At 49.4% G+C, this 57,671-nt stretch carries 45 protein-coding genes, 4 tRNA genes and 4 pseudogenes (2 of these 53 cut by a window edge); 12 read left to right on the top strand and 41 right to left on the bottom strand.

Annotated features, from left to right (window positions below; all coding sequences use genetic code 11):
* From rpoB to LU633_RS01355, 12 genes are all read right to left on the bottom strand, one after another.
* A protein-coding gene (rpoB, locus tag LU633_RS01410) for a DNA-directed RNA polymerase subunit beta (RefSeq protein ID WP_233485079.1) crosses the window boundary here: on the bottom strand, nucleotides 1–2,756 show its 5' portion. Its footprint begins 1,273 nt before the window's first position; the window shows 2,756 of its 4,029 coding nt (coding positions 1–2,756); it begins with the start codon at nucleotides 2,754–2,756; the stop codon falls past the left edge of the window.
* 340 nt (nucleotides 2,757–3,096) lie between these two features.
* The gene (gene rplL / locus LU633_RS01405; RefSeq protein WP_016191418.1) at nucleotides 3,097–3,462 is read right to left on the bottom strand and encodes a 50S ribosomal protein L7/L12; all 366 of its coding nucleotides are present in this window, start codon (nucleotides 3,460–3,462) and stop codon (nucleotides 3,097–3,099) included.
* A gap of 66 nt (nucleotides 3,463–3,528) precedes the next feature.
* Entirely contained in the window at nucleotides 3,529–4,026 is a 498-nt protein-coding gene (gene rplJ, locus LU633_RS01400) for a 50S ribosomal protein L10 (protein ID WP_016191419.1), read from the bottom strand.
* Nucleotides 4,027–4,452: 426 nt separating this feature from the next.
* The gene (rplA, locus tag LU633_RS01395; RefSeq protein ID WP_016191420.1) at nucleotides 4,453–5,157 is read right to left on the bottom strand and encodes a 50S ribosomal protein L1; all 705 of its coding nucleotides are present in this window, start codon (nucleotides 5,155–5,157) and stop codon (nucleotides 4,453–4,455) included.
* A gap of 3 nt (nucleotides 5,158–5,160) precedes the next feature.
* Nucleotides 5,161–5,589: a 50S ribosomal protein L11 gene (gene rplK / locus LU633_RS01390; RefSeq protein ID WP_012439921.1), complete on the bottom strand. Its 429-nt coding sequence runs from the start codon at nucleotides 5,587–5,589 to the stop codon at nucleotides 5,161–5,163.
* A gap of 184 nt (nucleotides 5,590–5,773) precedes the next feature.
* Nucleotides 5,774–6,319, bottom strand: coding sequence for a transcription termination/antitermination protein NusG (nusG, locus tag LU633_RS01385; RefSeq protein WP_016191421.1), 546 nt, complete (start codon nucleotides 6,317–6,319; stop codon nucleotides 5,774–5,776).
* A 1-nt stretch (nucleotide 6,320) separates the two neighbouring features.
* Nucleotides 6,321–6,704: a preprotein translocase subunit SecE gene (gene secE, locus LU633_RS01380; RefSeq protein ID WP_016191422.1), complete on the bottom strand. Its 384-nt coding sequence runs from the start codon at nucleotides 6,702–6,704 to the stop codon at nucleotides 6,321–6,323.
* Nucleotides 6,705–7,056: 352 nt separating this feature from the next.
* Nucleotides 7,057–8,241, bottom strand: a complete 1,185-nt coding sequence (gene tuf / locus LU633_RS01375; protein ID WP_016191423.1) for an elongation factor Tu — start codon at nucleotides 8,239–8,241, stop codon at nucleotides 7,057–7,059.
* A gap of 113 nt (nucleotides 8,242–8,354) precedes the next feature.
* Nucleotides 8,355–8,430 (bottom strand) — tRNA-Thr (locus tag LU633_RS01370).
* A gap of 6 nt (nucleotides 8,431–8,436) precedes the next feature.
* Nucleotides 8,437–8,511: transfer RNA gene (locus LU633_RS01365), tRNA-Gly, on the bottom strand.
* Between the two features lie 147 nt (nucleotides 8,512–8,658).
* Nucleotides 8,659–8,743 (bottom strand) — tRNA-Tyr (locus LU633_RS01360).
* A 12-nt stretch (nucleotides 8,744–8,755) separates the two neighbouring features.
* Nucleotides 8,756–8,831: transfer RNA gene (locus tag LU633_RS01355), tRNA-Thr, on the bottom strand.
* A gap of 1,102 nt (nucleotides 8,832–9,933) precedes the next feature.
* Between LU633_RS01355 and coaA the strand changes: the two genes are divergently transcribed.
* Nucleotides 9,934–10,887, top strand: coding sequence for a type I pantothenate kinase (coaA, locus tag LU633_RS01350; RefSeq protein ID WP_407646980.1), 954 nt, complete (start codon nucleotides 9,934–9,936; stop codon nucleotides 10,885–10,887).
* 15 nt (nucleotides 10,888–10,902) lie between these two features.
* Here coaA and LU633_RS01345 read toward each other — a convergent pair whose 3' ends face one another.
* The 3 genes from LU633_RS01345 to LU633_RS01335 form a co-directional block, all read right to left on the bottom strand.
* Nucleotides 10,903–11,820 (bottom strand): alpha/beta hydrolase, encoded by a 918-nt coding sequence (locus LU633_RS01345; protein ID WP_046372129.1) that lies wholly within the window; start codon nucleotides 11,818–11,820, stop codon nucleotides 10,903–10,905.
* Nucleotides 11,821–12,054: 234 nt separating this feature from the next.
* Entirely contained in the window at nucleotides 12,055–12,561 is a 507-nt protein-coding gene (locus tag LU633_RS01340) for a TIGR00645 family protein (RefSeq protein WP_016191427.1), read from the bottom strand.
* A gap of 131 nt (nucleotides 12,562–12,692) precedes the next feature.
* Nucleotides 12,693–13,025 (bottom strand): helix-turn-helix domain-containing protein, encoded by a 333-nt coding sequence (locus LU633_RS01335; protein ID WP_016191428.1) that lies wholly within the window; start codon nucleotides 13,023–13,025, stop codon nucleotides 12,693–12,695.
* Nucleotides 13,026–13,544: 519 nt separating this feature from the next.
* Between LU633_RS01335 and LU633_RS01330 the strand changes: the two genes are divergently transcribed.
* Entirely contained in the window at nucleotides 13,545–14,669 is a 1,125-nt protein-coding gene (locus LU633_RS01330; protein ID WP_016191429.1) for a GNAT family N-acetyltransferase, read from the top strand.
* On the opposite strand, the pseudogene LU633_RS01325 reads toward LU633_RS01330, so the two are convergent.
* Nucleotides 14,666–16,499, bottom strand: a pseudogene (locus LU633_RS01325) (ABC transporter ATP-binding protein). The gene LU633_RS01330 and the pseudogene LU633_RS01325 sit on opposite strands and share 4 nt — an antisense overlap.
* Before the next feature lie 181 nt (nucleotides 16,500–16,680).
* On the opposite strand from LU633_RS01325, the gene zinT reads away from it, so the two are divergent.
* Nucleotides 16,681–17,328, top strand: a complete 648-nt coding sequence (zinT, locus tag LU633_RS01320; RefSeq protein WP_016191430.1) for a metal-binding protein ZinT — start codon at nucleotides 16,681–16,683, stop codon at nucleotides 17,326–17,328.
* Nucleotides 17,329–17,404: 76 nt separating this feature from the next.
* Here zinT and LU633_RS01315 read toward each other — a convergent pair whose 3' ends face one another.
* Nucleotides 17,405–18,181 (bottom strand): DeoR/GlpR family DNA-binding transcription regulator, encoded by a 777-nt coding sequence (locus LU633_RS01315; RefSeq protein WP_016191431.1) that lies wholly within the window; start codon nucleotides 18,179–18,181, stop codon nucleotides 17,405–17,407.
* 193 nt (nucleotides 18,182–18,374) lie between these two features.
* Between LU633_RS01315 and LU633_RS01310 the strand changes: the two genes are divergently transcribed.
* The 6 genes from LU633_RS01310 (at nucleotide 18,375) to LU633_RS01285 (ending at nucleotide 24,698) form a co-directional block, all read left to right on the top strand.
* Complete coding sequence (locus tag LU633_RS01310; RefSeq protein WP_016191432.1) at nucleotides 18,375–19,400, top strand: SIS domain-containing protein; 1,026 nt, start codon at nucleotides 18,375–18,377, stop codon at nucleotides 19,398–19,400.
* Nucleotides 19,397–20,338, top strand: coding sequence for an ROK family protein (locus LU633_RS01305; protein ID WP_016191433.1), 942 nt, complete (start codon nucleotides 19,397–19,399; stop codon nucleotides 20,336–20,338). Before LU633_RS01310 ends, LU633_RS01305 begins: the two co-directional genes overlap by 4 nt.
* Before the next feature lie 210 nt (nucleotides 20,339–20,548).
* Nucleotides 20,549–21,799, top strand: a complete 1,251-nt coding sequence (locus tag LU633_RS01300; RefSeq protein WP_016191434.1) for an extracellular solute-binding protein — start codon at nucleotides 20,549–20,551, stop codon at nucleotides 21,797–21,799.
* A gap of 9 nt (nucleotides 21,800–21,808) precedes the next feature.
* Nucleotides 21,809–22,717 carry a carbohydrate ABC transporter permease gene (locus tag LU633_RS01295; RefSeq protein WP_016191435.1) on the top strand — a complete coding sequence of 303 codons (909 nt, stop codon included), beginning with the start codon at nucleotides 21,809–21,811 and terminating at the stop codon, nucleotides 22,715–22,717.
* Nucleotides 22,707–23,546 carry a carbohydrate ABC transporter permease gene (locus tag LU633_RS01290; RefSeq protein ID WP_016191436.1) on the top strand — a complete coding sequence of 280 codons (840 nt, stop codon included), beginning with the start codon at nucleotides 22,707–22,709 and terminating at the stop codon, nucleotides 23,544–23,546. The genes LU633_RS01295 and LU633_RS01290 overlap by 11 nt, the downstream gene beginning before the upstream one ends.
* A 27-nt stretch (nucleotides 23,547–23,573) precedes the next feature.
* Complete coding sequence (locus tag LU633_RS01285) at nucleotides 23,574–24,698, top strand: ABC transporter ATP-binding protein (RefSeq protein WP_016191437.1); 1,125 nt, start codon at nucleotides 23,574–23,576, stop codon at nucleotides 24,696–24,698.
* A 431-nt stretch (nucleotides 24,699–25,129) separates the two neighbouring features.
* On the opposite strand, the gene kdpD is transcribed toward LU633_RS01285, so the two are convergent.
* From kdpD to LU633_RS01255, 6 genes and pseudogenes are all read right to left on the bottom strand, one after another.
* Nucleotides 25,130–27,802, bottom strand: coding sequence for a two-component system sensor histidine kinase KdpD (gene kdpD / locus LU633_RS01280; protein WP_016191439.1), 2,673 nt, complete (start codon nucleotides 27,800–27,802; stop codon nucleotides 25,130–25,132).
* Nucleotides 27,803–28,149: 347 nt separating this feature from the next.
* Nucleotides 28,150–28,737, bottom strand: coding sequence for a potassium-transporting ATPase subunit KdpC (kdpC, locus tag LU633_RS01275; RefSeq protein WP_016191440.1), 588 nt, complete (start codon nucleotides 28,735–28,737; stop codon nucleotides 28,150–28,152).
* Nucleotides 28,738–28,747: 10 nt separating this feature from the next.
* Nucleotides 28,748–30,796 (bottom strand): potassium-transporting ATPase subunit KdpB, encoded by a 2,049-nt coding sequence (gene kdpB, locus LU633_RS01270; protein WP_016191441.1) that lies wholly within the window; start codon nucleotides 30,794–30,796, stop codon nucleotides 28,748–28,750.
* A gap of 18 nt (nucleotides 30,797–30,814) precedes the next feature.
* The gene (kdpA, locus tag LU633_RS01265; protein ID WP_016191442.1) at nucleotides 30,815–32,500 is read right to left on the bottom strand and encodes a potassium-transporting ATPase subunit KdpA; all 1,686 of its coding nucleotides are present in this window, start codon (nucleotides 32,498–32,500) and stop codon (nucleotides 30,815–30,817) included.
* Nucleotides 32,500–32,583, bottom strand: a complete 84-nt coding sequence (gene kdpF / locus LU633_RS01260; RefSeq protein WP_071994970.1) for a K(+)-transporting ATPase subunit F — start codon at nucleotides 32,581–32,583, stop codon at nucleotides 32,500–32,502. Before kdpF ends, kdpA begins: the two co-directional genes overlap by 1 nt.
* Before the next feature lie 247 nt (nucleotides 32,584–32,830).
* Nucleotides 32,831–33,436: pseudogene (locus tag LU633_RS01255) on the bottom strand (IS6 family transposase).
* Between the two features lie 956 nt (nucleotides 33,437–34,392).
* On the opposite strand from LU633_RS01255, the pseudogene LU633_RS01250 reads away from it, so the two are divergent.
* Together LU633_RS01250 and LU633_RS01245 are read left to right on the top strand one after the other, a co-directional pair.
* Nucleotides 34,393–35,089: pseudogene (locus tag LU633_RS01250) on the top strand (IS6 family transposase).
* 144 nt (nucleotides 35,090–35,233) lie between these two features.
* Nucleotides 35,234–36,274 (top strand): IS481 family transposase, encoded by a 1,041-nt coding sequence (locus tag LU633_RS01245; RefSeq protein WP_046372128.1) that lies wholly within the window; start codon nucleotides 35,234–35,236, stop codon nucleotides 36,272–36,274.
* Nucleotides 36,275–36,533: 259 nt separating this feature from the next.
* Here the strand turns inward: LU633_RS01245 and LU633_RS01240 are convergent, their stop codons facing one another.
* The 4 genes from LU633_RS01240 to LU633_RS01225 all read right to left on the bottom strand — a co-directional run bounded on the left by LU633_RS01240 (nucleotide 36,534) and on the right by LU633_RS01225 (nucleotide 38,964).
* The gene (locus LU633_RS01240) at nucleotides 36,534–37,025 is read right to left on the bottom strand and encodes a type VI secretion system baseplate subunit TssE (RefSeq protein ID WP_016191443.1); all 492 of its coding nucleotides are present in this window, start codon (nucleotides 37,023–37,025) and stop codon (nucleotides 36,534–36,536) included.
* Between the two features lie 11 nt (nucleotides 37,026–37,036).
* Entirely contained in the window at nucleotides 37,037–37,834 is a 798-nt protein-coding gene (locus LU633_RS01235; RefSeq protein ID WP_016191444.1) for a type VI secretion system accessory protein TagJ, read from the bottom strand.
* Nucleotides 37,835–37,852: 18 nt separating this feature from the next.
* Nucleotides 37,853–38,632, bottom strand: coding sequence for a TagK domain-containing protein (locus tag LU633_RS01230; RefSeq protein ID WP_157275236.1), 780 nt, complete (start codon nucleotides 38,630–38,632; stop codon nucleotides 37,853–37,855).
* A gap of 62 nt (nucleotides 38,633–38,694) precedes the next feature.
* Nucleotides 38,695–38,964: a PAAR domain-containing protein gene (locus LU633_RS01225; protein ID WP_016191446.1), complete on the bottom strand. Its 270-nt coding sequence runs from the start codon at nucleotides 38,962–38,964 to the stop codon at nucleotides 38,695–38,697.
* Between the two features lie 167 nt (nucleotides 38,965–39,131).
* Here LU633_RS01225 and LU633_RS26050 point away from each other — a divergent pair, with 167 nt between their 5' ends.
* Entirely contained in the window at nucleotides 39,132–39,323 is a 192-nt protein-coding gene (locus LU633_RS26050) for a pentapeptide repeat-containing protein (RefSeq protein WP_407647020.1), read from the top strand.
* 355 nt (nucleotides 39,324–39,678) lie between these two features.
* Here the strand turns inward: LU633_RS26050 and LU633_RS01220 are convergent.
* From LU633_RS01220 to tssH, 14 genes and pseudogenes are all read right to left on the bottom strand, one after another.
* Nucleotides 39,679–41,382 (bottom strand): annotated as a pseudogene (locus tag LU633_RS01220) (type VI secretion system Vgr family protein); the annotation flags it as partial.
* Between the two features lie 126 nt (nucleotides 41,383–41,508).
* On the bottom strand, nucleotides 41,509–42,153 hold the full coding sequence (locus tag LU633_RS01215) for a hypothetical protein (protein WP_052734722.1): 645 nt from the start codon (nucleotides 42,151–42,153) through the stop codon (nucleotides 41,509–41,511).
* A gap of 51 nt (nucleotides 42,154–42,204) precedes the next feature.
* Nucleotides 42,205–46,014 carry a type VI secretion system membrane subunit TssM gene (gene tssM / locus LU633_RS01210; RefSeq protein ID WP_016191449.1) on the bottom strand — a complete coding sequence of 1,270 codons (3,810 nt, stop codon included), beginning with the start codon at nucleotides 46,012–46,014 and terminating at the stop codon, nucleotides 42,205–42,207.
* Between the two features lie 11 nt (nucleotides 46,015–46,025).
* Nucleotides 46,026–47,393: a type VI secretion system protein TssL, long form gene (gene tssL / locus LU633_RS01205; RefSeq protein ID WP_016191450.1), complete on the bottom strand. Its 1,368-nt coding sequence runs from the start codon at nucleotides 47,391–47,393 to the stop codon at nucleotides 46,026–46,028.
* A complete protein-coding gene (gene tssK, locus LU633_RS01200; RefSeq protein ID WP_016191451.1) occupies nucleotides 47,393–48,739 on the bottom strand; it encodes a type VI secretion system baseplate subunit TssK in 1,347 nt (448 codons plus the stop codon). The genes tssL and tssK overlap by 1 nt, the downstream gene beginning before the upstream one ends.
* Before the next feature lie 3 nt (nucleotides 48,740–48,742).
* Nucleotides 48,743–49,291 carry a type VI secretion system lipoprotein TssJ gene (gene tssJ / locus LU633_RS01195; protein WP_046372127.1) on the bottom strand — a complete coding sequence of 183 codons (549 nt, stop codon included), beginning with the start codon at nucleotides 49,289–49,291 and terminating at the stop codon, nucleotides 48,743–48,745.
* A gap of 130 nt (nucleotides 49,292–49,421) precedes the next feature.
* Nucleotides 49,422–49,907, bottom strand: coding sequence for an Hcp family type VI secretion system effector (locus tag LU633_RS01190; protein WP_016191453.1), 486 nt, complete (start codon nucleotides 49,905–49,907; stop codon nucleotides 49,422–49,424).
* Nucleotides 49,908–50,058: 151 nt separating this feature from the next.
* Nucleotides 50,059–51,558, bottom strand: a complete 1,500-nt coding sequence (gene tssC / locus LU633_RS01185) for a type VI secretion system contractile sheath large subunit (protein WP_016191454.1) — start codon at nucleotides 51,556–51,558, stop codon at nucleotides 50,059–50,061.
* Between the two features lie 17 nt (nucleotides 51,559–51,575).
* The gene (tssB, locus tag LU633_RS01180) at nucleotides 51,576–52,109 is read right to left on the bottom strand and encodes a type VI secretion system contractile sheath small subunit (RefSeq protein ID WP_040465600.1); all 534 of its coding nucleotides are present in this window, start codon (nucleotides 52,107–52,109) and stop codon (nucleotides 51,576–51,578) included.
* Between the two features lie 124 nt (nucleotides 52,110–52,233).
* On the bottom strand, nucleotides 52,234–52,827 hold the full coding sequence (locus tag LU633_RS01175) for a fimbrial protein (protein ID WP_016191456.1): 594 nt from the start codon (nucleotides 52,825–52,827) through the stop codon (nucleotides 52,234–52,236).
* Nucleotides 52,815–55,451 carry a fimbria/pilus outer membrane usher protein gene (locus LU633_RS01170; RefSeq protein WP_152664228.1) on the bottom strand — a complete coding sequence of 879 codons (2,637 nt, stop codon included), beginning with the start codon at nucleotides 55,449–55,451 and terminating at the stop codon, nucleotides 52,815–52,817. Before LU633_RS01170 ends, LU633_RS01175 begins: the two co-directional genes overlap by 13 nt.
* Nucleotides 55,452–55,557: 106 nt before the next feature.
* Entirely contained in the window at nucleotides 55,558–56,304 is a 747-nt protein-coding gene (locus LU633_RS01165) for a fimbrial biogenesis chaperone (protein WP_040465639.1), read from the bottom strand.
* Nucleotides 56,305–56,463: 159 nt separating this feature from the next.
* Nucleotides 56,464–57,015, bottom strand: coding sequence for a fimbrial protein (locus tag LU633_RS01160; protein ID WP_016191459.1), 552 nt, complete (start codon nucleotides 57,013–57,015; stop codon nucleotides 56,464–56,466).
* 74 nt (nucleotides 57,016–57,089) lie between these two features.
* Nucleotides 57,090–57,671: the final stretch of a type VI secretion system ATPase TssH gene (gene tssH, locus LU633_RS01155; RefSeq protein ID WP_016191460.1), read on the bottom strand. 2,109 nt of this gene lie beyond the right edge of the window; the window shows 582 of its 2,691 coding nt (coding positions 2,110–2,691); its start codon lies beyond the right edge, outside the window; its stop codon occupies nucleotides 57,090–57,092.

Here is a 57,671-nt window from a genome sequence, read left to right as displayed (position 1 = left end):
CGCAGAGAAGAGTCTTTAACATCAGACGCTTTCTCACCGAAGATCGCACGCAGCAGCTTCTCTTCTGGGGTCAGCTGGGTTTCACCTTTCGGCGTTACCTTACCCACCAGAATGTCGCCACCGGTCACTTCCGCGCCGATATACACGATACCGGATTCATCCAGTTTAGAGAGCGCAGCTTCACCCACGTTCGGGATGTCAGCAGTGATCTCTTCCGGCCCCAACTTGGTGTCACGAGACACACACGCCAGTTCCTGGATGTGGATAGTGGTGAAACGATCTTCCTGTACCACTCGCTCGGAGACGAGAATGGAGTCTTCGAAGTTGTAGCCGTTCCACGGCATGAACGCGACGCGCATGTTCTGACCCAGTGCCAGTTCGCCGAGATCCGTAGAAGGACCATCAGCCAGCACATCATCACGTTCAACTGGCTCCCCCAGGTTGACACATGGCATCTGGTTGATACAGGTGTTCTGGTTGGAACGGGTGTATTTGGTCAGGTTATAGATGTCGATACCGGCTTCGCCCGGGTACATTTCGTCTTCGTTAACTTTGATAACGATACGGGATGCATCAACGTACTGAATGGTACCACCACGTTTCGCGACGGCGGTCACACCGGAGTCAACCGCTACCGCGCGTTCCATACCGGTACCAACCAGCGGCTTATCAGCACGCAGCGTTGGAACCGCCTGACGTTGCATGTTTGCACCCATCAATGCGCGGTTGGCGTCATCGTGTTCCAGGAACGGGATCAGGCTTGCCCCGACGGAAACCACCTGCTGGGTGGAAACGTCCATGTAGTCAACCTGATCTCGGCTAAACAGACTTGATTCGCCTTTGCTGCGGCAGGTCACCAGATCGTCCACGAAGTGACCTTCGTCGTCGAGGTTGGTGTTCGCCTGAGCGATAACGTAGTTACCCTCTTCAATGGCAGAGAGGTAATGAATTTCGTCGGTCACCACGCCGTCGCGAACGCGGCGGTATGGGGTTTCCAGGAAACCGTACTCGTTGGTCTGTGCGTACACGGACAGGGAGTTGATCAGACCGATGTTTGGACCTTCAGGGGTTTCGATTGGGCACACGCGACCGTAGTGAGTCGGGTGAACGTCTCGAACTTCAAAGCCTGCACGCTCACGCGTCAGACCGCCCGGACCAAGTGCAAAGATACGACGCTTGTGCGTAATCTCAGACAGTGGGTTGTTCTGGTCCATAAACTGTGACAGCTGGCTGGAACCAAAGAACTCTTTCACTGCGGCAGAGATTGGCTTGGCGTTGATCATATCCTGAGGCATCAGAGTGTCCAGGTCGCCCAGGGACAGACGCTCTTTCACCGCGCGCTCAACACGAACCAGACCTACGCGGAACTGGTTTTCAGCCATCTCGCCGACGGAACGGATACGACGGTTGCCGAGGTGGTCAATATCATCCACTTCGCCAATGCCGTTACGGATACCGATGAGCTTTTTCATCACATCAATGATGTCGTCTTTGCTCAGGATACCGGAACCTTCGATCTCGTCGCGCAGCAGGGAACGGTTGAACTTCATACGACCAACCGCAGACAGATCGTAGCGGTCTTCAGAGAAGAACAGGTTTTCGAACAGGTTTTCAGCCGCTTCACGCGTTGGCGGTTCGCCAGGGCGCATCATGCGGTAGATCTCAACCAGCGCGCTCAGGCGGTCACTGGTTGGATCGACGCGAACGGTTTCAGAAATATACGGACCGTGGTCCAGATCGTTGGTGAACAGCGTTTCAATACGCTTGTGGCCGGACTGGCTGAGTTTCGCCAGCAGGTCCAGCGACAGATCCATGTTAGCGGCAACGATCAGCTCGCCGGTATTTTCGTCGATGTAGTCTTTAGCGACGACTTTACCCGCGATGTATTCAACCGGTACTTCGATGTGCTCAACACCATCTTTTTCCAGCTGACGAATGTGACGTGCAGTAATGCGACGGCCTTTTTCTACGTATACCGTTCCATTGGACTCGATATCAAAAGAGGCGGTCTCACCACGCAGGCGCTCAGGCACCAGCTCCATCTGCAGCTTGTTGTCGCGAATTTCATACACGATTTTGTCAAAGAACAGGTCAAGGATCTGCTCAGTGGTGTAGTTCAGCGCGCGCAGGATGATGGTCGCAGGCAGCTTGCGGCGACGGTCAATACGGACAAACAGGTTATCTTTTGGATCGAACTCAAAGTCCAGCCAGGAACCACGGTAGGGGATAATGCGTGCGTTATACAGCACTTTACCCGATGAGTGGGTTTTACCCTTATCGCTATCAAAGAAAACACCGGGGCTACGATGCAGCTGGGAAACGATAACGCGTTCTGTACCGTTGATGACGAAAGTACCGTTGTCCGTCATAAGTGGAATTTCACCCATGTAGACTTCTTGTTCTTTAATGTCTTTAACGGTGCCTTCCGGCGCTTCGCGCTCGTAGATCACCAGGCGCAATTTTACACGCAGAGGAGCAGAGAACGTGACGCCACGAATCTGACACTCTTTCACATCAAATACAGGTTCGCCTAAACGGTAGCTGACATATTGCAGCTCAGAATTGCCGCTGTAGCTTTGAATTGGAAACACGGAACGGAATGCCGCTTCCAGACCGTATTGACCTTCCGGATCTTGCTCGATGAATTTCTGGAACGAGTCAAGCTGGATAGAAAGCAGATATGGAATGTCCAGAACTTGTGGACGTTTTCCAAAATCCTTACGAATGCGTTTTTTCTCGGTATAGGAGTAAACCATTGGGTTCCTCAGCTCGCTGAAAAGTAGAACCTTTCTGTCCGTCCAGGCGGGACAGTTCATGCAACGCTGTTTTGTGTCTTGCAAAAGACAGTGTGCCTTTTGTAATACCTCTGTCTATCACGCTTAAATCATTTCATTGCTTTTGTCTGGACAGAGGGTCCATGCAGGAAAGCAGTATATTAAGTCGTCGATAGAAAAAAATATTAAGAAAATCAATAACTAAACAGTGTGAAACGTCATTGATGCTTTAGAGCGCAAAAAGGCTGGTGACCGAGAAGTCACCAGCCATCAGCCTGAGTCACCCTCGCGGATTAATCAAGCTGCAACCTGAAAGGTTGGCTTACTTAACTTCAACTTCTGCGCCAGCTTCTTCCAGTGCTTTCTTCAGAGCTTCTGCGTCGTCTTTGCTGATGCCTTCTTTCAGGGCAGCAGGTGCAGACTCAACCAGGTCTTTGGCTTCTTTCAGGCCCAGACCAGTTGCCCCACGTACTGCTTTGATCACGGCAACTTTGTTAGCGCCGATAGCTTTCAGTACAACGTCGAACTCAGTTTTTTCTTCAGCAGCTTCAACCGGGCCAGCAGCTACAGCTACTGCGGCGGCAGCAGAAACACCAAACTTTTCTTCCATAGCTGAAACCAGCTCAACAACGTCCATTACAGACATAGCCGCTACTGCTTCCAGAATTTGATCTTTAGTGATAGACATGACAATTGTTCCTGTGAATCAGAAATAGTTTATACGTTAGCAAATGCAACAGACAAAAATGCGCAATTATGCTGCATCTTTGGCGTCGCGAACGGCTGCCAGAGTGCGGACCAGTTTGCCTGCAGCGGCTTCTTTCATGGTCGACATCAGACGTGCAAGTGCTTCTTCGTAAGTCGGCAGCGTGGCCAGACGGTCAATATTGGCCGCACTGATCAGCTCACCTTCAAAGGCCGCAGCTTTGACCTCAAATTTTGCATTCGCTTTCGCGAACTCTTTGAACAAACGAGCAGCAGCACCCGGGTGTTCTAAAGAATATGCAATCAGGGTCGGACCAACAAACGTGTCTTTCAGGATCTCGAACTGAGTTCCTTCAACGACGCGGCGCAGCAGGGTGTTGCGAACAACACGCATGTAAACGCCAGCTTCACGACCTGCTTTACGCAGTTCAGTCATTTTATCTACGGTGACGCCACGAGAATCCGCAACGACCGCAGACAGCGCACCTTTGGCTACTTCGCTGACTTCAGCAACAATCGCTTGTTTGTCTTGAAGATTTAATGCCATTAGCTTTTGCTCCTGGATTTTGGCCGGAGATGAATTTCTCCGGAACTCACTTCGCCTGAATGCAGTTTCCCGAGACAGGCGCTAAACACGGTGAGCAGAATCCAGCAAAGACTATAAAAATATTCTTCAGGTTCTGTCACCGTCTACGCAGGAAATTAAGTGTTACCTTTTCGTTTCACACCTGCGGTCTTGGACGGAGGCCTGGATAAGGCCAGGCTCCAACCGAAAATTCCTCTGATTCGTCGTCATTTGTGCTGTTACTTCGTTAGCTGCCTTCGCTCACACCAGTCACATAGTGAACTATGCTCCTGGCGATTCATTCTTTGCAGGCTCGTCTCAGCACGAACAACCCAATCAGAGGTTCTGTATGTTAACAGAACAATGGGCGGAAGATTCTAGTCGAAACTTTCGCCCGGGTAAAGCAGATTAGTTAGCTGCTGCGCTCAGGCCAGCCTGATCGATGGCAACACCAGCACCCATGGTAGTGGAGATGCTAACTTTCTTGATATACACGCCCTTTGCCTGAGATGGTTTTGCTTTTTTCAGCGCAACCAGCAAAGACTCAAGGTTTTCTTTCAATTTATCTGCGTCGAAATCAACTTTACCGATAGTGGTGTGAATGATTCCGTTTTTATCGTTACGGTAACGAACCTGACCTGCTTTGGCATTCTTAACGGCTTCAGCAACATTTGGCGTTACGGTACCCACTTTCGGGTTTGGCATCAGACCACGTGGACCCAGAACCTGGCCTAACTGGCCAACAACGCGCATTGCATCAGGAGATGCGATAACCACGTCGAAGTTCATTTCGCCTTTTTTGATCTGCTCTGCCAGATCTTCCATACCTACCAGTTCAGCGCCAGCTGCTTTAGCAGCTTCAGCGTTTGCACCCTGAGTAAATACAGCAACGCGAACGGAACGACCGGTACCATGTGGCAGTACGGTTGCACCACGTACGTTCTGGTCAGATTTACGTGCATCAATGCCCAGGTTTACCGCCACGTCAACGCTTTCTACGAACTTAGCCGTCGCCAGTTCTTTCAGCAGAGCAACAGCTTCGTTGATGTCATACTGTTTAGTTGAATCAACTTTGTCACGGATCACGCGCATGCGCTTGGTCAGTTTAGCCATTTCTTAATCCTCTACCACCAGACCCATGGAACGAGCAGTACCTTCGATTGAGCGGGTCATCGCTTCAATGTCAGCACCAGTCATGTCCGCAGCTTTGGTTTCTGCGATTTCACGTACCTGAGCACGAGATACTTTACCTACTTTGTCTTTGTTAGGCTTGCCTGAACCAGACTTAATACCCGCCGCTTTCTTCAGCAGTACTGCTGCAGGAGGGGTCTTGGTAACAAAGGTGAAAGAACGGTCAGAATAAACGGTGATAACAACCGGTGTTGGCAGACCTTTCTCAAGAGATTCTGTTTTGGCGTTAAACGCTTTACAGAATTCCATGATGTTAACACCCTGCTGACCCAGAGCTGGACCAACCGGTGGACTTGGGTTTGCCATACCAGCTGCAACCTGCAGCTTAACGTAGGCTTGTACTTTCTTAGCCATGAGATTTCCTCTATTGGGTGCAAACGCTCTGAAAAGAGCTCCCCGTGGTTAATATTTTACGTGCTGAAACCGCACATAAAACAAAATGCGCGAAATTGTATTGCAATTTCGCGCCTTCTGCAACCGCTCTTCACTCCAGAAAAGGGCAATAGTACTGGTGATATGACTCTTGAAAAACAGGCGATCAGCCTTTTTCTACCTGTCCAAAGTCCAGCTCCACCGGCGTCGCACGGCCAAATATGGAAACGGACACTTTCAGGCGGCTTTTCTCGTAATCAACTTCTTCAACCACACCGTTGAAATCTGCAAATGGACCATCGCTAACGCGCACCATTTCACCGGGTTCAAACAGTGTTTTAGGACGTGGCTTGTCACCGGCAGACTGCAAGCGGTTCATGATCGAATCGACTTCTTTATCGCTGACAGGTGCCGGGCGATCGGAGGTGCCACCAATGAAACCCATAACTCGCGGCACGCTACGCACCAGATGCCAACTTGAATCGTTCATGACCATCTGTACCAGAACATAGCCTGGGAAGAACTTACGCTCGCTTTTGCGACGCTGGCCACCACGGATCTCAACCACTTCTTCGGTTGGCACCATGACTTCGCCAAAAAGCTCTTCCATGTTATGTAACTTGATATGCTCGCGCAGCGACTGGGCTACGCGGCCTTCAAAACCGGAAAACGCCTGAACGACGTACCAGCGCTTCTTTGGAACTTCAGACATCTCAGAACCTCAGGCCAGTAATAAACGAGACCAGGCGGACCAGAATACCATCCAGCCCCCACAGAATCAGTGACATCACGGCAGTTACCGCGGCTACGATTAACGTGGTGTGCAACGTTTCCTGACGGGTCGGCCAGATGACTTTACGAACTTCAGTGCGAGCTTCACTGGCAAACGCCAGCGTTGACTTGCCTTTTGCCGTCAGGAGCGCAATGCCGCCTGCTGCCGCAATCAGGATAACCACAGCAAGCGCACGCAGTGGGAGAGTAATATCACGGTAAAAGTAGTTACCAACAATGGCCGCAATCAGCAGCACCGCAACAACCAGCCATTTAATTACCTCCAGGCCACGCCCGCTCCCTTGAGCTTCGGTATTAGCACTCATAAACCAACCTGCCACAATAAACCAGAAACTATTTTGCCCTCGTAAACGGGAGCAACCGAACCGAATGATGCTGTCAGGCGAAACTCGGCATATCCCTTTATCTTTCAGGTTGCAAAGCTGCAGGTTCTGTTAATTTCGTCGCTCGCATACCAGGTTCCGCGCCCGGAAATCATCCAGTGACCATTATTTATGCAACATAAAACTTGTCAGGTTCAACGCCGTACAACAGAGCCCGCCTCAGCAATGATTATTTGATGGAAATCACTGATGAGCCAAGTTCTATGTTACAGCGTGCAAAAAGGGCATCAAATGATGCCCTCTTCAAGTGCGTCGCGTCAAATATTATCAGCGATTAAGCGATAACTTTAGCAACAACGCCCGCACCCACAGTACGACCACCTTCGCGGATGGCGAAACGCAGACCGTCGTCCATCGCGATTGGGTGGATCAGGGTCACAACCATTTTGATATTGTCACCCGGCATCACCATCTCAACGCCTTCTGGCAGCTCGATGGTTCCGGTCACGTCAGTGGTACGGAAGTAGAACTGAGGACGGTAACCTTTGAAGAACGGGGTGTGACGGCCGCCTTCGTCTTTGGACAGAATATAAACTTCTGACTCAAACTTGGTGTGTGGCTTGATTGAACCTGGCTTGGCCAGAACCTGTCCACGCTGGATATCTTCACGCTTGATACCGCGCAGCAGGATACCGCAGTTCTCACCCGCACGGCCTTCGTCCAGCAGCTTACGGAACATTTCAACACCGGTACAGGTTGATTTCACGGTGTCTTTGATACCGACAATTTCAACTTCTTCACCCACTTTCACGATACCGCGCTCAACACGACCGGTCACCACGGTACCACGGCCGGAGATGGAGAACACGTCTTCAATTGGCAGCAGGAACGGCTTGTCAATCGCACGTTCTGGCTCAGGGATGTAAGTATCCAAGTGACCGGCCAGCTCGATAATTTTTGCTTCCCACTCAGCGTCGCCTTCCAGCGCTTTCAGCGCAGAACCGTGAACAATTGGGGTGTCGTCGCCCGGGAATTCGTACTGAGACAGCAGGTCACGCACTTCCATCTCAACCAGTTCCAGCAGTTCTTCATCATCAACCATGTCACACTTGTTCAGGAACACGATGATGTAAGGAACGCCTACCTGACGACCCAGCAGGATGTGCTCACGGGTCTGCGGCATTGGGCCATCAGTCGCAGCAACAACCAGGATTGCACCGTCCATCTGGGCAGCACCGGTGATCATGTTTTTCACATAGTCGGCGTGACCAGGGCAGTCAACGTGCGCATAGTGACGGCTTGGGGTGTCATATTCAACATGAGAGGTGTTGATGGTGATACCACGTGCTTTTTCTTCTGGTGCGTTGTCGATCTGGTCGAACGCACGCGCAGAACCGCCGTAGGTTTTAGCCAGAACGGTGGTGATAGCAGCAGTCAGAGTAGTTTTACCATGGTCAACGTGGCCGATAGTACCAACGTTGACGTGCGGTTTGGAACGTTCAAATTTTTCTTTAGACATCGCTTGTCCCTCTAAGACACGGATAAATTGGTGATATCACCACATCAACCAGGCATTGCCTGAACTGTTGAATTTCAACGTACAGAGAAGAATCAGGGAGGGAGATGTAGAGGTGGTGCTGATACCCAGAGTCGAACTGGGGACCTCACCCTTACCAAGGGTGCGCTCTACCAACTGAGCCATATCAGCACGGCTTGGAGCGGGCAGCGGGAATCGAACCCGCATCATCAGCTTGGAAGGCTGAGGTAATAGCCATTATACGATGCCCGCATCCTGGAACTCGGCTACCTGTTCTGTCTGTAGCTTGTGAATAACAAGAGGTAACCCTTATTATTCGAGTCAACCCGCATATGCTTGATGACTCCGACTGTGCTCAGTCTAAAATCAGCATTTCCAACCCTAAAGTCCGGGTCGAAATGGTGGTGGGGGAAGGATTCGAACCTTCGAAGTCGATGACGGCAGATTTACAGTCTGCTCCCTTTGGCCGCTCGGGAACCCCACCCGGGGTACTTGATGGTGCCGGCTACCGGAATCGAACTGGTGACCTACTGATTACAAGTCAGTTGCTCTACCTACTGAGCTAAGCCGGCATCAAGTGACGCGCATTCTAGGAAGAGCGGCGGCATGATGCAACAAAAAAATTGCGATAAATGTTTTTATGACGGTTATTTGTGCAATTTTCCGCAAGTTGCCATTCGCTGCCGTGTATTACGTTCAATTAATCACCATCTTAACCTTTATTACTGCATTCTCGACCCACAACCTGAGGCGGAAAAAGTAAACGTCTTTTCCTGCCGACTGACACTGAAGCTTAAATTTTGCACCACTGAAATCCTTTTACCATTTTACCATTCATCGTGTATTTTTCCATCAGCACTTGCATCACTATGCAATTACGAAGCTACCGATGATGTTCCAAATCTTATTACCTCGCATTCCAGCAGCCATCAGTGGGGCACTCCGTAAGAAAATCATCCTGTTTATACGGACACTCTGTGTGTTTGCCGAAATGATCCGTCGACATAATGATGAAATGTAGTCACTCACGACGAGGGTGGACGACAGCGTATCTCTCAGGCATTGGCTGAAATCTTTTTTCACAGCCTGTGAACCTTGCGGGTTAAGGGAGAGTGTAAAGTGTTGATTGCCCGTCATGAGTAAGGACTTAGCGACCACGTTCAGATGGCAATCTGTATGAAGCCTGCGGGACGACATCGCGCTGAAGTTTATCAAGCCCGGGTTGATGATCGCGTACGGTGTCTGAATACGGGGAAAAGCCAATCATTGTGGTCGGTCGGGAAGCATTCAATCTCAGGCCTCATTTATCTCAATAGTTCCTCTGGGAGCGTAGCTGAAGCAGCTTACCGCCCTCAGGGCTATGGTTGCCTGGGGAATTGACTGATTTTTTCTGTCGCCCGGATGCGTATTCAAACGCGGCGGTCATCTGCAACTATAAGGTCACTGCACATTGCTCGGGCTATCCGGGCGATGACCCACTAAATTTTTAATAAATGTGGCGGCGTTACGTTTGCGTTCACCGATTTTATTTTTCCTTCTGGTTACGGCCTTTCTGGTGGTAATCTCCTGCGCATTGTTTTCTGAAATTTTCCTGATTTGATGCGCAAGGAGAGTGCGTTTTGTTGTCTTCCCACACCTTAATGCTACAACGGGTAAATTCTTGCTGGCAGAAGCATGCACATGAGTAAAGCGCCGCTGGTGACCACACCTTACCTTGAATTTGACCGCGCACAGTGGGCTGCACTGCGTGATTCCGTGCCCATGCCCTTGAGTGAACAAGAAGTGGCGCGTCTTGAGGGAATAAACGAAGATTTGTCGATTAAAGAAGTGGCAGAGATCTATCTGCCGCTGTCCCGTCTGCTTAATTTCTACATCAGTTCGAACTTGCGCCGCCAGGCTGTGCTGGAACAATTTCTGGGTACCAGCGGTCAAAAAATCCCTTACATTATCAGTATCGCAGGCAGCGTCGCCGTAGGGAAAAGTACCACTGCACGCGTTTTACAGGCTCTGTTAAGCAGCTGGCCTGAGCACCGCCGCGTTGAGCTGATCACCACCGACGGTTTTCTACATCCTAACAAGGTGTTGAAAGAACGGGGGCTGATGAAGAAAAAAGGTTTTCCGCAGTCCTATGACATGCACCGTCTGGTTAATTTTGTTTCCGCTCTGAAATCAGGCGCGTCACAAGTCACCGCACCCGTTTATTCACACCTGATTTACGATGTCATCAGCGGTGGTGACAAAATTGTACAGCAGCCGGATATTCTGATTCTGGAAGGGTTGAACGTGTTGCAAAGCGGTATGGATTATCCACACGATCCGCATCATGTTTTTGTGTCTGATTTTGTGGATTTTTCCATTTACGTGGATGCGCCACAGGCGTTGCTCCAGCGTTGGTATATAAATCGCTTCCTCAAATTCCGACAAAGTGCGTTCACCAATCCCGATTCCTACTTTCATCACTATGCAACTTTGCCAGAAGAAGAAGCAGCCCAGATGGCCAGCCAGCTTTGGAACGAAATTAACTTATTAAATTTAAGAGAAAATATTCTTCCTACTCGTGAAAGAGCCAACCTGATCATGACCAAAAGTGTTAACCATGCGGTCGATTTGGTGAGATTAAGAAAATAACCCCAGGCCATCGTGTTATGCGATGGTCCCTGCTTTCTTTCTTCGCGTATCCAGCCAGACTGCGTAAGCTTCGTCCCATATTGCTGCCGGACTGCCCGCCTTGCCCAGACCAAAACCATGCCCACCACGGGTAATTTTGATCTGTTCAACTGGCACACCCATTTTCCGGCAGGTGTCATGCATGATCTGACTGTTATGGGGACTAGAAACAAGATCATCTTCTGCCTGTGCGAGAAATAAAGGCGGAAATTTGGGTGTAACATAATTCTCTACCGACCAGCCTGCCTCATCAGCCGGGGACGGATTTAATCCCAGCAATTCAAAATGCGTATTGGTATGGGTGTAGGGTGACTCTAGCGTAATAACCGGGTAAATCAGCGCGACGCTTTCTACCAGCGGTTTGATCTTATCAACCGAATCCTGCGGTTGATAAGTAACAAAGTCCGGACGTGCAGCAACCATGCCCATCAGATGTCCTCCTGCAGAGAAGCCCAACAGATGCACATTACGTTCCCTCACGCGCACGAGTTTTATCGCCCGCTGCGCATCCTGGAAAGGAGCCAGTCGCCCTGCCCGCCATTTCTCGCGGGGTAGACGGTAACTCAGCACGTATACCGTAAAACCACGCGTATTTAACCAACGCGCCACGGGCCAGGCTTCCCCCCCCATTCCGATCCAACGATAGCCACCACCCGCCGCGATCAGCACGGCCGATCCATTCGAATTTGCGGGCTGAAACCGCTGAATCGCCGGACTCACAATATTTGACCAGGAGCCGTTAGCAGAAACGTGCAGATCTCCGCTCGGCCCCCCCCCTCCCGGCGGCTCATCCTGCCAGAGAGGAATGATATCCTCACGGGCAAACAATCTCCCGGAAGATATCGCGAGTAAAGTAGCGCCGGTTCCAAGTATTAACCGACGACGACTAATCATCAGGCATCTCTAACCTCAGTGATCGTTACCATGACACAAACGTGGTGCACAGCATTCAGGCGCAGGTGGGTGTCCGCAACAATTGCGTTAACTACAGGCAGTCGGCCGGATTTAATGCGTGCAATAATTTTATCGGCATGCAGGCATGATCTCTGTACCGCTATTTATGCGATTTCCCGCGAGCAACGCAGGAAAATGCATTGCTGGGCAGTCCCTGCCCGAACAGCCGGAGCATCAACCCTGATTGTATTTTTCGCGGCGAGACATGCTGTCCAGATATCCCATCACAAAGGCGGACAAAACAAAGGTGAGGTGAATAATCACATACCACATCAATTTGTTATCAGGGATATTTTTTGCATCCATAAATACGCGCAGCAAATGAATGGAAGAGATAGCTACAATGGATGCAGCGACTTTATTTTTCAGCGAGCTGGAGTCCATTTTTCCAAGCCAGGTCAGCTTTTCTCTTTTTTCCGGGATATCCAGTCTGGAGACAAAATTTTCATAGCCAGAAAACATCACCATGACCAGCAGGCCACCAACCAGCGTCAGGTCAATCATTGATAGCAGAACCAGGACCAAATCGTTCTCCGCCATGGTCAGCACGTTTGGCAGCAGATGCACGGCCTCCTGGAAAAACTTGATCATTAACGCAAACAGTCCAAGCGACAATCCCAGATAAACTGGAGCCAGCAGCCAGCGCGAGGCATAAATAAGATTTTCAGTGAAACGTTCCATAACATTCAGTCAACAGATTAACAGGACAGTGAGTATACCTGATGAAAGGTTAAATTTTGCATTATGGAGCATAACAGAACAGGAATTTAACCCGGCGACATCCCAACACGGGGATTGCCGTCTGTATGAGTTTAACGTAATTCGCGGTACTGATTACGATAGTCTTTAGGCGTAAGGTTGAAATGTTTTTTAAACACGCGCTGAAAACATTGCTGCGAGGAAAAACCGAGGTCCATTGAAATGGCCATGATAGTTTTACGAGAATTCACCAGATTCTTCGCGGCCTCATCCATACGACGGCAGCGGATGAATGATCCAAGGGTTATTCCTTTCTTTTCTTTAAATGCACGCTGAAGATGCCATTTTGAGTAGCCAGAACGGGCGGCAACCGCTTCAATATTCAGGCCATCATCCAGATGCTGTTCAATCCAGTCGATAATGACATCGACAATTTCACCTTTCATGTTTTCTCTCCCACCTGTGACGCTATTAACCAGAATCACTATCCATTTTTTGCATGTTGTCACTAATCAATGAAACGCTAATATGCAACTAATACCGTCACTTATCAAATTCGTTAAATACATGTTATAAAAAGGTTTGAAATAGTTCAAACAGATAATTTCGGCAGACAGGATTCATTGTTGGGTCTCAATATGATGTGTGTAATCACCCTCGTTTATAAAACGCGTAGCGTGAGCGGCGCGATCCGGCATTATTCCGCGCTCCGCTAACGATGCGCTGAGGCGGGTTACAGAATGAGACTAAAACAGCGTGTTACGCTACTCTTTGCCAGATAGCGCCGAAAATAATCGCCTTACGGCAGGCGTGTTACAACTTAGATGTGTGCGAGGTCATACCGTCAGTTTTCCCCATAAGGCAGTCAGGCATTCTTCATCGCCACCAACTGTCGCGGAACACAGCATTGATCTTCACCAGCAAAAACGTCACTTTAACAACAGGCAATGAAGACGAACGCATCAATGTCATTAAGCTTTCTGACACAACTCAACGCGATCCCCGCCGCACGGTGGGATGCCCTCTTGCCTGACGATGGGCCTTTTTTGCGTCACGCTTTTCTCAGCACCCTCGAAGAAAGCGGCGGCCTGGGTGAAGAAACGGGCTGGCAGCCCGAACACCTGCTTTGGCTTGAGGAGGGCAAGATTTGTGCAGCTTTGCCCGGATACCGTAAATTCCATTCAAGAGGCGAGTATGTCTTTGATCACGCATGGGCAGATGCATGCCAGCGTGCTGGTCTGCCCTACTATCCTAAATGGCTTTCCGCAGTGCCATTCAGTCCGGTGACTGGCGCACGTTTACTTGGCGATGCATCCGCTGCGGAAAAACTGTTGCAGCATATCCCAACATTTCTTGAAAAAAATCGGTTGTGCAGCGGACACATCAACTTCGGTGATGCACAAACTGCGTCGTTGTTGGCAAAAGATCCCCGCTGGCTTCACCGCACTGGCTGTCAGTATCACTGGCAGAATCCCGGGTATCGGGACTTCCAGGATTTTCTTGATTCGTTGATGTCACGTAAACGTAAGCAGATCCGTAAAGAACGCACACTGGTTGCCGATAGCGGTGTTGAATTTGAATGGCTTGCTGGCGATCAGCTGCACGAGTCTGACTGGGATTTTGTTTATGCCTGTTATGCCAACACCTACGCCGTGCGCGGTCAGTATCCTTATCTGACAAGGCAGTTTTTCAGCCTGCTCAGTGAGAAAATGCCTGAAGCCATCCGCGTCGTGCTGGTTTCGCAAAATGGCCTCTCCGTCGCGATGGCGTTCAGCCTGGTGGACGGCACGACACTTTATGGCCGCTACTGGGGATGCCTGGCAGAATTTAACCGACTACATTTTGAAACCTGTTTCTGGCAGGGGATAGATTATGCCATTGCCCATCGCCTGCAACGATTTGATGCTGGTGCCCAGGGCGAGCACAAGCTGATACGCGGTTTTGAACCCACGCTGACGCACTCATGGCACTGCCTGCGTCACGCCGGACTGCACGCTGCGGTAGCGGATTTTTTGCAGCAGGAACGGGAAAGCGTGCGCGCCTGGATTGAAGACGCGCGGAACGATTTGCCCTACCGGCGAGGGGTTTAAACCTCGCCGACAAAACCTCCGGTCTGATGCCGCCACAGACGAGCATACAGCCTGCCTTTAGCCAGTCACTCCACATGCTTTCCCATTTCAGCGATTTTCCCCCTGCTGCAACACCACCAGCCAGCCCATTCTGGTAATGGTCGATAAGCGGTGCGTAATGGCAATCACCGTCTTACCATTCATCAACGTTTCAAGACCCTCCTGAATAGCCGCTTCCACTTCAGAATCCAGCGCTGACGTTGCCTCATCCATAATCAGGATCGGTGCATCTTTTAGCAGCACCCTGGCGATAGCAATACGCTGTCTCTGCCCGCCTGACAACTTCACGCCTCGTTCACCAACATGGACACCAGGGCCCTGTCGGCCTTTACCATCGGAAAGCATCGGGATAAACTCATCGGCTCTGGCCCGGTGAATCGCCTGTTGCAACTCGCCTTCAGTTGCATCGGGACGGACATACAGCAAATTGTCACGAATTGAACGATGTAACAGTAAAATATCCTGGGTGACCAGGCCAATTTGTGCACACAGACTCTCCTGGTCTTACGTGTGCAATGTCCTGCGCGTCAATGGTGATTCGTCCGCCATTCAGGTCATACAGACGCAGCAATAAATTCACCAGCGTGGATTTTCCCGCGCCAGAGGGGCCAATCAGCCCAATTTTCTCACCCGCGCCGATGCTCAATTGCAGGTTGTCAATCACGCGCCGCCCCCGCCCGTAGTTGAAATTCACCTGTTCATAACAGATTTCACCGCGACGAACCTGCAATGCGCTGGCATGAGGCTCATCCGTGACCGCCAGCAGTTGGGCAATCGTTTTAACCCGTCCTGCACCATGCCGATATTTTCGAAAATGCCATTCACCACCCACATAATCCAGCCGGACATGTTAACAATGCGGATCACCAGGCCCGTTGCCAGCGCAATGGCCCCACGCTTATCAGCGATTGCATCCAAAGCCACAGCACCAGCCCGGTCGTTGACACAATCAGCATTCCGTTAAGTGTGGTAATGACGACCATCCATTCTGGTGGCCATGCCTCTCTACTCGCAGGTTTTCATGGTCTGATCGTTGATGGCCTGACGCGCATACGCACGCTCCAGATCGCTGTGTGCAAACAATTTGAGGGTGGTGATGTTGGTGTAACCATCAACGATGATACCCATTAGCTTTGAACGGGCGTCAGAGGGCACAACAGAACGGGATTTTACGCATGTTACAAAGTATCGCAAGCTGAAGACATATCCGACGATCCATAACAGTAACGGGATCATCAGCCGCCAGTCCGCTTCAGCAGACAACACTAATGAGGTAATGGCGTAAATCAGCACGTACCACAGTGCATCCACCGCCTGTACCGCTGAATCACAAAGCGCGTTACCCGTTTGCATGATGCGCTGGGCAATGCGTCCGGCAAAATCGCTCTAGAAAAAATTCAGGCTTTGCCGCAGGACATAGTTATGATTCTGTCAGCGAATCATGCTGGTCATACCGGGGTTAATCTCCCGGTGAACCAGCAAATTATGCAGCCCGATAAAAACCGGACGCAAAAGTAATGCCACCACGGCCATCCAGCGCAGATCACTGGCATGCTCGCTAAAAAACAGTCAGAAGGAGTGCTGTTTACCATATCACTAATGGTGCTGAAATAGCGGAACAGCGCTACTTCTATCAGCGACGAAATGAAACCAACGACCAGTAAGATAGCGAAACTTTGCCTCACCTGACGCAAATAATAAACATAAAAAGCCCAGACACGATTAGGTGGGATACTTGCCAGGCACATCCTGAAAAATGTTGATAAACCGCTCAAGGCGGCGATACAGCATGGCAAGCTCACTTTTCTGATCAAAAAAGGCAGCTTAGTGTATTTTCAGCCATTGCTGCGACAGTTATCGCGCGTCTGAATAATTTTATTGCCGACGAATAAGCCTGATGAAATGCTTTATATCATGAAAATGACATGTTATAACATTTCATAATTTAGCAAATCATTTCACAGGTGAGAAAATGTTAAGGAACGTATCGGCTGTCGCGTTTGGCATCACCCTCAGTCTGGTTAGTGCAGGCACCTTTGCACACGGAGGACACCACCACGGTGCGCCGCTCTCTGACATTGAGCGGCAGGAAAGCGAGGGGATTTTCGACGACAGCAACGTCAAAGATCGTCAGTTAAGCGACTGGGATGGTGTCTGGCAATCACTTAATCCCTATTTATTAAGAGGCGATCTGGATACCGTGCTGCAGCACAAAGCACAAGAGGGAGAAAAAACGCTTGAGGAATACCGGGCGTACTACAAAAAAGGATATGCAACCGATGTGGATATGATTAGCATCGAAAACAACGTGATTGAATTCCACCGCGGCGATAACGTTAGCGCCTGCCACTATGACTACATTGGCTTTAAAATTCTGACCTATGTTTCCGGCAAAAAAGGCGTCCGCTACCTGTTCGAATGCCGGGATAAACAGTCAAAAGCACCTGCTTATGTGCAGTTTAGCGATCACACTATCGCGCCGCGTAAGTCCGCGCATTTTCACATCTTTTTTGGCAACACGTCACAGCAAGCCTTGCTGGGTGAAATGGACAACTGGCCAACGTTTTATCCATGGGCACTGAGTAAAGCGCAAATCGTCGAAGAGATGCTGCACCACTAAATTTGGCGGGCACTTTCGTGCTGTCGATCACTGAAGCGTGTTTAACGTAAGCACTGAAGTCAGGCTTGATAAGGCCTCAGCGCTGCTTTGTTCCCGGTTCGACCACCACCATCTTTGCACCATATTTTGCACGTTGCTTAAGGCCCGGCGAAGATTCAGTAATAATCATGCTGATATCATCCAGCGGACAAACATGGGCAAGCGCGCGATAGCCAATTTTACTGCTGTCTGCCAATACCACTGTTTTATCCGCTGACCGGATCATCGCTTGCTTCACGGGAATTTCAATCGTATTGATATTGGTAATACCATTTTCAAAATGTACACCCTCTGAGCCAAGAAAAGCCCAGTCAACGTGAATACTGTTTATTTTATCTACCGTCTCCTGACCCACCAAGGTATAAACCTTATCCAGCATAAGTCCGCCAGCCACATGCACGGTAATGCCTGGATGCTGTCCCAGCGCCATTGCACAATAAATGTCATTGGTTACAACGGTCAGATTCTTTTTATCTTTCAGGGCAAGCGCCAGAGCATAAACGGTGGAACCATTATCAAGGATCAGTGACTGACCATCCTGCACCAGGCTAGCAGCATACTCAGCGATGACGGTTTTCGCTGAGGTATTCATTTCGAGGCGAATGTAGTAAGGCGTGTCATATGCGTGCGGTGCTTCGGCAGGAAGTAATCCGCCGTGCGTCCTTAACACCTTGCCTGACTTCTCCAGTAATGAAAGGTCGCGACGGATGGTTGAACTATCCACACCGAAGATTTCTGAAAGTTCTACTGCGTTCAAATAGCCTTTTTCTGTGAGCATTTCCACAATTCTTTCTCGACGTTGCGCCGCTGTCATTTTGCCTTCCTTATCGTCCGTAGCTGCACACTTTCATGCACATACTGACCTACACTAAAGTTTATGTCATCTTAACCACATCTTTTTTGCACAAAAAATGCAGCATTACACGAAAAAGAGTATTGACTGCACGAATTCGTGCATAGTATGTTAAACACATCAGTAATATTTAACCTTTAGAAGAACAGGCTCCATGACCGCGATCAATTTTAGTGCTTACGAAAAAGAGTTGGTTCAGCAGGTCAGTTCACTGACCGATCAACTGGATTATACTCTGCCGGATGCACTGAAAGCGCTCCCGCTCCAGCAGTTTGATCGCATCATACTGGCCGGTATGGGATCGTCCGATTATGCGCTGATCCCTGTGGAACGAGAGTTGATTGCGTTGGGTTTATCTGTCTGGCGCATTGATGCAGGTCGCTTACTGGATATGCCGCAGCTGGTCACATCGCAAACGTTATTGTGGTTGACGTCACAGTCCGGGATGAGCGGTGAGATTGTGAAGGTGCTGGAAAATATCACGGCACCCAGGACACTGATCGGCGTGACCAATAATGCAGCAAGCTTGCTGGCAGAGCGCGCTGACATTTTAGTAGAGCTTAAGAGTGGCGACGAATCAACGGTCAGCGCAAAAAGCTATTTGAATACACTGATCGCCAACTATCGCACTTTCTGGGCGCTCACAGGGCAGGATGAAGCTCTATACTTGCAAGACATCAAATCGAGCTTACCGACATTCGCAGATATTATACAAAAACGCGAGCCGGTGCAGGCAGTAACCGACAGGCTTTTCACCCATACCAGACCTCGGGTGGCGCTAATCGGTATGGGTGCCGATGCCGCGACGGCTTTGACAGGCGCACTCATTACAAAAGAAGCGTCCAAAGTCAGTGCGGAAGGGTTTATTGGCGGTGAATTTCGTCATGGCCCAATGGAAACGTCAGGCAAAGGCATGCTGGCTTTACTGCTCGGCGACGGCAGCGGCGTTACGCTCACCACGCTGGCCAGCGATCTTGCTGACAACGGCACTGAAGTGATCACCATAGGACCAGTGGCTTACTCCGGCAGTCAACTCTTGCCAACACCAGGGGAATCCACACTGATCCGTTTGTTAGGTGCTATGCTCTGGGTACAGCACCTCACAGTAACCTTGGCCAGAAGTAACGGAATGGTACCGGGAGAATTTCTGTACGGACAAAAGGTCACGGTGAAAATATGACAAAGGCTGCAGCTTTTCTTCGCGCGGGTATTGATATCGGTGGAACAGGCACCCGCATCGCACTACTGCGCGACGAACATGAAGTTGCATCGGAAAGCATTCCAACTGCCTGGTTCGCCACGCTACCGCAGGATCGGCGAGCCGAAGCACTAGTGGATAAAATTTGTTCACTGCTACCAGCGGAAAGTTCGTTGTCCAGCCTCGGCATCGGTGCCAGTGGCCCCGTAAATAACAGTACAGAGATTATCGAAAATAATGACACGCTGGCCTGTTTTTCCTACTACCCGCTGGTCCAACAATTGCGGGAACGGCTGGGCATACTGGTCGCCATTGATAACGATGCAGTGGCGGCCGCAATAGGTGAATATCAGCTTGGCGCAGGCCACGGTAGCCAACGCATGATGATGGTGACGCTGGGTACAGGCATTGGCGTGGCACTACTGGATCGCGGGCAACCGCTGCGTGGTGCTGACGGCAGTCATCCTGAGGCGGGGCATATTCCGGTTTCCTCAGACCCGACGCGCTGTTACTGCGGCTTACAAGGATGCTGGGAAATGCTGGCCTCACGTGAGCAACTGCAAAAAAAGCTGGAAAAACAGATAACAGGTTTGCAGTGGAATGCACAGACGCCTGCACTGCTTAAAGCGTTAATGACCACCAGGCCTCGCGTAGCGCAGGTAATCAACCAGTATGGTGAGAATGTTGGACGAGGACTCAATACGCTGCTGGCATTGTATCGACCCGATGTAACCGTATTAGGTGGTAGCGCTGCACCACTCCTCCCTCTTTTTCAGCCGGGGCTGGACAATGCATTAATGCGTGCTGGCGGCTATGCCGTTAGTCGCAATATTCAACAATCCGTTCTTGGTGACGCGGCGGGCGCACTGGGGGCGGCGATACTGCCAACACTACGGGAAACCCGCCAACATAATTTGTAAAATAAACTAATTAATATCTCCAGGACACGCGGCGGGCGTGCCAGGGATAGCCAGTACGGCCAACATACAGGGTCCCGCCAACGGTAAGTTATAAATAAGAAAATGCTGTTCATTCATGCCTGGCCCATTTACTTTACGGTGGCCCAGGCATTTTTCTGGCCTCAATTTTATTAATCAACCGCTTTTCATCTGTTATTATGGAGAATTTGTATGGCAAGCCGATTTACTCCTCGTTTTACCGGATATTTACTGACCCTGCTGGCAATGAGCGCCTCCGGCGTGGTATCAGCCAAAACACAAATTAACGCCCTTTTTATGTCGCAAGCGGCCTACAGCGAAAGTGACGTGCGCGCCATGACCAAAGATTTTGAAAAAGCGCACCCGGATGTCGCGGTGAATCTGGAATTCGTCCCTTACGAGGCACTGCACGACAAAATTGTGGCGGCACACGGCACCGGCAGCAAAGGTTATGACGTGGTGCTGTTTGACGATATGTGGCCAGCTGAATTCAGTAAATTCAATATGTTGAAGGATATCAGCCACCTGATTTCTGCGGATGAAAAAGCCAAAGTCTTCGACGGGGCGTGGAGCACAGTCAGCTGGAACAACAAGCAGTGGGGCATGCCGTGGATCCTCGACACTAAATATCTGTATTACAACAAAGCGATGCTGGCAAAAGCCGGGATTACCGCGCCGCCAAAAACCTGGCAGCAGGTCATGGAACAGTCGCAAACGCTGAAAGAAAAAGGCATCGTCAAATATCCGTTGGTCTGGAGCTGGTCACAGGCTGAAGCGCTGGTCTGTGACTACACCACGCTGGTCTCCGCTTTTGGCGGTCAGTTTTATCAAAACAGCAAGCTGAACTTCAGCGATGCAGGTTCCGTTAAGGCTGTGGATTACATGAAAAGCACGCTGGATAAAGGCGTCAGTAATCCCAACTCACGAGAATATCTTGAAGAAGACGTTCGTAAAGTCTTCTCCAATGGCGATGCGGCGTTTGCCCTGAACTGGACCTATATGTACAACATGGCCAACGACCCGAAACAGAGTAAAGTAGCAGGTGAGGTCGGGATTATCCCTGCACCATCAGAAAAACCGGGTGAAGTGGCGGCCATGAATGGTTCGATGGGCCTGGGCGTGACCCAGTCAAGCAGCCACCCGGACCAGTCCTGGCAATATATTCGTTACCTGACCTCTCAGCCGGTACAAAACAAATATGCCCGCCTGAGCCTGCCGATCTGGAAATCATCCTATGACGATCCTGTCGTGCAGAAAGGCCAGGAGCCGCTGATTGCCGCCGCCAAATCTGCACTCGACGTCATGCTGATGCGCCCGATCACTGCGGATTACTCTCGCCTCTCCAATACATTGCAACAGCAGCTTCAGCAGGTTTTGCAAGGCCAGCAAACCCCACAATCCGCGATGGAAGCCGTGACCAAAAGTGCCCAGCGTTTACATTAAGAGGTCGTCATGCTCAGTTTGCAACAACGTGAGCGGCGTCAGGCATGGGTGCTTCTGGCACCCATGCTGTTAATGATGGGCCTGCTTACCACCTGGCCCCTGCTGCGCACCATCTGGCTTAGTTTCACCGATGCAGCCTTAATCAGTAATGGCGGCACAATCAATTACATCGGCGTGGAAAATTACCTCTATGCGCTGACCGACCCGGACTTTCTTTCCTCCCTGCTGCGCACACTCTATTTCACTGTCACATCCGTGGCGCTGGAAGGCATTATTGGCGTGCTGGTAGCGCTGCTGCTTAATCAGAAATTTTATGGTCGCAGCGTGCTAAGGGTGCTGGTTATCCTGCCGTGGGCGCTGCCAACGATTGTGAACGCAATGATGTGGCGACTGAATTTCAACCCTGATTACGGCAGCATCAATGCGCTGCTGACCCAGCTCGGGATCATCGGCAACTACCGCAGCTGGCTTGGCTCGCCGGATTCGGCGCTCAATGCAGTCATGGTGGCAGACGTCTGGAAAAATTACCCGCTGGTGACCTTACTGGTGCTGGCCGCCCTGCAATCCATTCCAGACGATCTGTTTGAGGCGGCCAGGCTTGATGGGGCCTCCGCCCTTCACCGTTTTCGTGCCATCATCTTTCCTGCCATCGTGGGCCCGTTGAGCGTGGCGCTGGTGCTGCGTACCATCGACGCTTTTAAAGTCTTCGATGTTATCTACGTTATGACGCGCGGCGGCCCGGTAGACAGCACCAAAACCCTCAGTTTTTACGTCTATCAGGAATCATTCAGCTACCTGCGCGCTGGCAGCGGTGCGGCTTACGCTATCCTGATGACATTGATGTGCAGTGTGCTGATAGCTGTTTACATGACCATGGTCTGGCGCCAGCGCCGCCGGAGTAGCGCTTATGAAACGTAAATTGCGAATGTTGCTGCGTTATTTAGCCGCGCTGGTGGTTGCCGCCAGCATTCTCGGTCCGATACTGTGGCTGTTTCTGATGAGCGTCAGTTCCAACACCGATCTGACCCGCGTGCCGCTGGAATGGCTACCGCGTCAGTGGGATTTCAGCCGCTATGCGCGGCTAATCTCGTTACGGCCCGATCATCCCGGCGCGCTTTTCCTGCACGCACTTGGCAACAGCATGCTGGTCGCCTGCGGCGCCACCGTGATTTCGCTGTTGCTGGCCGTTCCGGCCGCCTTCAGCTTTTCCCGCTATCCGGGGCGGGACGGCTGGCTGTTTGGCAACCTGGCAATTTATATGGTGCCGCCAGTGGCGTTCGTTTTGCCGCTCTATTTTATTCTGCAACAGCTCAACCTGCTCAATACGCATGCCGGACTGGTGCTGGTGTACTGCTCGCTGATCCTGCCTTTTCTCACCTGGATGCTGAAAAATCAGTTCGATACTTTACCGCGAGATATTGAACAGGCCGCCAGGCTGGACGGGCTGCGATTCTGGCAGGTGCTGCTGTGCATTACCCTGCCGCTGGCAAAACCCATGCTGGGAGCCTCGGCACTGTTTGGCTGGCTGCTGGCGTGGGATGAATTCTTCTATGCGCTGCTGTTTACCAGCAATATCAGCGCACAAACCTTGCCGATCACCATCGCCGGTTTCACTGCGGGGCGAGCCACCGATGACGGGCTGATTGCCGCCGTCGGTATTCTGGCTTCGGTGCCACCGTTATTTATTGTCATCTGGCTGCAAAAAAGCCTGGTCAGCGGCCTGTCTGGCGGCGGCAGTAAAGGTTAACAGGCTCAAAAGTAAGAGGATAGCTTTATGGCTCGTGTTGAATTGGTTGGTGTAACAAAACGTTATGCCAAACAAACGGTAATCAGCCCGCTGGACCTGACCATCCCCGATGGCAGTTTTACCGTGCTGGTTGGCCCTTCGGGTTGTGGAAAATCGACGTTGCTGCGCCTGCTGGCCGGGCTGGATACCGTTTCAGCTGGAAAAATACTGTTGGACAACCAACAGATTAGCGACCTCGACCCGGCGGAACGGGACATTGCGATGGTGTTTCAAAGCTATGCGCTCTATCCCCATCTGACGGTGGCGGAAAACCTGGGCTTCCACATGAAAGTGAAGCGCGTTAAACGCGAGGAGCAGCAAAGCAAGATTGCCCGCGTGGCCGGGATTCTCGGTATCGACAAACTGCTAAATCGCTATCCCCGCGCCCTCTCTGGCGGTCAGCGCCAGCGCGTGGCAATGGGACGCGCTATGGTGCGTAATCCACAGGTATTTCTGTTCGACGAACCCTTATCCAACCTTGATGCCCAGCTACGTATGGAACTACGGGCTGAGATTAAAGCACTTCACCAGCGCTTTAAAACTACGATGGTCTATGTCACCCACGATCAGGTTGAGGCAATGACGCTGGCTGACCAGATTGTTGTGATGCGTGAGGGCGTCATCGTGCAGCAGGGCAAGCCGCTGGAAATTTATGACTATCCGGCTGACACCTTTGTTGCACGTTTTATTGGTTCACCGCCAATGAACCTGCTGCCAGGACAACTGGAAACACGTGAGGGTCAGTCTGGCGTCAACTGTAACGGCCTGTGGTTTGCGCTGCCGGCTCACTGGCAGCAGGCCGCCGCACAGCAGGGACAGCGTGCGGTAACGCTGGGCATTCGTGCGCAGGATTTTGTGCTCGCCTCGACCGCAAACCTGCCAGAAGCACAGGTGGCACTGGTGGAAGTGACCGGCGAATCCAGCCTGCTGCATGTCAACTGGCAGGGATTTACGCTGCATGTTCAGTTTGTGGGTCGGGTATCAGTGGTGCCAGGGGAGTGCATAGCGCTTGGAATCAGCAACGTCAGGCTGCATCTTTTTGACACACAAAGCGGTCAGCGTCTGGCCACGCAGTCTGAACAGGAAACGGCGTCTGTGGATGAAACCAGATAATAACCAGTACGTTAAAAAAGCTGACGTTATTACCTGCTATAAGGCCGGAGATGGACAAAAATCGGGTTATTTTACTGCACGGTGTCGGCAGCGACGGCGATGAACTGGCAGGTCCTGGAGCTTACTGAGCCACTCTTATCTCCGGCCTGAACGTCGCCAGCCCCAATGCCCCTTTTCACTTCGAACACGCAGAAGGCTGGCAGTGGTTCAGCCTGGCAGACATTACTGAGGAAAGCCGCCCGGAGCGCATGCCGCGCTGCGGCTTTTTTGGCACGCGGTCTCCCGGCGTAACCAGAAGGGTTCACGTCACCTCCTTCATCAGCAGCATGATGGCAAAATGTGCGTCGCCTTACGGCCAGTGGCGACGCAGACCTCGTCGGGGCTTCTTTTGCCCGTAATCTTTCGCCGTACCCGAACGAACCAGCCCGGCACTACTGATATTCTGCAAGCTGCGGAGCCTCTTTCATCGGCAGCGTGATGACAAAACGTGCACCGCCTTCAGGCCGATTTTCAGCATGAATTCTACCCTCGTGGATATCGATAATCGCCTGACAAATAGCCAGCCCCAGCCCCACGCCCGGTACGGCAGATTCTTTACTGCCACGGGAGAACTTCTCAAAAATTTGCTCTGTCTGACCGTCGGCAATACCCGGTCCATCGTCCCACACAGCGATCGTCAGCCACTGGCGGGATACCACACGGGCGCTAATGCCGATAGTCGCCTGGGGTCCGGCATATTTCAGGGCATTTTCCACCAGATTGGTCAGCACCCGCTCCATCAACGGCCCATCAACGTGGATCAGCAGCATTTCAGCCGGAAGATCCATTACAACACTGCGCGCCTTTAGCGACGGAGCCATCATTTTCAGCGTGCTGCCAACCAACTCATCCAGCGCCATCCACTCCGCCCGCAGGCTAAAGCCCCCGGACTGTAATCGCGCCATATCGAGCAAATTATTGACCAGCCGGACGGTATTAAGCGTTTGTTCACGCATTGCACTGGCCTGAGGCGCATGTACTGAACCCTCGCTGGCTAAATCCAGCGTCAGAATCTCCGCCTGACCAAACAGCACGGTGAGCGGCGTACGCAAATCATGGGAAAGTGCGGAAAGTAACGCATTGCGCAGCTGCTCGCGCTCGGCAGCAAGCCGGGACACCGCCTCACGCTGGCTCAGGCCAATGCGCTCCAGCGCATTGGCAATCAGCACGGTGAAGGTTTCCACCAACCGCTGCTGTTCCGGGATCATCAGCTGACGCAGATTTAATGGCTCCAGCACCAGCAGCCCCAGCGTTTCACTCCCCGCTTTCAGCGGCAGAATCTGCCAGGGCACACCGGGCAGGGTGTCAGTTCCGGCTCCGGCAGGCTGGCCTTTATCGAAGCTCCAGCGGGCAATTGCCCGGTCGGGCACTGCACTAAGGCGAGATTCTCCCACGGTGATCAGCTCACCCTCGCTGTCCGTCAACAACAATTCACTTCTCGCCTGCAGGGTGGCATCAAGACTGCGTGGCAGCGTCTGGGCAATATCCTGCTGGCTCAACGCCCGGCTAAGGGTTTTTGCCATTTCGTACAAATGTCGCACGCGCTGCTCACGATAGCGCGCTACCCTCGCCTGGTAACGTACACCAGCGGTAAGATTACCGACAATAACGCCCACGGCCAGCATCACGCCGAAGGTGACCAGATACTGCACATCCGACACGGCAATGGTGCCGGTAGGCGTAACGAAAAACAGATCAAACGCCACGATATTCAGCACCGTGGCCACCACCGATGGCCAGCGGCCATAGCACAGCGCCACCACCACCACCGCCAACAGATAGACCATCACCAGGTTGACCGAATCCACACCGGGCAACAGCCAGCGCCCCGCCAGCGTGACCAGCGCGCAAAGCAGCAGGGCTGCCGCACCGCCTTTAAGCTGTGGACGCCATTTTTCCCCCGGCAATCGGCTCACTGACGCGGTACTGGCGGATGCGGGAAGCGGTTCATCCAACGCGACAATCACCAGGTCGAGATCCGGGCCCAGTTGCCCCAGACGCCGCGCGAAGCCATCATGTTTCCAGCGGCGCACCGGACGGCGGCCAATGATAATTTTGCCCAGATTGTGCTCACGCGCATAACGCAGCACCGCATCGGCCTCGTGGGGGTCGGAAAGGGTGGCGGTTTCTGCACCAAGATCCTGCGCCATTTGCAACGTGCGCAAAATGCCGCGCCGCCGTGCTTCCGAGAGCCGGTGCAGTCTGGGGGTTTCGACATACACCGCGTGCCACACGCTATCGAGACGCGCCGCAAGGCGAGCGGCGGTTCGCACCAGCTTTTCACTGCCGCGGTTGTCGCCAATACACAATAAAATCGCATCCCGCGTATGCCAGACCTTTTCACGCCCCTGACTGTCGCGCCAGGCACGCATCTGGTCATCAACGCGATCGGCGGTGCGCCGCAGCGCCAGCTCACGCAGGGCGAACAGATTGCCTTTACGGAAGAAATTTTCGATGGCGCGTTCGGCCCGGTCGCCAATGTACACCTTGCCTTCTTTCAGGCGCTGGCGCAGATCGTCAGCGGGCAAATCCACCAGCACGACCTCATCGGCAGCGTCAAAGAAAGGATCGGGTACCGTTTCCCGCACGCGAATGCCGGTGACGCCCCCTACCACGTCGTTCAGGCTTTCCAGATGCTGGACGTTAACGGTGGTCATCACATTAATGCCCGCATCCAGCAGTTCCTGAATATCCTGCCAGCGTTTAGGATGCCGCGAGCCTGGCGCATTGCTGTGCGCCAGTTCATCCATCAGGATCACCGCCGGATTGCGGGCAAGGGCCGCGTCCAGATCGAATTCAGGGTGACAATGCTGCCCTGTCGCGCGTCGCGGCAGAACGGTCAGCCCTTCCAGCAGCGCCGCCGTTTCCTCACGCCCGTGCGTTTCCACCACGCCGACCAACACCTCAAGCCCCTGGGCGCGCAGACGCCGGGCTTCCTGCAACATTGCCCAGGTTTTACCCACTCCGGCACAGGCACCAAAATAGATTTTTAGCTTGCCCCGCCCGCTTTCGTCAGCCTGTTGCAGCAGGGCATCCGGGTCAGGACGCTGGAGTTCATCATTCATAAGTAAACGGTAATCCTTACAGTGGGGAGACGGAGCACCCAGCGATTCACAGGATGCCAGACAAAAAACGTCAGGCACATCTCAGGGCAATATTAATGCAGTACGGGTGGAACATTGTCCACCCGTACTGACTTTGGTCGTATTGCCTGAGCCTTCACGGTGCCAGAGGACTTTACGCCATTAACCGCCGTTCCACCCGCAACGCCGCCTCAGCCAGACGCTGGCGGCAAACGCCATAGCAGGCTTTATAATGTTAATCGCCATTCTGACCGTATCGCCGCTGTGATATGGCCTCAGCCAAGACGATGCGGCAAGCGCCCTGTCAGGCTTTGCGCCGTTCCCGCTCCTTAGGGCATTGCATTAGTCTTACGTAACGCATCCAGCGCCATATTGAGCTTAACGACGTTAACCGTCTGTTCACCGATAAAATCGGGTACTGGCGTTACGGTGTTTTCATCAATAAGCCGTTCGACATCAGCTATCGGCAGCTTACGCGCATCGGCTACGCGCGGAGCCTGCCACAAGGCGGCCTCAGGTGAAATCTGCGGATCGAGACCGCTGCCGGACGCAGTGACCAGGTCCACCGGTACGACGCGCGCTGCCTGCGGGTTGGCCTGACGCAATGCGGCTACCCGTGCACTTACCGCCTGATCCAGCGCGGGGTTGGTACCGCCAAGGTTGCTGCCTGAAGAGGCCAGCGGTTTATAGGGGGCGTCACTGGTAGCAGAGGGTCTTCCCTGAAAATAATCAGCACGGCTAAAATTCTGACCAATCAGCGCGGAAGCTCGCGGCTTGCCGTCAATCTTGAGCAGCGAACCATTCGCCTGCGCCGGGAACCACCATTGCGCCAGCGCGGTGGTCACTAAAGGATAAATCAGACCGGTAATGACGGAGAGCAACAGCAGCAGGATCGCTGCGGGGCGTAACTGACTCATGATGTTTTCCTCAGAACCAACCGGTAACGGTCAGCAGTATGTCGATAATCTTGATCCCGGCGAACGGCACCAGCAGACCGCCAAAACCATAGATCCACAGGTTGCGTCGTAACAGTGCCGCTGCGCTCAGTGGCCGATAACTTACCCCCTTCAGCGCCAGAGGGATCAGGAATACAATCACCAGTGCGTTGAAGATTACCGCCGACAGAATGGCGGAATCAGGCGAATGCAGACGCATCACGTTTAGCGCGTTGAGCTGCGGATAGGTCACCGCAAAGGCTGCCGGAATAATGGCAAAGTATTTGGCCACATCGTTGGCAATACTGAAGGTGGTCAGCGAGCCACGCGTCATCAGCATCTGTTTACCGATGTGAACCACTTCCAGCAGTTTGGTGGGGTTGGAATCAAGATCCACCATGTTTCCCGCCTCTTTTGCAGCCTGCGTACCGGAGTTCATCGCCACCGCCACGTCGGCCTGCGCCAGTGCGGGGGCGTCGTTGGTACCGTCACCGGTCATTGCCACCAGCCGTCCTTCTGCCTGGTACTGACGGATCAGCGCCAATTTGGCCTCCGGCGTGGCCTCAGAGAGAAAGTCATCCACGCCCGCTTCGGCAGCAATGGCGGCGGCGGTGAGCGGGTTATCCCCGGTGATCATAATGGTTTTAATGCCCATTTTGCGCAGTTCAGCAAAGCGCTCTTTGATCCCACCTTTAACGATGTCTTTCAGCGCAACCACGCCCATCACTGTTGCGCCTTCACACACCACCAGCGGCGTACCGCCCGCACGAGCAACCTCCTCTACCAGCTGGTTCACTTTCGACGGGAACTGGCCGCCGTTACTGTCAATGTGGCGTCGAACGGCATCTACCGCCCCTTTGCGCACTACACGATCCTGCACGTTGACGCCACTCATGCGAGTTTGCGCAGAGAACGGAATGAAGGTGGCGCCCATGCTGTGCAGATCCCGCTCGCGCAGTTTAAACCTTTGTTTCGCCAGCACCACGATGCTGCGCCCTTCCGGCGTTTCATCCGCCAGCGAAGCCAGCTGTGCCACATCGGCCAGTTGCTTCTCGCTGACGCCCGGCGCGGGCAGAAACTGGGTTGCCTGGCGGTTGCCAAGGGTAATGGTGCCGGTTTTATCCAGCATCAGCACATCCACGTCCCCCGCCGCTTCTACCGCACGGCCGCTGGTGGCAATGACGTTTGCACCAAGCATGCGGCTCATCCCGGCGACGCCGATAGCGGAGAGCAGGCCACCAATGGTAGTCGGAATCAGACATACTAACAGCGCGACCAGCACCGTGATGCTGACCGCATTACCGCCCCAGGCCGAGAATGGCCACAGGGTGGCGGTGGCCAGCAGGAAGACGATTGTTAACGCCACCAACAGGATGGTCAGGGCTATTTCATTAGGCGTTTTACGGCGCTTCGCCCCTTCCACCATCGCAATCATTCGATCAAGAAAGGTTTCACCCGGATTAACGCTGCACTGGACAACCAGCCAGTCAGAGAGAATACGCGTGCCGCCCGTAACTGAAGCAAAGTCGCCGCCTGACTCACGGATTACCGGCGCAGATTCCCCGGTAATGGCACTTTCATCCACCGAGGCACCACCTTCCAGCACTTCGCCATCGCAGGGAATAATGTCGCCCGCCTCCACCAGCACTACATCCCCTTTACGCAGCGAATCCGCCGCCACCTGCTGGTGTGAACTACCATACTGTGGTGCGCTCATTTTTTTAGCGTAGCTGGTTTTCTGCACGCCCTTCAGGCTGTTGGCCTGGGCTTTGCTGCGCCCTTCTGCCAGCGCTTCAGCAAAGTTGGCAAACAGCACGGTAAACCACAGCCACAGCGAAATTGCCGCAGTGAAACCTGCACTGCCCGGTGTTTTACCCATCACCATCGCGATTGCCAGCCCCGTGGTCAGCACACTGCCCAGCCACACCACAAACATCACCGGGTTGCGGAACTGCACGCGTGGACTGAGTTTTTTCAGCGCATCGCTGGCAGCGGTCCGCATTAGCGCGCCATCAAACAGCGCCTGTTGATTACGACTCATGATTCTTTTCTCCGGCGATTAATGACCGAACATTTGCAGATGTTCTGCCACCGGCCCAAGGGCCAGAGCAGGAATAAACGTCAATGCACCCACCAGCAGCACGGTACCAATAAGCAGCGCGATAAACAGCACGCCATGCGTGGGTAAGGTGCCACTGCTGACTGGCTGAATTTTTTTCACCGCCAGCGAGCCGGCAATCGCCATCACCGGGATGATGATACCAAAGCGGCCTACCAACATGCAGAACGCCAGCAGCAGGTTCCAGAACGGCGTATTCGCGCTCAGGCCAGCAAAGGCGCTACCGTTGTTGTTAGCTGCCGAGGAAACAGCGTAAAGCACCTCGCTGAAACCATGAATGCCAGGATTGGCCATTCCGCTGCGTCCGGCATCGGTCATCATCGCCAGCGCGGTACCCAACAGCACCAGCGTCGGCGTAACAAGAATGCCCAGCGCGGTCATTTTCATTTCCCACACGTCAATCTTTTTCCCAAGATACTCCGGTGTGCGGCCAATCATCAGCCCGGCAATAAATACCGCCAGCAGTACGAACAGCAACATGCCGTACAGACCTGCTCCCACTCCGCCAAATACCACCTCACCAATCTGCATTAACCACATCGGCATCATACCACCCAGTGCGGTAAAGGAATCATGCATGGCGTTGACCGCGCCGCATGAAGCGGCCGTGGTGATCACCGCAAACAGGCTGGAGTTGAGGATGCCAAAGCGTGTTTCTTTTCCTTCCATGTTGCTGGCACTGTCCGCGCCCAGCGCGAGGAAATGAGGATTACCTTTCAACTCGGCCCACATCACCACAGCGACAGCTGCGATAAACATCAGCGACATCGCCCACAGCAAAGCATGGCCCTGACGGCGATCTTTGACGACGTCACCAAAGGCGAAGCACAGTGCGGCTGGGATTAGGAAAATAGCCAGCATCTGCACAACGTTGCTCAGTGCAGTCGGGTTCTCAAAGGGATGCGCCGAGTTAACGTTAAAGAATCCGCCACCGTTCGTGCCCAGCATTTTAATTGCTTCCTGCGAGGCAACCGGCCCCATTGGCAGCGTCTGTTTCGCCCCTTCCAGGGTGTTGATATCGAGATAGCCCGAAAAGTTTTGCAGCGAACCCTGACTGACGAAAAACAGGGCAATCAGCAGCGAGAGCGGAAGCAGCACGTAGAGTGTGATGCGGGTCATGTCACGCCAGGCGTTCCCCAAGGTACCCAGTGACCAGTTAGCAAAACCACGGATCAGGGCAAAGGCGACGGCGATGCCGGTCGCGGCAGAGAGAAAGTTCTGTACCGTCAGGCCCACCATCTGGCTGAAATAGCTCAGGGTACTTTCGCCCGCATAGGACTGCCAGTCGGTGTTGCTGACAAAGCTGACTGCGGTGTTCAACGCCAGGTGCCAGCTAAGGCTGGGAAGGTGCTGGGGATTCAGCGGAAGGCTGCCCTGAACCATCAGCATCACCATAAGCAGTACGATTCCACCAGCGTTAAAGAACAGAATCGCCAGCAGGTAACGCCGCCAGTCCATTTGCTGCTTCTCCACGCCGCTGATGCGCCAGAGAAGCCGCTCAACACCTGCTACACCCGGCAGCGGCCGATCATCAATCAGTCGGGTCAGACCGCTCCCCAGTGGTTTAGCAAGGATCAGCAGAATCGCCATATAGCTGGCGATTAACATAAATGCGGAGGCGGCCATCAGAATGCCTCCGCATTAATCAGGGCATATACCAGATAGCCCAACAGCAGAAACACCAGCACAATGCCGGCAATTAAGGCCATGCTCACAACACACCTCCGAGGGCGTTTCAGAATGAAGTACATTGTTGCCAGAGGGGCGCAAAGTTGATGTAAAAAAGCCAGGGAAGGGTATAAAAAAAATATAAAAATGGCGGCGTATAAGAAGATAAACTGGCCGTACGAAGGTGCATTGCAAAGCAGCCGGTGGACTGGCGTCAGTTCAGGTGGTAAGCAGAGGGCTCTGTCGCGTTAACGGAGTGAAGATGATGAAATCTGCGCTGCCTGTTTTTCAGGCAGCCAGCAGATAAAATGGTTCTGCAGGCGACAATCTTTCGCCAACTGGATGATGAAGCTGTCCTTTACGGATCATGTTTACCAGTTCAATACCCGCAAGTATGGTCTGTGCCCGCCGGAATGATTTGAATCCCGGCATCGCACGCGTCCGTCGTTTGATGTTCCGGTGAGCCTGCCCCACAAGGTTGTTCAGATATTTTTTCTGCCTGATAGTGATACTTTCCTGAACGGCCTTAAGAAAGAAACACAGTGCTGCGGCGGCATCCCGTCTGGCAGTCAGCAGGAAATCAATGCTCTGTCCTGTAATATCGACGGCCTGCTACAGGTATTTCCACTGCCCTCTGACTCTGATGTAGGTTTCGTCCATTCACCAGCGGCGACCCGTCGGGCGTTCAGGCAGTCGGAACGCCTTATCCAGCACCGGCACCAGGCGGATGACCCGGCGGTGAAGCGTGGAGTGATCAACAATAATGCCCCGCTCAACCATCATCTCTTCGAGGTCGCGCAGGCTGAGTGAGTACGCCAGGTACCAGCGGACACACCGGGCGATAACATCAGTGGGGTAATGGAGGCGTCGGAAAGATTTTCGGATCAGGGACATAGTCGGCAACATTATAAAAAAACAGCATGTTACCTGACCCCGGCTTAATGCGACAGAACCATTAATAATAGGGTTATCAGCACATTCAAAACCAAGGCAACTAACCAATGTTTTTTCACCACTTCGTGGCCAAACATTGGTAAATCATGTCAACCAAACACTTATTGATAAAAAAACGACGAACATCACAGAAAAAAATATATCTTTCCAGATGATATTGCCTTTAGCTAACTTCTATTAACTAACAGGAATGCCATCGATTTTGTTACGAATAGCATCTGCATGCTTACATGCAATGAAAAGGAAAAGATTTAATGAGAAAATTATTATCAAATGAATTAAATGTTACCTCAGGCGCTAACGGTCACTCTAATTATGAAGGGGGGTCGATTTCTAATTCAAAAAAAATAGTGGGAATTATAGCGGCGTCGATTCATGCGGGGCGGGAATATTCGGCGGTTTAGTAGCTGGTTCGCCAGGAGGACCAGTAGGCATGGCCGCTGGTGTTATTGGGGGGATGATTGCCGGACAATGCACCACAGATAGCTTCAGTAGTGGTAGTAGGAACGGGAATGGCGGTAGTAGTAGAGGGCAATCTGGTTCTAATAACTATGGTGCTCAGTGTACCTGGTAAGCTTTAATAAAATCGGACAGCAGGTAAGCTTGATGAAAGTTTTTTCCTATTTCTTAGTATAATTAATTCTATTCATCACTGGATTTACATTACTCGATGGAGCTCGAGTTCTTGATGTGAATACAACATCAAGATTTGAATCCATTTCTAGGTTTCTTGTTATGATTATCGTACTAATCGCCATAACTCGATGGGGAACAAAAGCTTATAAATGATTGACGAATAAAAAGTAAAACAACATAAATGAGGAGGGATTTCGGTTGATTCTGTCGCATTAAGCCGGGGTCAGGTAACATGCTGTTTTTTTATAATGTTGCCGACTATGTCCCTGATCCGAAAATCTTTCCGACGCCTCCATTACCCCACTGATGTTATCGCCCGGTGTGTCCGCTGGTACCTGGCGTACTCACTCAGCCTGCGCGACCTCGAAGAGATGATGGTTGAGCGGGGCATTATTGTTGATCACTCCACGCTTCACCGCCGGGTCATCCGCCTGGTGCCGGTGCTGGATAAGGCGTTCCGACTGCCTGAACGCCCGACGGGTCGCCGCTGGTGAATGGACGAAACCTACATCAGAGTCAGAGGGCAGTGGAAATACCTGTAGCAGACCGTCGATATTACAGGGCAGAGCATTGATTTCCTGCTGACTGCCAGACGGGATGCCGCCGCAGCACTGTGTTTCTTTCGTAAGGCCGTTCGCCACCACGGTGAGCCGGAAATGGTAACCATCGATAAAAGTTGGTGCCAGTACGGCAGCGCGGACCACACTCAATGCCGACAAACCCGCAGAGGAAAGTATCACTATCAGGCAGAACAAATATCTGAACAACCTTGTGGAGCAGGCTCACCGGAACATCAAACGACGGACGCGGGCGATGCCGGGATTCAAATCATTCAGGCGGGCACAGACCATACTTGCGGGTATTGAACTGGTAAACATGATCCGTAAAGGACAGCTTCATCATCCAGTTGGCGAAAGATTGTCGTCTGCAGAACCATTTTATCTGCTGGCTGCCTGAAAAACAGGCAGCGCAGATTTCATCATCTTCACTCCGTTAACGTGTATTAGTCGCGACTTGATCTGACACTGGACCTTGAAAGGTTGAGAGTTACCGGTTTTGATATGGGTGTCTAATCCTTAAACAAAACGCGAGGTAACTCTCATGCTTCATACTAACAATCCCATCATCAAACACAAAGCCGGCCTGCTCAATCTCGCCGAAGAACTCGGTAACGTATCAAAAGCCTGCAAGATCATGGGCGTGTCACGCGACACGTTTTACCGTTATCAGGAACTGGCTGCTGAAGGCGGCATCGATGCGCTGATTAACCAGAACCGCCGCGTCCCCAACCTGAAGAACCGCGCCGACGAAGCCACTGAACGCGCTGTTGTTGAATATGCCGTTGAGTTCCCGGCCCACGGGCAACACCGGACCAGTAATGAGCTGCGTAAAAAAGGCGTGTTTATCTCCGGTAGCGGCGTGCGCTCCATCTGGCAACGGCACGACCTGGAGAACTTCCGTAAACGCCTGAAGGCACTTGAGGAAAAGGTCGCCAGAGAAGGCATCGTGCTTACCGACGCTCAAATCGCAGCGCTGGAGAAGAAGGCCCACGATGACGAGGCCAGCGGAGAAATCGAAACTGCTCACCCGGGTTATCTCGGGTCGCAGGACACCTTCTACGTGGGCAATCTGAAAGGTGTGGGTCGTATCTACCAGCAGACGTTCGTGGATACGTACTCGAAAGTGGCACACTGCAAGCTGTATACGAGTAAAACGCCGATCACCGCCGCAGACCTGCTCAATGATCGCGTACTGCCGTTCTACGAGGCTCAGGGACTGCCGATGCTGAGGATCCTGACCGACAGGGGAACGGAGTACTGTGGTAAGGTGGAGCAGCATGATTACCAGCTGTATCTGGCCATCAACGATATCGACCATACAAAAACGAAGGCGATGTCTCCGCAGACGAACGGCATCTGCGAGCGCTTCCATAAAACTATTTTGCAGGATTTTTATCAGGTTACGTTCCGTAAGAAGTTATACGAAGACCTGGAGAGCCTGCAAACGGATCTGGACAACGGGTTGTGGCATTACAATAATGAGCGAACTCATCAGGGAAAAATGTGCTGCGGGCGTACGCCAATGGCCACGTTACTTGATGGTAAACGAGTCTGGGCAGAAAAAAATCTGAACCAGATGTAATCTGACAGACACCTGTATAAATAACCGGTAACTGTCAGATCAGGTCTGAGCTAGTACAGTTAACGCGACAGAGTCGTTTAATCCGCCAGGCCATTTGGGAAAATAATCAGGCTTCCAGATAGTTTCATACCGATCAATCCAGTTGCATGGGATAGCGAGACTGACAGTTTTGGACAGCAGCGCAGCGACTCCTGAGTTCTGCTAATAAAAAACGCATAACCACTGCCCTGCATGGATGCAAAGGGGCGGTCAACCGCCCTCAACCACTTTTTAAATCAACTTTCGCCGTTTCAACATCGTATGCTGCATTAATACAGAGATCGATAGGATGGGGATGCCATTCAATCAACCCCCGGATCTCAAAAAGCACGATGCCGTTTTTCCCCAGCAGATCGTTATCACTTAGTGGACGCACCAGCAATGACTCAGGAATAATCCGCGGTTCAAAACGAAGCAGTGCATTTCGGATGCTTTTTTCGATAATACCCCAGCTTTTATGACTGGCATATTTTCCTGAAAAAGGCGCGATACCGAAATTCATAACCGATTCGCAAGCTGCCTTATGGCGATGCTCATCCAGTCTGTCTTCTATATTTGTATTATTAAGCAAACAGGCAATATCTTTTTGTACGAAGGCACGCATTGCCCTGGCATCAAAATAAAATGCATCAAAACTTTCTTGCCGCTTATTGGGTTCATCATCCAGCAGCCGTTCAAACAAAGTCGGCAGGAAATGCTGAGGTTTTTCCATTGCCTGCTCCGCTATGCAAATTTAATTTCCGTCACTTCCAGTAATGAAAACTCTCCGCGATCGGTGATCAGCATTTTCCTTCCCACGCCGGTGGAGAAAATATCGGAATGCTGTGACCACTCCGTAATCATCCCCAATTTTACATTCTGTTCAGCTTCGGAAGAAACAGGGTATCGGGCCGGGACATAACCATAATAAATTTCGTTATTGACGTTGATATGAGCAGGCGCCCATATCAGGTCCAGAATGCGCGTAGGTTGCGGCACATTTAATGTCTGGATAGCCGAGAAAGGAACCTGACGATAGCCACCTGCACTGATAAACTCACAGGCTGGCCCAATTCGACCGTCACCGTCGGCTATCCAGCTAAATGCGCCCGTCATTTCCCCTCCCCCTGCACTTTCAGGCGCTATTTCAAAGGCCTGCGCCCGCAGCGCTTCTGACAGCTTTTCGTCTTTTTGCGCATGCGCCTGATTCGCCTGTTGCAATAATGTCATCCACTCAGGAGAAGCTTCATCCAGCAATCCGGCAGTACGCTCTCCCGCCAGCACATTCTCCCTGACCAGTTCGCTGAATATCAAATTCTTATACAGTTCTGAATCTTTTTGTGAATGGTCATCCATCAGCTCAATCGTCTGAAGCTGCATGAGTGCCTTTTCCCACAATCCTTCGATGCAATAGAGTTTGAATAAGGTCTTGCGCTGTTCGATATCTTCCGGGTTTGTTTTCACCCGAGACAGAGCGCTCGCAAGAATATCACCCAAAGATGAAGATTTTAATAGTTCAGCTAATGAATTTACATCGGACATTTTTTCTTCCCTGATTAATTAATAAAGGCTGTCCAGCCCTGTTTTGTATAAGTCATGAAAAACCAGCTCCGGTACAAGCTTTTTCTCTTTCGATGAAATATTTTCAGGTGCCAGTGATTTCAGAATATCTATTTTTTCATCATCAACTAACAGTTCATCACTATAATCCATCGTATTTATCTCTTTCCAGACTTCATGAAAAAGAGAAGGAGCATGAACAATGCATTCGGTCATTGTTTTGGTTTTCATCTCATCTCTGATCAGTTCAAAATAAGGATCTTCGTTAAAAAACTTATTTTGATTCTCTGCTTTTTCGTCAAAAAAACGCCTGCTCTGCTCTCCCCATATCAGAAACTTTTTGTATTCAACCTCAAGCTTTTTGAGTATATCGACGTCTGACTCTGAACCCTCCTCGCTGAAGTAACGGAGATCGCCCGTATAATGACCGCCATTTGGCAAAATATCCTCTACTTCTGGCACAATTAAGTCAGCTTTTTCTTTCTCAGAATGTACACCAAACAAATTGTGAAGCAGCCCGTCATCATCGACGGCTTCATTATTTAATTCCACCAGAAAAGTGAAATGCCCCAGCTGCAGTGAGACACCAAAAAGAAGCGGGTGCTTCTGGCCCCAGTTGATATCAGTATCATCAATCCGGCAAATAAGCGCTTTACAATTGTTGAGAATGACCGGGCCACTGGCAGTATTGTAGAAATAAACAACCTCCTCATTAATAGCAGGTGTATGTGGCCCAAACGTTCCCTGTTCAACGCTAAAACAAACCGCATTTTCAACCATGCAGGAATTGTCCAGTTGAAACACTCGCTGGTTATCGGGCCAGGTCATTAACAGTCGCATATTCAGTTACCAATAAAAACATCGCCGGAACCGCTCACGATCGGCGCACCACAGCCGGTGATATCCCCCAATCTTGCAGCGGGAAAACCGTTAATAAATACCGTTCCCGAGCCGCAGGCAACGGGTGCAGCCCCATGCAATAAGGCGCATGGGGCAATACTTAACCCTACTGTAGCCGCCGACAGACCATTGATAAAAACGTTACCCGATCCACTTACCAGTGCTCCTCCATGGCCTGTTGCATCCCCTAATCTGGCAGCACTCTGTGACATACTTTTACTCCCTTTTACTGAAAGAAAATTGATAAGGATCTCTGCTGATGCAATGGCATGGCCTGCTAACCTTGTTCCATTGCAATCAGCATTTTCACTGGCTCTCAACAGCAAGATAAGAAGCTAGTCTTCCTCTCCCCAATCTCCACCACTGCCGGAGGGCGGAGTTGGCTCAGGCGGAGTTGGCTCGGGCGGAGTTGGCTCGGGCGGAGTTGGCTCGGGCGGAGTTGGCTCGGGCGGAGTTGGCTCGGGCGGAGTTGGCTCGGGCGGAGTTGGCTCAGGCGGAGTTGGCTCGGGCGGAGTTGGCTTTGGCGGCTTTGGCTTTGGAAAGGGCGGCAGGGGTAATGCAAGACCGATAAAACCAAAAGCAGACAGTCCCGGCAAACCTGTTACCGCACCGCCGCCGCCGCCGCCGCCGCCGCCGCCGCCGCCGTTACAGCCATCACCCGGATTCAAGTCAATCTGGCCAGCCTGCAGAACAATATGATTGGCATTCAGCTTTATTTTTGGCGCAGTGATAACCATTTCTCCGCCTGCGGTCATCACGAATGGCCCACCCACAGTCATGGTATGCGGGCCACCAATGGCATTTGTATGAGGCCCGCCGACAGCCAGGTTATATGCACCGCCGACATTCTCTGCCATCGCTCCGCCCACCGCCACAGTATAAGCGCCACCTACATTAACCGCTTTTACTGCACCGACAACATCCGATTGCGAGCCGCCGACTGTAATGCCAAGACCCGCACCTACAAGAAGGCTTTGATTACGAATCACATTGGTTGTGTCATCGGCGCCCACAAAGGTGCTTCTGGAGGACCCCACTTTTGTGTTCAGATTCTCACCAATAACCTGATCCTCATTGCGCTTGGTCAGACGCGACATATCACGCTCGGCCTGTTCCCAGTAATACTCCTGGCCGGGTTTATCTTCAAACTGGATGCCGTTGAAGTTAGTGCGACCACCGCCAACCGTGCGACTAACCAGACCACTTTGCGTGGCATTTTCCGGAAGATCCCAAGGCGGCATGGTGACGTTATTGTAGAGACTACCCAATACCAGAGGGCGGTCCGGATCACCATTAATAAAATCAACAATAACTTCGTGGCCAACACGCGGAATGCATATACCACCAAAATTATTACCCGCCCACGGCTGACTGACGCGGATCCAGCAGGAATCCGTTTCGCGATTCACACCATAGCGATCCCACAAAAAACGAACCTTAATGCGGCCATAAGAGTCAGTCCATATATCTTCCCCTGCCGGCCCCACCACCACCGCCGTTTGCGGCCCACTGGTTTTAGGACGGGTAGCCAGCCGGGGGTGGCGATAAATTTTGGATGTGGGCTGGACGCTAAATTTATTCTTGTAGCTGAATTCTCCGATGCCAGTAAGCTGGCCAACCTCACTAATTTCCAGCCGACTGGAAATCACCATATATTCACGATTTGCTTTTTCCACAGGGTAACCCTGCAACTCGAAAACGATGCCACAGGCGACTCCACGCAGTTCACCTTCTCCGGTCGCGCGGGACCCTGCCGCCCCACGTTCTTCAATACGGATTTTGGCCAACTGCTCACCGATAGTGGGCTGATCGTAATCGCCAGGCCAATGGTAAACCTCCATTTCATTGAAGCTGGTATTTCTGGGTTTACTGTCAATGGCGGAGATATCAGCACGTGATTTGGTAAAGTCGTAATCATTGGTATACCACTTTCCGGGGACGATCGTTTCCTGCGAGACAAAACTGCTGATATATTCCTCATCGCTCTTAGGGGCATACGGCATATACTGAATAATATGGTACGCCTCGCTGGCAGATTTCTTATGCGCACCCACATGATCGACCAGCACCAGTTTGTGTTTCTGGCCTTCATGCTCATAAAACCAGTAGATCCCCCATTCTTCCATCAGGCGCTCAATGAAATTAAAATCCGTTTCGCCATATTGCACCTGAAAATCCAGCGAGGGGTAAGTAGCCGTAAGCCGTTTTTCGACCGGAAAATTATATTCTGAGAGTACCTCTTCAATAATTTCTACCGTGTTCTTTTGCTGGAATATCTTGAAATCTGATGTCAGCTCGGTCAGATAAAGCCAGGGTCTGATGATAATTTCAAAAATAGCCTGATTCGCATCCCGACCGACGAAACGAGCCTGCTGCACAAGGCCAGAAATTTCACGGGTTCCTTTTCCCGTTCCCATTATTTCGGTAAGCCCGTTACCATCAAGTTCGATAGTGACGGTCATTTCCTTCCCAATCATCGCTTTAATATCAACATTCGAGGCTGATTGCCAGGGAATAAGCGTATTAGAGGGCGTTTTTACCGTGAGCGTGTACGTATATAATGTTGAAAAAGCTTCTTCACCTTCCAGTGTTGTGAGCACTAAAGCTGGCTCACCGAGCAATTGAGGCATTGCCGGACTACTTAAAGTAATAGTCCTGGACCCAGGAGGCAGTATCGAATTGCTTAAAATTGTTGCCATATTAATTACCTGCTAAATTCATATTTAATTAACAGCCAACCCGCGGCTTCCTTGCGCTTACAATAAAATCGTTTGTGAATCAATTATTCGTCCATACCTGCTTTGTCTCCACAGCCATATTTTGCCTTCTGTCCGAATGCAGCCCGGCCAGTTTGTCCAGGGCATAATGTCAACGCCACTATCACAGGTTATTTTTCCTTCATCTTTTCCCTCAAAAGAAAGTAATAACTCCGAACGATTCCTGAACCTGAACTGCTCATTTATCAGAAGCTTTTCCCAAAAAGGTGAGAATGAACGTTCCAGTGTTTTTACCCATTCTCTCAGATCAGTTCTGGTGCCAGTCACAATGTGTTCTTTCTGATAACTATGAAGTATTCTGGAAAGCCAGAATGCAAGGTGAAGATTTGACTTCATATTCTCACACAAAACCGAATATGAAATATGGATGTGTAATGCAAAAACAGTTTTCATCTCCCGATGACTCACGACAGGCAATAGAGCACCAAAGCAAAAACCGTCTTTATTAGCGGGCATAACAAAACACCAGGGATAATTTATCGGCAAATTCTGCCCCGACAATGTCGGCGTAATCTTTGGGATAATATCATTTAATAATGCATCCGCTATTTTTTGTTTTTTTTGAAATCGCTGCCACAGTCGTCTCTTTTTAACCGTGTCGGTTAACGATATACACACATCCATGTTTTCTATCCTGCTAAAAGTAACGATAAGTGTTCAGTCTTTCTGGACGCATCATGGACAATTGAAATTTTTTAGTAGATCAATAATCAACTCATTTTTATAAGTCAACCCAGTGACTTCTACTTTTACCTGGCGATTATTCATATCAAATATAAGAACAGGCTGACCTGTGTCTGACGTTTCAATATCCTCAACGGTGTCCAGCCAGCGCATCAACGCCCAAGGCCCTTTTTTTGTCACCCCATTGTCTTCTAATGTAATGCGAGGTTTTAAACTCATGCTGACAATGGATTCAGAGCGTTTTCCAGGCCAGTTAAACGATTTTGGCATCACCGGCCCGTGGGCATAAGTCATTATGTTACCGTCAAAGTTTAGCGTTAACTGGCTAACCGTCGGTGACATATAAGGTATTGCCACCGTATAGTTGACCGCCAGTTTATTGTTACCATTCTGAAAAAAAGCTTTTTGAATTTGCTGCGTCAGTTCAAAAATTCCCAGTCCTTCTGACGATGAGACATCAACGTTTCTTTCATAACGCCAGGGTCTGGTTGAGGTATCAACCTTATCCGCCAGGTTCTTCATAAAGTAATCATCAACAATGCCACCTACTGCAAAAAATTGCTCGAAATCACGCAGACTGACTTCCTCTGTAGTGTCCACAAAAGGATATCGTCCCTGCAAAGTCGTACGGCACACTTCACCAAGACTCGCAGCAATGGTCTTATTGGCATTACTGACAACCTGATAATTGACTCGCTTGTAGGCACCGGTCAATAAAGGAGCGATAATATATTTAAAAGGATCCGGCCATACCGCAGACTCAGCACTCAGACGCTGGCCAATATCAGAAACCTCAGGTAAATTACCCTGTTGAATGGCACTGTCAGAGATAACCAGTTGCGTATATTGCTCGTTCAGCACATCAATGATTGTCGCCAATCGGGTTCCTGAAGCCGATCTGCCGACAGCGTCTGCTTCTCCACCTACAAATTCGCGAAGCGAAGCGAAGTAGTCATCAACACCTCGCCTGAGTATTATTTTTTCCTGCGCCGCCAGCGCCAGGTTTACTTTTGACGCGGCATCAATTAACTGATTATTGGCAATAATATTCTGGCCTTTAAGCAAATTTTCCAGCTGCTCTGCTGCCAGTGTTGTCTCCTTGACCGCCACTTTAGCCAGATTAATCAAGGGTGAATTACTGGAAACCAACTTGCGCATCATGTAGATATCAAAAGAAAGTCCCATGCTTTGGTTGTCCAGCCCATCCGATCTCAGTCGAATACTCTGCAAAAATTTTTGCCAGGTTTGGGTGTACTCCTGGAGATACAGCCTGGTCAGCGTGTCTTTTGTTGGGTCCACAATACCCGCGGTCGGATCTGCACGTAACATTTTAAGGGATGCGGCAGATGCCGTGTTTCCCATTATCCATCGATCTTCATCATCAAGTTTTTTTAAAACACTGCTCAGTTTTTTTTTAAAAATCTGGTGATAGCCATTATAAGTAAACAGACCCGGCACCCCTTTTTCCAACATAGTGGAATCAGTTGAAGTAAAAATCTGCCCAGCCTGCTCATCAGTTATTTTATTTAACGTAAGATTATCAGGCGCATCAGCCTGCATTGCCGATTTTACTCGTTCATATAAACGCACACTGTGGGGGTTACGATTGAGTAATTCCCGGGCATCGGTAAGCAGCGTTTTATCTACCTCTTCGCCATATTCTCGCCAGGATGGCTGGCTAAACAGATTTCTCAGGTGAGCCATAAACAAACTTCTTTCCTGATAGGGCTGTATTTTTCCGCTACTGTCCCAGGCATCGGTAACATGGGTGATCACATAATCCAGATTGAATTGTCCCTGACCTGAAATCATCAGATAAAGCTTGAGTTTGTTATAAACCTCTGCCGGTTGAGCATCGTCAACCGCCGTTCTCAGTGCATTATGTGAATCACTTTCAATCATTGGAAAGAGTAATTTTCTGAGAAAGAAGTGATATAAACCATCAGCATTCCGATCCATTTCCTTGCCGACATAAAGACCATAACGGTAGTCTAAATCCGGCTCCTGGATATTCAGGTTACTAAACTCAGGCAAATACTGTGCGAGATTCAATAAAACCGGCAACATCGTTTGATTTGTCGTTTTTAAGAATGATTGCACATTATTTTCCAGTTTGCCGACTTTGATATCAATCGCATCCAGATAAGCGCCATTATTATGATAGCTCTCATAAAAACCATTAAGTAACAGCGCGCCAACCATAAGACACAAGCAATGACCAAAGAAGTTCTGGAACCGATATTTCGATACCACGCGAAGATTATGCCTTACAAGGGTGGCATCTTTAACAATGACCTCAGAAAAAAGCTCGCGGAGAAAATACTGACGTCCATAAGAAATATCTTTTATCAAAAACTCGGTATCTTTCTGAACTGAAGCTGACCATGCAAGATGCTCGCGGCTTTGATTGGTGATAAAATTTCGCCATTTCTGAATCAGCGTACAGTTATTTATCATCACGCTATTTTGTGGCTGATGGCTACTACTGAAATAAACCCCACGCATAGACGTGTGGCTTTGACTTTCATCATAGCGCGAGACAAAAAATATGTTTTGCAATATTTCAATCACTGCCTGGTTCAGTAATCTGAAATCCTGGGGCAAGGCATACATTTTCTTTCTGTCGCCATTTTCATATTCTTCCTGCTGACGCATCGTCATATTCCTTTCGATACGATTCTCAAGCAAGGAGAGTTCAGACTCGACCAGCGTCCGTAATTCTGCCACGGCAGTTTTCATGTTATCGCCATAGGGAAACGTGACGCCCCAAATTTGTTCCCGCTCCTGTTCAGTCAGAATACGGAAATATTCGGCAAATCCATGTAGCTGATCCAACTTGGTCACCAGCACGTACACCGGAAAATGCACCCCAAGCGACTTACGCGTATCGTCAAGGCATGAACGAATTTTTGATGAAATATCGTAAAGTTCTGCTTTGTTTCGCCCCATGATGTCAGAGACAGAAACGGTAACGATGACGCCATTAAGCGCTTTTACCGGGCGATATTTTCTAATAGATTTTAACAGCCCTTTCCATTCGGATAATTCACCGTGAGCTTCATCAATATATTTTCCAGCGGTATCAATAAATAATGCCTGATTAGCGAACCAGCATTCACAATTCTCAGTGGATGCATTCTCTTTACATACGCGACTCAGCTGCTCTGGCCGGGGAAAACTTTGCCCGGAGTTCAAAATTGCTGATGTTTTTCCTGCACCTTTGGCTCCAATGACCATGTACCATGGAAGATCGTTGAGTGATTTTTTTGGCTGGAAGAGACGCCGGATAAGAGGAGCATTTTTGTTAGTTTTCTTTATATAATCGACCGCATCACGTATTACAGCATTGATTTCATGTACCTGTTCTTCGGGCTTATGCTCTTTACTGCTGAAGAAGGTATCAAGTAACTTTGGGTTATTCCTTAACGCCAATAATAATTTCCAGACACCATATATAATTGCAAGGAAAAATATAGCACCAATAACAATTAACCGGGCCATCATATCTGCCAATGGATAGCCATCCCCTATAAATATATAGGGGCCAATTACCCAGACAATTCCGCATACCGTAGCAACCACGATAAGAAAAAATGGCGCATTAAACCAAAGTGCCACCAGGCAGAGTAACGCAATCAGTATAAAGATAACGCGAGACTCTATGCTTTCAAGAGGACGCGTTTCGCCAAAGCCAAGAAAAGGCCCAATAAACCAGATTGCAGCAATAAGAAGTGCGAAGAAAGTAATGACCATCAACGCTTTAGTGAAACGCCGTGAGAAAAGTCTATTCAAATAAAACATTAGTTAACTCATTAATAAGTCACAAAAAATTCCACACGCCTGTTTTGCGCACGTCCCTGATTATCTTTGTTACTACTGACAGGTTGAGTATCCCCAACACCTTCAGATATGATTTTTTTCGGTTCGATACCTTCCGCAATGAAATAGCGTGCAACCCAGGCAGCACGTTTTTCAGACAGCGTTTTATTATCAGGAAATGCTTTTGTTCTAACGGGTATCGAATCGGTATGACCAACAATCACTACCTTGCCGTTTACGCGATGAACCTCTTTGGCAATGCGTTTTAGCAGTGGCTCCATATCGGGAAGAACCTTTTCCGATCCTGACAGAAAAATTGAATCACCGCGAATGACAACTTTACTTTGAGCCTGAGTTTCATCAACGCTAACCAGCTCTCTTTTTATTTCTTCTTTCAACAGAATAGCAAGCCTTAATCTGGAAACAGCTGGTTGCTTAATGATGTTTATCCGCTGCATGGCATATATTCTTTGCTGCAGATTAATCTCATGTCTTGACAGCCAGTATTTACACCAGATATAGGTTGATATCACCAAAACGCTGGTAAGTAAAAACGTTACGCGAATGGGTATAATCAAACGCTCTTTTTTAACTTTATCCCGAGTGGCCTGTCCATGGGGTGAAAGTGCCGCAGGCATCGAATCTTTTGTACTTTGAATAATTGTCAGCAAACGCTGACGAATTTTGGTCAGCTGTCGGTCACCATCCTCAAGAATACTGTAACGCCCTTCAAATCCCAATCCCAGAATACGTAATAAGATTTCGAGCACATCAACGTATTCATGAGGATTCATCGAGAGACGCCCTACCAGCAGAAAGAATTTATTGCCGCCGTCGTTATCCCCTTCAAAATGGTTAAGAATATTACTTTGCGACCAGCCCCACTGTGCACCCCATGAGGTAGTTAATGCTGCTTCATCTAATGCCGTACATATGCAATAGCGTACTATAGCCATCTTCTTCCATGAGATTTCAACCTCATCGCATACCACGCTAAACAAATTAATTTCATTTTTGAGAATTTCTTTCAGCACATCAGGCTGCTCTGAAGACGACATAGCCCCAGGCATATCACTTAATACACGTAATAACGGTTGTACCGCTTCTAATAACGGATTTTCAGCTGCTTTAACCTTTAATACACGTTGTTGAACACCATCACTTTTCAATAAATTTTTATTTTTGCCAATATTTCCTGTTTTGACATTATCTATATTTGCCATTGCTACATTATCAGGCGCGTCATAACCAGCCTGATCATCAAGCAAAAACTTACCCAGTGCCTGCGACGTCAACGTTTCTTCGGGTGCTGACGTCAGGTCGGGAAAATCGGTACCCCCTGGCTGGCCTGCTTCGCTCATTAGTTTCTGACTCCCCACAGCTCCATCTTCAGTTCCGGAAAGTCACCCGCGACATGAAGAGCCAACGCACCAGTTCCAGAAATCTTATCCCAAAAAGGCCCGCTTTTAAGTAGGTCAAAATAGACATATCCCGACTGGTAAGGGATTTGCCGTGGCGGAACAGGCAATGCCTGTAGAACCAGACCAGGCAGGTGAGAACGGACCAGTTCATGCAACTGCTGTGGTGCACTGATTTTGGTCTGTGCAGAAAATTGCTGTTGCAAAACATCCATTGGCAGTTGGGCATTTACGGCAAGAACCAGATTAGAGAAAGTGCGTAGTTCGCCCGGTAAGACTGAAGCAGACCAGACGCCGTTGCCTTTCGCGTGCAGCGTAATGAGCTGACCCGCTCTGACCAGAATCTGATTAAGTAAGTCATGTAATTCTTCAACCAGTGGACGAATTGACTGATAGAGCCTTGCGTGATCATAACCTGGTGCACTTTTGGGTCTGCGCGTCTTAGTACGAATAAACGTTGATAATTCTCCGGAAAACTTCGCCAGCTCCTGATAAAGCATAATGGGAGGAAGCTCAGGAATGTTTCTTAGATGGTCCAGTACGGGCTCATATTTGTTGAAGATCTGCAAAAGTAAATAATCAACAACTTCCGCGCTGCTGCTTGCTTTACCATCACTGCTTGATAAGCGCTCCGCCAGCATCTCCGCACGCATCTTCACCAGGCCATTAAGGTGGGTCAGCCATTCGGTCAACAGACGATTAGCCGCGTAACCGGTGACCGGCGGAATATAATCTTCAACATGGAGTAGCACACTGCCATCAGGCTGAATCGCCTTGACCCTGGCCAATGGTAATCCTATCCAGGACTCCGTCATTTCACTTTCAGCGACCAGCTTCAGGCGCAGGCTGGCCAACTGAACGGGTTTAGATCCCTGACAAATTGAATTGGTATCGCTTAACTCTGTTTCAAATGCAGAAAAGCGGGCGAGAGAGCCGTAGTCACCGGAATCGAATATCGTTTCATCTCTATTATCCAGTCGTAATGGCACTGCCAGATAAATTATCTTCCCTAAATGATCCGGACTGATATTTAGAGGCTCAGGAAGGTCAGCATGGTCTGGAATATCAAACGGCGTACCATCGGGCAGTACACCTCTTCCAGAACGTAACACGAGTTTTCCGTAAGATAGCGCCTCAAAATCTATATCATAATGTGCATATCCCCAGAAAAAAGGGGTTATCGTCGCAGCGCGTTTATGCGCATAATATTCTAAATACCGTTCCTGCTGCTGAAAGAGCTGAGGTCGCAGAAAAAGGCCTTCACTCCATACGACTTTATTTGTTCTCATCGGTCAGTCCGTTTTATCGATTGCGATTGCTAATGTGTTAAATTTCACGCTTAAGGTAATTTCTTCTCCCGGTACTATTTTTCGCCACCAGGATTTTTTTTTATTTTTCTCTTCAAATGGAATAACTTCACTCCAGCCTGCTTTATCAATCTCCCGATAGGCTGCAGTAATTCCAAGCGCGATGGCATCGCTATCTGGAGAAACAGAGACTTTCCTGGTTTCGCCCGGTTTTAGTATTCCCTCATAAACCTTCGCCGTTTCATCTTTCAAAGCGGGATTAGTATTATCATTAATTGAGAAGAAATCACTGTTCTCAAAATTATCCAGTGACTTTAAACTGTAAATAGCCACACTTAATGGTGATGGCTCTCCCTTTTCATTACGGTTAATGTCTTTTGCTGCGCTCAATGTAACTTTAATAGCACCAGACTCAGACTGCTGTTTCTCTGGCAAGGAAAAACCACATCCCGCCAAAAAGGCAGAGAGAATGCAAACCATTATGTAACGAATAAGGATTTTGGTATTTATGTTTATTTTTTTTACATGGTACATAACGCTATACCTCAGGAAAATGAACAGAAAAAAGTAGTTTCCCGTAAAATCCTGGCTTTTTAAATTATGACTCAGGCAAAAAACTTGCCACCGACAGGATGGCAAGTTTGATTATCAGATCGAACGTCTGTTAGCTGCTCTGGTTAGCTTTAACATCATAACTGGCTGAAATAACACCAGACTTGCTGCCTTCAGAATTCTGCATGACGTAGTCCTGTGTTACTTTAGTGAAGGAGAATTTCACCAGTTCACGCGGACGTGTTTCATCATCAGAAGATCCTGCCATATCAACACGAGTAATGATGGCGTCGGTGAACGAAATGGTCAGATATTCCAACGCTTCACCGCCTGCTTTACGAACCACGAAAGCGATATTTTTTATATGTTTACCGGTCAGACAGTAACTTAAAAGGTTCGGGCTTGCTTTATCGGTATAATGGGTAAAGCTAAAATCCGCAACGGATGCCTTACCAGAGCCGCCGCCAGAACCGCTATGCATATTAGAATGCTGTGCTACATCCCATTGCCAGGTAAGTACTTCAATTTCATTTTTGTGTGAAGCATCAAGGGATTCACCTTCGATACCATCGATTTTAATAAACATATCTTGTGCCATGATAATTTCCTTATATTAGACACGTATATAAAACGTTACATATTGCGTAACGACCGATAAAACAGAGAGCCTCGCATATTGCGAAGGAAAATACTCTGTTAATTTTTATTGAGCAGCCAACCTGCTCAGATAATTAAATCTGAATGTTAAATTACGCTACGCCTTTTAATGAGGGTAGCTTGGCAACCATACGTAATGACACGGTCAACCCTTCCAACTGGAAGTGTGGGCGCAGGAAGAATTTCGCCTGATAGTAGCCCGGATTTCCTTCTACTTCCTCAACGACTACTTCAGCAGCGGCTAAAGGACGGCGTGCTTTTGTTTCGAAAGAAGAGTTAGCGGGGTCACCATCTACATAATTCATTACCCAGTTGTTTAACCAGCGCTGCATTTCATCACGCTCTTTAAACGTACCAATCTTGTCACGCACGATACATTTCAGATAATGCGCAAAACGAGAACAGGCAAACATATAGGGCAGGCGAGCTGACAGATTTGCATTGGCTGTTGCATCCGGATCGTGATATTCGGCTGGTTTTTGGAGAGACTGTGCACCGATAAATGCTGCATAATCAGTATTTTTACGATGAATCAGTGGAATAAAACCATTCTTTGCCAATTCAGCTTCACGACGATCAGAAATAGCAATTTCTGTCGGACATTTCATATCGATGCCACCGTCATCCGTCGGGAAAGTATGGCAAGGTAATCCTTCAACCACACCGCCGCTTTCCACGCCACGAATCAAGGTGCACCAGCCGTAATGTTTAAATGAACGATTAATGTTCACCGCCATCGCATAGGCTGCATTTGACCAGACATATTTGCTATGGTCGGCACCATCGGTGGTTTCTTCAAAGTTAAAATGTTCAACAGGATTAGTGCGAATACCATAGGGCAAACGGGCCAGAAAACGTGGCATTGCCAGACCAATGTAACGAGAGTCCTCTGACTGACGCAAGGAATTCCAGGCAGCATATTCCAGATTTTGAGTGAAAATCTTAGTCAGATCACGTGGATTAGCCAGCTCCTGCCACGAATCCATTTGCAGCACAGAAGGTGAGGCACCAGTGATGAAAGGAACGTGTGCCGATGCGGCAACTTTTCCGATTGACGACAATAAATCCACGTCCGGCGCTGTATGGTCAAAAAAGTAATCAGCTACCAGACAACCATAGGGTTCACCGCCAAGCTGGCCATATTCTTCTTCGTATATTTGCTTAAACAAAGGACTTTGATCCCAGGCGATACCTTTGTAGCGTTTCATGTTACGTCTCAGGTCATCCTTAGAGATGTCCATAAAGCGCAATTTAAGCTTTTCATCTGTTTCAGTATTATTTACCAGATAATGCAGGCCGCGCCATGCACTCTCTAGCGCCTGAAACTCAGGGTGATGTAAAATCAAATTAATCTGTTCTGATAGTTTCCGATCGATTTCAGCGATAAACCTTGCGATATTTTTATACGCATCTTCGGCAACAGTAACAGAATTAGCCAGCGCCTGCTCTGCTAATGTTTTTACTGCATTTTCTACAGCAGTCTTGGCCTGATCTGATTTAGGCTTAAACTCTTTATTTAATAAAGAATTAAAATCACTGTACGTCGTAGTTGCGGCCACAGTCTGCTTATTACTTTCTACATTAATAGACATGATTCCCTTCTTCTGACTCAATCTTTCCGTGGGACATTACTGGTTGAATTTTTTGGCTTAGGTTCTGCAGCCAGCGTTTTGAGCAGCGCCTTATCATTCAGAACTTTCATCACCAGACTTTCGGCACCCGCTTTTCCATCCATGTACGTCTGCAAATTAGCGAGCTGTGTGCGGGCTTCCAGGAGCTGCGAAAGCGAATCAACTTTTTTAGCAATTTCGTCTGGCGAAAAATCATTGATGCTTTCAAACGTCATATCGACCATCAGCTGCCCTTCACCTGTCAGCGTATTGGCTACCGCGAAAGCCACACGAGGCTTCATTGCCTTCATTCGCTCATCGAAATTATCAATATCGATGCTCAGGAACTTTCGGTCAGCAACGGGGGGTAATGGTTCCAGAGCTTTACCAGATAAATCCGCTAATACTCCCATTACAAAAGGAAGTTCAATTTTCTTTTCACTTCCATAAATTTCCACATCGTATTCTATCTGAACACGAGGTGCCCGATTTCTTGCTATAAATTTTTGAGAACTACTTTTACCAGCAGCCATGATATCCCTTTCACTGTGCATTTTGAGGATTAAATTTCTATTACCAGATGGTAATAGAACACAAAAAAAATCTAATTTATTTCTCGCATGCCGCCCTAATTAACAGACAGCAAATGCCTCCCCCTTATTTGTAAACAAGCTCAACTCCGGCAAACGATTTTAACACTCCTGCTGAGACAGCATTATCACCATTGGCGTAGTAGCTGGCTGTGTATTGATGTGTAACATCGCTACCAGCAGAAGGTATAATGTAATCCTGTCCACTGCTACTATCATCAATTAAAATTTGCGCCCCATCTTCTTTGCGAATTCTGACCTGAACATTTTTGCTGTAGCCTTCACCCGTAGTGTTGGTCAGGTTACCCGTCGTTGAATCAGCAGCGCTTAAATTACTGACAAACGTTACAGACACAGTGCGATCAGATGGACACTCCTGCAATGTAATATTAAAGTTTTTACTTCCTGCTTCAGCACCGCCTTTTTGCAATGACGAGGTACTAATTGTCGGTAGAAAAACTGTCTCTGAATAAGTTCCACTATTAATACTTACAATACAAGTTTCATCGTTATAAAAACCCTGAAAAAGCACACCAATACTACACCTATCGTTACTGTTACTGCTACAATCTGTAGCTGCTTTGAGTGAAAGTGAAATCAGCAGGCATGAAATTAAAAACATTGGAACTGTCAGTTGCAGAAATTTATTTACCGATTGCATGTGACCTCCAATTTTTCCATATTATTCAGGCTATCAACAGCAGGCGCTTTGCTTCCCGTCGTGACTCTACAAATAGTAGATGAATCACCAGATACATATAATGAACTGTTCGTTGCATCCCAACCACGAACGAATGCCTGCCCGCCCTGACCAATGACTATTGGGTTCTCACCATTCTTATCTACCAACTCAGTACCAATTGGCATAACTATTCCTTTATTGTCTTTGACCGTCAGGATTGCAGGTATACCGATAATCGTTTTCATTTTGACCAGTGCAACAGAACCCGCCCGTGGGACAATAACGCTCTCATTTTCCAGAATGTCGACCGTATCAGGTAATCCCTTAGCATCTATTACAATAGAATTATGCCGATAGGGTGTGAGTGAAGGCATGATGGCATAGCCATTACTGTCAATTCTGGAACCATAGCCATTAAATAATTTTGCTTTTTCTCCACCCGGCACATTAACAATGGCAAAAGGAGGATCTCCCAACTGCGGCCCCAACGTCGCACCACCCTGATGAGCAACCAGGCTACCGTTTGCAGAAAGCGATAGCTGTCTGGTTGATTCACTATTCAGCGAAGCGGTCATACCTATTTGCCCATAGGACGACCGATAACTGGCATTTCCACTTACACCCTGTTGATTCGAGCCTGAACTGTAACGACCAAAAGACGTCCCAATACCGTAATTAAACTCGTTCCTTTCGCCCTGGCTTCCATTTGCATTCATCTGAAGCATTGAGTTATTTGCGCTATCGTGAGTATAGGTTGAATAGACAGAGCTGAAAGCCGGTTTAGTATTAACATTACGCTGCCCCAGCGGCACGCTGAATGAAATATTATAGCTGTTGATATTTTTACCTGTGCTGGTGTATGAACGAGATGCGGACAAAGACCAGGAAAAATAACGCTCAGATTTATTGTAACTGAGTGAATACTGTTTAGCGTTTGACCTTTCATCCCAGTAGTTGTAGATGCTGCCTGATGCGTGAATATATGAATTATTCCAGAGCCGTTGCCCCATTGTCAGCGTCAGCTTTTCACGAGTGCGGTAATCAATTTCGCTCAGATTTGTTCGGGAACCGTAGCGATCCACAGTCGCTTCTCTGAACGTATAAAAACCTTTGGTAGAATAGCGATAGGCCGCTAAGGTGAAATCTGTGTTAGTAGGTTCCAGATATTTACTGTAACCGATTCTGAAACTATTTCCTTCTGCCTTATCTTCACGAAGTTCACTACGTGCATAAGTACTGTCGAGATATATACCGCCAACAGGTGTATTGATCGAGTTTCCTAAAACGACGGCATGATAACGCTCCGATAATTGCATACCGCCATAGAGGGTATACATACTCGTCAAACCATACTGATAAACACCTTGCATCACGGCAGGATTTTTGCGCAGCACATTATCTCTTATTTGACCAACTGACAGGCCAAAATTTGATACGCCCTCGTGCAACAGCATCGGTGGCGCGGAGTAAGGGATACTTTGAATACGCTGTCTTCCGTCAGCTTCAGTGATGGTCATGACGAGATCGCCACCGTAGCCCATCGCCCCAATATCAGTCAGCTCAAATGGCCCGGGGGGTAATGTCGTTTCATAAATAACGTTCCCGCGTTGTGTTACCGTTACTCTGGCATTAGTTTCAGCAATTCCGCGTAAAACAGGGACATAGTTTCGAACACCTTCAGGAAGCATTCGTTCATCTGACTGAAGCTGAACACCACGTAGCGTGTAGCTGTCAAATATTTCACCCCGGGTATTATTGTCACCAATCGTCAGCTGGCTTTTTAACGGCGTAATATCGGTCTGTGCATACCCAAGTAAACTTTGTGTATGCATGCCGTATCGATTCGACCAGTTTGTATTAAACCGTTTTCTCAAACGCCATCCGACAACATTAAACCCAGCCAATAATCCAATATTATTGGTATAGACGGTACTGTCCCCGCCATAATTGCCCGTGCCTGACTTGATACTGTACAAGTTCGTATTATAGTCAATGAACCCCGCCGTTACACCTGATTCCCACACATTTGGGTCAATGTAGCCTCGAGGGAATTGAACCAGATTAATCTGCGGTACAATAATCGACAGCAGGAAATCCCCACCATCGTAATGCACACTACTCTCCACGATGATATTTTCTAACCTCTGGCACTGCATGCCGCCATTCCTGACAGTATCCTGTTCAGTTTGCCCCTTTGAAGGGGGGGCATTAGTTAACTTAATGCCGAGCTGTTCAAGCTCTGCATAGGTGAAGCAGGCATGTGCACTTGATCTGTTATCAGGAGAGGTAAAATGAACGGTGCGTTTTCCACGATTCTGGTTATTAACAATGACAGTGACAGGGTAATCTCCGGGAGAGACAAAGTTTCCCCTGTCAAAACGGGAAACATCGACGGCAGCCCCGTGCATAAATGACGGGTTAAATTCGATAGCTGCTGACTCAGTAATTACATTTTCTGTGGAGGATACAAGTGTTTCAGCCCGGCAAACAGGGGCAACTACAACGCAAACAATTCCGATTGTCGTTATAATTTTTCTGGACGAAAAAGCGCACAAAGATGTGCCTTTATGTTTATGGCATAAATTCATTTCTGGTTGATACACTTGGTGAACTCCTTTTCCAGTTAACTATCGCCACTCGTCAACGGACTGAGCATATGCTCCCCTGTCCAACTTATTGCACTGCAACTATGGCCTTATTTATCCTGGTTTACTTTTTTTGCAAAACCAATTCTTTTCCTCCTGCCAGATTAAGCTGGCCATTATAAGTAGAACCATAGTCATTGATCAGCTTGAATTTTACGCTGGTTAAACCCGAAATAATGCCTTTATTTTCCAGAAGAAAATCACTGCTGCCAAATGGCTTTATCATATCGGGTGTTAATACGACAGACTTGCCACCTATTTCTGCACTGACACTGTCAAAAGACAGATAATAAGGCGTTGGGTTAGTGACTCTTACCCCTTTATTATTACTTAATATTTCCCATTTCAATTTATCCACTTCGTTTGTACCGGAGCCGGACAACGACTTCGGACGGTAAAATATCTTAATTCTGGTCCTGAAGGCGAGCTCAAGTCGATCAACATTATCCATTCCTTTGACGACCGGAGGGACTTCCAGAAGATTAAACCAAAATAAAGATTCACGATCCTGAGGTAGCGCCATACCGTTATAAATAAGCCGAACGCTTTGGCCTTTTCCTGGCTCAACCCGATAAACTGGAGGCGTAGTCATAAAAGGAATTTTCATGGTATTTACATCACCATTGGCATTCCCATCATCCACCCAGACCTGAACCAGAGCGGGATTACTTCCTCTGTTATTTGTCCGGACATTAACCTCTTTTTCACTACCCGGAAAAATAATACGAGTCCCGCTAATTGTCATCGCTGCATTACCTTGAGCAACGAGACATAGCATCAGGAATACTGAGTAAGCTATTTTAACCAGCATAAGATTTCCAATAATACACCGTTTCTTGATTTGATTTCGTGAAGGGTCATGTCTGATGTTTTGCATCATCCCTGACCCTTGTATACTTACAAAAAAGTAACCTGCCGTATCGTATCCTGAGATTTGGCTACTTTTCTTATTAACGCATTACAACATCAACTATGGGTAGGCCAGTGTATACTGCGCTTTGGCATAAACTTTACCCGGGGTAGTGGCGCCAGTTGCATAATAAGCACCGTAGTAGCGCATAGTAGCAGTACCCGCCTTCGAATCGATGCTAAAAGCAGTACCAGTATTTCCCAGAGCAAGCTGAGTCGCGCCATCAGCATCAAACAAGCGAACTTCAACGTTAGTTGCTTTGGGTTCAGTACCTGTATAAGCATTGGTCAGGTTACCGGTTACTGAATTAACACCTGTTCCGCCAATTGCTTCGAAGTGAGCGGCAACTTTAGTAATAGCCGCGCCTTCGCCAGTTGGGCAATCACTTACCTTGATATCGAAAGATCTTGAACCACCAACGGCACCCGCATCAGACAGTGTCTGTGTGGACAGGGTTGGCAGATTTACAATAATAGCCTGGCTATCTGTATCGATTGAGCAGGTCTCAGTGATCAGCTTACCATCAAATTCCACAGTTCCCTGAGTTACTGCCTGCGCAGAAACCGCCATTCCTAATGTCAGTACACATACAGCTACATTAAAATTACGCATAAAATTTCCTGTTTATAAAATAAATTAGTTGCATCTAGCTAACGTTTAGCGTCTGCTATTTCCATTGCTACTCATCAATTTTTATTGCTTTTTTTTAACCTCCTTTTATTGAACACAATATTGATCCTGTTCTCTTTGTCTACATCTACTTCAACTGTTTGTCCCGCTATTGGAATTTCACTGCTCAAGATATGACGCCCCATTTCAGGAACAATATTTTGCTCGATAAAACGGATTAACATCCTCGCACCGGTTTCTGCCACCGGACATTGTTCAACAATAAAATGAACTAATTTATCTTTGTAACTTAAATGAGCATCATGCTGCTCCAGCAGACGAGCACCCAGCCTGTCAAGATGAAGTCGGACAATGTGCTGTAATGATTCCGGGTGTAATGGAACGTATGGCACTACACCCAATCTGCCCAAAAATGCCGCCGGAAAAACTTTGAGCAATTCGGGCTGTAGCATTTTTTTCAGACTTGCTGCATCCGGAGCAGTATCTGGATCTGCAAACAGACTGCTCATCATTTCACTGCCAGCATTGCTGGTCAGCAGCAAGATGGTGTTTTTAAAATCAATCTGTCGTCCTTCACCATCCTCCATGCTTCCTTTATCAAACACCTGGAAAAATAGCTCATGAACATCGGGGTGCGC

Source organism: Erwinia tracheiphila (assembly GCF_021365465.1).
Lineage (GTDB): Bacteria > Pseudomonadota > Gammaproteobacteria > Enterobacterales > Enterobacteriaceae > Erwinia > Erwinia tracheiphila.
The sequence above is the reverse complement of the archived record's forward strand: the minus strand, read 5'-3'. Positions and strand labels throughout refer to the sequence as shown.

Bases quoted from the DNA above. Each gene is read 5' to 3' on its own strand.
- LU633_RS01305 (WP_016191433.1), top strand. From the start codon at position 19,397: ATGACAAAGGCTGCAGCTTTTCTTCGCGCGGGTATTGATATCGGTGGA.
- LU633_RS01330 (WP_016191429.1), top strand. From the start codon at position 13,545: ATGTCATTAAGCTTTCTGACACAACTCAACGCGATCCCCGCCGCACGG.
- LU633_RS01295 (WP_016191435.1), top strand. From the start codon at position 21,809: ATGCTCAGTTTGCAACAACGTGAGCGGCGTCAGGCATGGGTGCTTCTG.
- rplA (WP_016191420.1), bottom strand. From the start codon at position 5,157: ATGGCTAAACTGACCAAGCGCATGCGCGTGATCCGTGACAAAGTTGAT.
- rplJ (WP_016191419.1), bottom strand. From the start codon at position 4,026: ATGGCATTAAATCTTCAAGACAAACAAGCGATTGTTGCTGAAGTCAGC.
- tssM (WP_016191449.1), bottom strand. From the start codon at position 46,014: ATGTTTTATTTGAATAGACTTTTCTCACGGCGTTTCACTAAAGCGTTG.
- LU633_RS01240 (WP_016191443.1), bottom strand. From the start codon at position 37,025: ATGGAAAAACCTCAGCATTTCCTGCCGACTTTGTTTGAACGGCTGCTG.
- LU633_RS01290 (WP_016191436.1), top strand. From the start codon at position 22,707: ATGAAACGTAAATTGCGAATGTTGCTGCGTTATTTAGCCGCGCTGGTG.
- rplK (WP_012439921.1), bottom strand. From the start codon at position 5,589: ATGGCTAAGAAAGTACAAGCCTACGTTAAGCTGCAGGTTGCAGCTGGT.
- LU633_RS01190 (WP_016191453.1), bottom strand. From the start codon at position 49,907: ATGGCACAAGATATGTTTATTAAAATCGATGGTATCGAAGGTGAATCC.
- zinT (WP_016191430.1), top strand. From the start codon at position 16,681: ATGTTAAGGAACGTATCGGCTGTCGCGTTTGGCATCACCCTCAGTCTG.
- LU633_RS01300 (WP_016191434.1), top strand. From the start codon at position 20,549: ATGGCAAGCCGATTTACTCCTCGTTTTACCGGATATTTACTGACCCTG.
- LU633_RS01245 (WP_046372128.1), top strand. From the start codon at position 35,234: ATGCTTCATACTAACAATCCCATCATCAAACACAAAGCCGGCCTGCTC.
- rplL (WP_016191418.1), bottom strand. From the start codon at position 3,462: ATGTCTATCACTAAAGATCAAATTCTGGAAGCAGTAGCGGCTATGTCT.
- LU633_RS01235 (WP_016191444.1), bottom strand. From the start codon at position 37,834: ATGTCCGATGTAAATTCATTAGCTGAACTATTAAAATCTTCATCTTTG.
- kdpD (WP_016191439.1), bottom strand. From the start codon at position 27,802: ATGAATGATGAACTCCAGCGTCCTGACCCGGATGCCCTGCTGCAACAG.
- LU633_RS01165 (WP_040465639.1), bottom strand. From the start codon at position 56,304: ATGCTGGTTAAAATAGCTTACTCAGTATTCCTGATGCTATGTCTCGTT.
- LU633_RS01160 (WP_016191459.1), bottom strand. From the start codon at position 57,015: ATGCGTAATTTTAATGTAGCTGTATGTGTACTGACATTAGGAATGGCG.
- kdpA (WP_016191442.1), bottom strand. From the start codon at position 32,500: ATGGCCGCCTCCGCATTTATGTTAATCGCCAGCTATATGGCGATTCTG.
- LU633_RS01285 (WP_016191437.1), top strand. From the start codon at position 23,574: ATGGCTCGTGTTGAATTGGTTGGTGTAACAAAACGTTATGCCAAACAA.
- tssB (WP_040465600.1), bottom strand. From the start codon at position 52,109: ATGGCTGCTGGTAAAAGTAGTTCTCAAAAATTTATAGCAAGAAATCGG.
- LU633_RS01175 (WP_016191456.1), bottom strand. From the start codon at position 52,827: ATGCAATCGGTAAATAAATTTCTGCAACTGACAGTTCCAATGTTTTTA.
- kdpB (WP_016191441.1), bottom strand. From the start codon at position 30,796: ATGAGTCGTAATCAACAGGCGCTGTTTGATGGCGCGCTAATGCGGACC.
- tuf (WP_016191423.1), bottom strand. From the start codon at position 8,241: ATGTCTAAAGAAAAATTTGAACGTTCCAAACCGCACGTCAACGTTGGT.
- LU633_RS01230 (WP_157275236.1), bottom strand. From the start codon at position 38,632: ATGGTTGAAAATGCGGTTTGTTTTAGCGTTGAACAGGGAACGTTTGGG.
- tssL (WP_016191450.1), bottom strand. From the start codon at position 47,393: ATGAGCGAAGCAGGCCAGCCAGGGGGTACCGATTTTCCCGACCTGACG.
- kdpF (WP_071994970.1), bottom strand. From the start codon at position 32,583: ATGGCCTTAATTGCCGGCATTGTGCTGGTGTTTCTGCTGTTGGGCTAT.
- secE (WP_016191422.1), bottom strand. From the start codon at position 6,704: ATGAGTGCTAATACCGAAGCTCAAGGGAGCGGGCGTGGCCTGGAGGTA.
- LU633_RS01310 (WP_016191432.1), top strand. From the start codon at position 18,375: ATGACCGCGATCAATTTTAGTGCTTACGAAAAAGAGTTGGTTCAGCAG.
- LU633_RS01315 (WP_016191431.1), bottom strand. From the start codon at position 18,181: ATGACAGCGGCGCAACGTCGAGAAAGAATTGTGGAAATGCTCACAGAA.
- LU633_RS01335 (WP_016191428.1), bottom strand. From the start codon at position 13,025: ATGAAAGGTGAAATTGTCGATGTCATTATCGACTGGATTGAACAGCAT.
- kdpC (WP_016191440.1), bottom strand. From the start codon at position 28,737: ATGAGTCAGTTACGCCCCGCAGCGATCCTGCTGCTGTTGCTCTCCGTC.
- tssC (WP_016191454.1), bottom strand. From the start codon at position 51,558: ATGTCTATTAATGTAGAAAGTAATAAGCAGACTGTGGCCGCAACTACG.
- LU633_RS01215 (WP_052734722.1), bottom strand. From the start codon at position 42,153: ATGGATGTGTGTATATCGTTAACCGACACGGTTAAAAAGAGACGACTG.
- LU633_RS01345 (WP_046372129.1), bottom strand. From the start codon at position 11,820: ATGATTAGTCGTCGTCGGTTAATACTTGGAACCGGCGCTACTTTACTC.
- tssJ (WP_046372127.1), bottom strand. From the start codon at position 49,291: ATGTACCATGTAAAAAAAATAAACATAAATACCAAAATCCTTATTCGT.
- nusG (WP_016191421.1), bottom strand. From the start codon at position 6,319: ATGTCTGAAGTTCCAAAGAAGCGCTGGTACGTCGTTCAGGCGTTTTCC.
- coaA (WP_407646980.1), top strand. From the start codon at position 9,934: ATGCACATGAGTAAAGCGCCGCTGGTGACCACACCTTACCTTGAATTT.
- LU633_RS01225 (WP_016191446.1), bottom strand. From the start codon at position 38,964: ATGTCACAGAGTGCTGCCAGATTAGGGGATGCAACAGGCCATGGAGGA.
- LU633_RS01340 (WP_016191427.1), bottom strand. From the start codon at position 12,561: ATGGAACGTTTCACTGAAAATCTTATTTATGCCTCGCGCTGGCTGCTG.
- tssK (WP_016191451.1), bottom strand. From the start codon at position 48,739: ATGAGAACAAATAAAGTCGTATGGAGTGAAGGCCTTTTTCTGCGACCT.